Origin of the sequence: Porphyromonas bobii (assembly GCF_943169685.1) — a bacterium.
Taxonomy (GTDB): domain Bacteria; phylum Bacteroidota; class Bacteroidia; order Bacteroidales; family Porphyromonadaceae; genus Porphyromonas; species Porphyromonas pasteri.
Map to the genome: position 1 here is coordinate 1 of NZ_CALPBU010000005.1, position 57,671 is coordinate 57,671.

At 55.7% G+C, this 57,671-nt stretch carries 38 protein-coding genes, 2 tRNA genes and 1 rRNA gene (1 of these 41 running past the window's edge); 17 read left to right on the forward strand and 24 right to left on the reverse strand.

All coding sequences use genetic code 11. The features are described 5' to 3' along the window. The 24 genes from KO088_RS05680 to KO088_RS05795 all read right to left on the reverse strand — a co-directional run. Positions 1-428 (reverse strand): 23S ribosomal RNA (locus tag KO088_RS05680); the annotation flags it as partial. 1,015 nt (positions 429-1,443) lie between these two features. Continuing rightward, positions 1,444-3,525 carry a RagB/SusD family nutrient uptake outer membrane protein gene (locus KO088_RS05685; RefSeq protein WP_215493948.1) on the reverse strand — a complete coding sequence of 694 codons (2,082 nt, stop codon included), beginning with the start codon at positions 3,523-3,525 and terminating at the stop codon, positions 1,444-1,446. 24 nt (positions 3,526-3,549) lie between these two features. Continuing rightward, positions 3,550-6,747, reverse strand: a complete 3,198-nt coding sequence (locus KO088_RS05690; RefSeq protein WP_251419843.1) for a SusC/RagA family TonB-linked outer membrane protein — start codon at positions 6,745-6,747, stop codon at positions 3,550-3,552. 920 nt (positions 6,748-7,667) lie between these two features. Then, positions 7,668-9,308, reverse strand: a complete 1,641-nt coding sequence (locus KO088_RS05695; RefSeq protein WP_044115643.1) for an ABC-F family ATP-binding cassette domain-containing protein — start codon at positions 9,306-9,308, stop codon at positions 7,668-7,670. A 103-nt stretch (positions 9,309-9,411) separates the two neighbouring features. Next, positions 9,412-10,722, reverse strand: a complete 1,311-nt coding sequence (locus KO088_RS05700; protein WP_215493949.1) for a UDP-glucose dehydrogenase family protein — start codon at positions 10,720-10,722, stop codon at positions 9,412-9,414. Between the two features lie 32 nt (positions 10,723-10,754). Then, positions 10,755-11,153: an HIT family protein gene (locus KO088_RS05705; protein WP_215493950.1), complete on the reverse strand. Its 399-nt coding sequence runs from the start codon at positions 11,151-11,153 to the stop codon at positions 10,755-10,757. Positions 11,154-11,167: 14 nt separating this feature from the next. After that, a complete protein-coding gene (greA, locus tag KO088_RS05710; RefSeq protein WP_044115645.1) occupies positions 11,168-11,638 on the reverse strand; it encodes a transcription elongation factor GreA in 471 nt (156 codons plus the stop codon). 421 nt (positions 11,639-12,059) lie between these two features. Next, complete coding sequence (gene dinB / locus KO088_RS05715) at positions 12,060-13,142, reverse strand: DNA polymerase IV (protein ID WP_215493951.1); 1,083 nt, start codon at positions 13,140-13,142, stop codon at positions 12,060-12,062. 41 nt (positions 13,143-13,183) lie between these two features. Further along, complete coding sequence (locus tag KO088_RS05720) at positions 13,184-13,585, reverse strand: DoxX family protein (RefSeq protein ID WP_188808342.1); 402 nt, start codon at positions 13,583-13,585, stop codon at positions 13,184-13,186. 104 nt (positions 13,586-13,689) lie between these two features. Further along, positions 13,690-14,514 (reverse strand): translation elongation factor Ts, encoded by an 825-nt coding sequence (gene tsf / locus KO088_RS05725; protein WP_215493952.1) that lies wholly within the window; start codon positions 14,512-14,514, stop codon positions 13,690-13,692. Positions 14,515-14,657: 143 nt separating this feature from the next. Further along, a complete protein-coding gene (gene rpsB / locus KO088_RS05730) occupies positions 14,658-15,452 on the reverse strand; it encodes a 30S ribosomal protein S2 (RefSeq protein WP_009432742.1) in 795 nt (264 codons plus the stop codon). 157 nt (positions 15,453-15,609) lie between these two features. Continuing rightward, the gene (gene rpsI / locus KO088_RS05735; RefSeq protein WP_009432809.1) at positions 15,610-15,996 is read right to left on the reverse strand and encodes a 30S ribosomal protein S9; all 387 of its coding nucleotides are present in this window, start codon (positions 15,994-15,996) and stop codon (positions 15,610-15,612) included. A 15-nt stretch (positions 15,997-16,011) separates the two neighbouring features. Beyond that, on the reverse strand, positions 16,012-16,467 hold the full coding sequence (rplM, locus tag KO088_RS05740; RefSeq protein ID WP_215493953.1) for a 50S ribosomal protein L13: 456 nt from the start codon (positions 16,465-16,467) through the stop codon (positions 16,012-16,014). A gap of 596 nt (positions 16,468-17,063) precedes the next feature. Continuing rightward, positions 17,064-21,419, reverse strand: coding sequence for a DNA-directed RNA polymerase subunit beta' (gene rpoC, locus KO088_RS05745; RefSeq protein WP_215493954.1), 4,356 nt, complete (start codon positions 21,417-21,419; stop codon positions 17,064-17,066). A gap of 25 nt (positions 21,420-21,444) precedes the next feature. Next, the gene (rpoB, locus tag KO088_RS05750) at positions 21,445-25,257 is read right to left on the reverse strand and encodes a DNA-directed RNA polymerase subunit beta (RefSeq protein ID WP_188808346.1); all 3,813 of its coding nucleotides are present in this window, start codon (positions 25,255-25,257) and stop codon (positions 21,445-21,447) included. Between the two features lie 117 nt (positions 25,258-25,374). Then, positions 25,375-25,743 (reverse strand): 50S ribosomal protein L7/L12, encoded by a 369-nt coding sequence (gene rplL / locus KO088_RS05755; RefSeq protein ID WP_009432679.1) that lies wholly within the window; start codon positions 25,741-25,743, stop codon positions 25,375-25,377. A 56-nt stretch (positions 25,744-25,799) separates the two neighbouring features. Continuing rightward, a complete protein-coding gene (gene rplJ / locus KO088_RS05760) occupies positions 25,800-26,312 on the reverse strand; it encodes a 50S ribosomal protein L10 (protein ID WP_009432754.1) in 513 nt (170 codons plus the stop codon). Positions 26,313-26,329: 17 nt separating this feature from the next. After that, positions 26,330-27,025: a 50S ribosomal protein L1 gene (rplA, locus tag KO088_RS05765; RefSeq protein WP_009432822.1), complete on the reverse strand. Its 696-nt coding sequence runs from the start codon at positions 27,023-27,025 to the stop codon at positions 26,330-26,332. A gap of 11 nt (positions 27,026-27,036) precedes the next feature. Next, positions 27,037-27,477 (reverse strand): 50S ribosomal protein L11, encoded by a 441-nt coding sequence (gene rplK, locus KO088_RS05770; protein WP_009432763.1) that lies wholly within the window; start codon positions 27,475-27,477, stop codon positions 27,037-27,039. 59 nt (positions 27,478-27,536) lie between these two features. Continuing rightward, the gene (gene nusG / locus KO088_RS05775) at positions 27,537-28,088 is read right to left on the reverse strand and encodes a transcription termination/antitermination protein NusG (RefSeq protein ID WP_215493955.1); all 552 of its coding nucleotides are present in this window, start codon (positions 28,086-28,088) and stop codon (positions 27,537-27,539) included. 23 nt (positions 28,089-28,111) lie between these two features. Beyond that, the gene (gene secE, locus KO088_RS05780; protein ID WP_082713131.1) at positions 28,112-28,318 is read right to left on the reverse strand and encodes a preprotein translocase subunit SecE; all 207 of its coding nucleotides are present in this window, start codon (positions 28,316-28,318) and stop codon (positions 28,112-28,114) included. Positions 28,319-28,335: 17 nt separating this feature from the next. Continuing rightward, positions 28,336-28,408 (reverse strand) — tRNA-Trp (locus tag KO088_RS05785). Positions 28,409-28,471: 63 nt separating this feature from the next. Next, positions 28,472-29,659 (reverse strand): elongation factor Tu, encoded by a 1,188-nt coding sequence (gene tuf, locus KO088_RS05790; RefSeq protein WP_060934924.1) that lies wholly within the window; start codon positions 29,657-29,659, stop codon positions 28,472-28,474. Positions 29,660-29,732: 73 nt separating this feature from the next. Continuing rightward, positions 29,733-29,804 (reverse strand) — tRNA-Thr (locus KO088_RS05795). A 528-nt stretch (positions 29,805-30,332) separates the two neighbouring features. On the opposite strand from KO088_RS05795, the gene ruvA reads away from it, so the two are divergent. The 17 genes from ruvA to KO088_RS05880 all read left to right on the forward strand — a co-directional run. Continuing rightward, a complete protein-coding gene (gene ruvA / locus KO088_RS05800) occupies positions 30,333-30,953 on the forward strand; it encodes a Holliday junction branch migration protein RuvA (RefSeq protein WP_215493956.1) in 621 nt (206 codons plus the stop codon). 5 nt (positions 30,954-30,958) lie between these two features. Then, positions 30,959-38,080 (forward strand): T9SS outer membrane translocon Sov/SprA, encoded by a 7,122-nt coding sequence (gene sov / locus KO088_RS05805; RefSeq protein WP_215493957.1) that lies wholly within the window; start codon positions 30,959-30,961, stop codon positions 38,078-38,080. A gap of 556 nt (positions 38,081-38,636) precedes the next feature. Then, positions 38,637-39,860, forward strand: a complete 1,224-nt coding sequence (locus tag KO088_RS05810; protein ID WP_215493958.1) for a uracil-xanthine permease family protein — start codon at positions 38,637-38,639, stop codon at positions 39,858-39,860. A 24-nt stretch (positions 39,861-39,884) separates the two neighbouring features. Next, positions 39,885-40,592: a nucleoside-specific channel-forming Tsx family protein gene (locus KO088_RS05815; protein WP_215493959.1), complete on the forward strand. Its 708-nt coding sequence runs from the start codon at positions 39,885-39,887 to the stop codon at positions 40,590-40,592. 16 nt (positions 40,593-40,608) lie between these two features. Continuing rightward, positions 40,609-41,913, forward strand: a complete 1,305-nt coding sequence (locus KO088_RS05820) for an NCS2 family permease (RefSeq protein ID WP_215493960.1) — start codon at positions 40,609-40,611, stop codon at positions 41,911-41,913. A 183-nt stretch (positions 41,914-42,096) separates the two neighbouring features. Further along, positions 42,097-43,332 (forward strand): N-acetylmuramoyl-L-alanine amidase family protein, encoded by a 1,236-nt coding sequence (locus tag KO088_RS05825; protein WP_215493961.1) that lies wholly within the window; start codon positions 42,097-42,099, stop codon positions 43,330-43,332. 39 nt (positions 43,333-43,371) lie between these two features. Beyond that, positions 43,372-44,250, forward strand: a complete 879-nt coding sequence (locus KO088_RS05830) for an MlaD family protein (RefSeq protein WP_215493962.1) — start codon at positions 43,372-43,374, stop codon at positions 44,248-44,250. Between the two features lie 24 nt (positions 44,251-44,274). Further along, positions 44,275-45,288 carry an NAD-dependent epimerase/dehydratase family protein gene (locus KO088_RS05835; protein ID WP_215493963.1) on the forward strand — a complete coding sequence of 338 codons (1,014 nt, stop codon included), beginning with the start codon at positions 44,275-44,277 and terminating at the stop codon, positions 45,286-45,288. 123 nt (positions 45,289-45,411) lie between these two features. After that, positions 45,412-45,957, forward strand: coding sequence for a YceD family protein (locus tag KO088_RS05840; protein WP_215493964.1), 546 nt, complete (start codon positions 45,412-45,414; stop codon positions 45,955-45,957). A 22-nt stretch (positions 45,958-45,979) separates the two neighbouring features. Further along, on the forward strand, positions 45,980-46,156 hold the full coding sequence (gene rpmF, locus KO088_RS05845; RefSeq protein WP_009432677.1) for a 50S ribosomal protein L32: 177 nt from the start codon (positions 45,980-45,982) through the stop codon (positions 46,154-46,156). Positions 46,157-46,280: 124 nt separating this feature from the next. Beyond that, positions 46,281-47,282 (forward strand): beta-ketoacyl-ACP synthase III, encoded by a 1,002-nt coding sequence (locus KO088_RS05850; protein ID WP_215493965.1) that lies wholly within the window; start codon positions 46,281-46,283, stop codon positions 47,280-47,282. A 93-nt stretch (positions 47,283-47,375) separates the two neighbouring features. Further along, positions 47,376-48,278, forward strand: coding sequence for a GTPase Era (gene era, locus KO088_RS05855; protein WP_215493966.1), 903 nt, complete (start codon positions 47,376-47,378; stop codon positions 48,276-48,278). A gap of 37 nt (positions 48,279-48,315) precedes the next feature. Further along, a complete protein-coding gene (gene der, locus KO088_RS05860; protein WP_215493967.1) occupies positions 48,316-49,626 on the forward strand; it encodes a ribosome biogenesis GTPase Der in 1,311 nt (436 codons plus the stop codon). Positions 49,627-50,197: 571 nt separating this feature from the next. Then, the gene (locus KO088_RS05865) at positions 50,198-51,991 is read left to right on the forward strand and encodes a DUF262 domain-containing protein (RefSeq protein ID WP_215493968.1); all 1,794 of its coding nucleotides are present in this window, start codon (positions 50,198-50,200) and stop codon (positions 51,989-51,991) included. Between the two features lies 1 nt (position 51,992). Beyond that, complete coding sequence (locus tag KO088_RS05870) at positions 51,993-54,026, forward strand: DUF262 domain-containing protein (RefSeq protein ID WP_215493969.1); 2,034 nt, start codon at positions 51,993-51,995, stop codon at positions 54,024-54,026. An 890-nt stretch (positions 54,027-54,916) separates the two neighbouring features. Continuing rightward, positions 54,917-57,280 carry a TonB-dependent receptor gene (locus tag KO088_RS05875; protein ID WP_215493970.1) on the forward strand — a complete coding sequence of 788 codons (2,364 nt, stop codon included), beginning with the start codon at positions 54,917-54,919 and terminating at the stop codon, positions 57,278-57,280. A gap of 17 nt (positions 57,281-57,297) precedes the next feature. Then, positions 57,298-57,671, forward strand: the start of a protein-coding gene (locus tag KO088_RS05880; protein WP_215493971.1) for a hypothetical protein. 742 nt of this gene lie beyond the right edge of the window; the window shows 374 of its 1,116 coding nt (coding positions 1-374); its start codon is at positions 57,298-57,300; its stop codon lies beyond the right edge, outside the window.

Genomic DNA, 57,671 nt, shown 5'->3' on the forward strand with positions numbered 1-57,671 from the left:
CACACAGGATTTCACGTGTCCCGCGCTACTCAGGATACCTCTAAGTCCAACGAAGATTTTCGGATACACAGCTATCATGTTCTATGGCCGGCCTTTCCAGACCGTTCTCCTAATCTTGTCTTCCTATGTCGAGGTCCTACAACCCCAGTTTTGCCGAAACAAATCTGGTTTGGGCTGGTCCCCGTTCGCTCGCCACTACTAAGGGAATCACTTTTGTTTTCTTCTCCTATGGGTACTTAGATGTTTCAGTTCCCCACGTTCGCTCACTGCTCTGCAGTGTGACATATCTTCAATATGCCGGGTTGCCCCATTCGGAAATCTACGGATCAATTTGTATGTGCCAATCCCCGTAGCTTATCGCAGCTTATCACGTCCTTCTTCGCCTCCGAGAGCCAAGGCATCCACCGTCTGCCCTTATCTGTTTTTGCGCCTAACGTACTTCTAACATTGCTATCAGAAAGCACGCAGGTTGTATACTAACTTATTATATATGCTCTACGTTGTTTTCTCGTTTGTTTTTATCAAGTATGTCAATGATCGCTAAGAGGGCCGCTGGTGTAAACCTTGTGACACCTCTTTTGAGTCAATCATAAGTAAGTCGCCTTACTTATATCGTCGTCGCTAACGCCTGTCTTCCCTTCCTCAGCTACCCTCGCTCGGATCAGCTCTTATTTGAGGTGGTTCGTTTCTCGTTTGCGGTTGCAAAGATAGAGCAAAAACTAAATACAAACCAAATCTTCGCGCAAAATATTTCTCAATAACACCCGTTGAGTTGCATTCATTTCCCCATAAGCAAGCAACTTACAAGGGGTGAAAAAATTTTCATTCTCTTGGGGAAGACGGGCGATTTCGCGGGGGAAGAACGAGAGGATTGAGCGGGGAAGAGGTGCACTTGGCGGGGAAATGAAGGGGGAATAGGGCTGGGGACGGTTGTATAGCGATATAGGTAGGCGTAGCATTTGCTGGGGATGAAAGGCGTGCGGGAAGGGAAAAGCCACCGCATACTCCCCTATCCCTTTTGAATATATGCAGACGTGAGTGATATCAACCTATATTGGTCGGCGGGCGAACCTATATTGGTCGGTGCTTCGACCTATATAGGTTGCTTTCGTGACCTATATAGCTTTGCCCGCCGACCAATATAGCTTCACACCACCCTACTAAAGGTAGCCTTCCCACGCCCCCTCCGAAGAGTAGAAAGCAACCAGTACTGGTCACCACTCCAACCACTACTGGTCGCTATTAGACCAGTACTACTTCGCAGTGTGACCAGTACTGCTCCGACCACCGACCAGGACTGCTCGATTTCACTACCTAATAAACACGACGCTCGCCTATCACTTGTGCAAGGATAGGCGGGCGGAAAAAGAGCGACACCCCAGCTCGAAGGTCGGGCTGGGGTGTCGTCGTGGAGTAGCGCTTTATAATCTTGCGCGAGTATGCCTACTTGAGAGCATAGGGATTATCCGTACTCGTAGGCCAGTTGACATTCTGATAGAAGTACGTGGCATCGACCTTGTTGCCAGGAGCACAAAGCTCTAACGTCTGAATCGAGACAGGATAGAGGTAGTGAGCCTGGTAGAAGGTATAGCCATCGAACATATCATTGTTATTAGCCTTCGAAATGATCTGGTAGGGGCGATGATATGTACTGATACTCTTGGCAGAGATGTTAGCCTTTGATGTCCCATCTGAGATAATTCTCGTCTGAGTAGGATCAGGCACCAGCTCTTCCTTCTCTCTACCATCGGGGCCTGTGACCTTCACCGTCTTGGTACCCCAGAAGTAGCTATACTCATGAATCTTCGCCCAGAAGTTCACGCCCTCGATCACATAGTTCTTGACTTGGTCCATAGCGCACCAGCGAACAAGGTCATCGTGACGCATACCTTCACCTGCAAATTCACAGCGGCGCTCACGACGGATGCTATAGAGCGTAGGATCAACGGCCTGCCCCTGAGAGAAGGCCCCCCAGTCATAGGAAGCTCTATTAACGTTGGCCTCCACTGACATATCTGTAGCATTGATCGTCGCATCGATCGTCCCGGTGATACCAGCACGTTGGCGAAGCTGATCCCAATACTTACGAGCATCTGCATCCAGAGTTCTATTGAGCTCATAGGAAGCTTCGATGTAGTTTAGATAAGCTTCGGATGCTCTAAGGATGGGCACCCCGGAGACGTCGTTCATCTCTGTGCCGTGACGCATCGAGGGGTCATAGTTGTAATACTTACGCTGAGCATACCCTGTGACATCTCTGACCTCAGGCTTGTCGATCATATTCGGACACTCATACTTCTTGACGACCTTCTTAGCATCATCGTAGCTACGAGCATCAGACTCTGCAAAGAGGAAGAGCTGGAGACGCTCATCACGATCCTTCTTCACATTATCGATCGTCACATCATTATAGGTGGCGGTATTACGCTTGTAGTAAGGCAGACCATCCTTCATCAGGAAGGACTCTACGAGACCACGTGTCCAGCCAGAGTTCGTGCCTGTGATCAACTGATGGGAGACGAGGTGAAGGATTCTCTTATCCTTGCTGTACTGTCTCCACAGCAGAATCTCAGAGAAGCCATCAAGGCTTCTGGAGGCAAACATCTCATAGTAGGAATTCCAGCCACTAAAGGTAGGAAGGTCTGGATTGGTCTTGTGCGAGTTGGGGGTGAGGGATACTGCGTCAGCAACGACCTTCGCAGAAGCCATAGCCTGCTCGAGGAAGAACCTCACCTCAGCATCCTGATCGAAGACCTTACCCTTATTCCACTCCTTGTCTTTCCCTGGCCAAGTGGCATCACCTGGTACACGTCCAGTGCCTCGGTGGTGCTTCTCGAAGGTCCCTTCGTAGAGGGCAACACGGCTCTTGAGCAGCTGAGCAGCATTCTTGGTCAGACGCTGATTAGCGGGGAAGGCTGGTCTCAGATACTTGATAGCGGAGTCCAGCTCGCTGATGATAAAGCGAGCGACCTCATTACGTGGGCGTCGCTGAGAAGCCTTCTGCAAGGTCTCCAGCTCCGTCGGGAGCGTCTGGGTGATAATAGGGAAGTCACCATAGACCTTGAGTGCCTCGAAGTAAAGCAACGCACGAATGGCATAGGCCTCCCCGATATAGTGATTGATATCAGTGGGGTCACCAACGATCTTACCGGCGTAGAACTTCGGCAGGACCTGCTCCATGTACCAGTTCACATTACGGATAGAGGCGATCGAGGGCTGACCAGTGCTCTCTACCTTCCACGTAGTATTGCTGAACATCGAACGGTTAGGATTGGTCGTAGCCTGATTATCCGTACCATCATCGTAGGTAGCTATCCCTGCGTGGTAGCCACCGCTCCCATGTCCAGGAAAGAGGGTAGCATAGTAGTTGATCGGGAAGGTACCAAGCTGCTCAGCAGTCCCATAGTATGAATCTGGGCCTACCTGATCAAGAGGCTCCCTATCAAGAAGATTACAGGAAGAGAGAGCTAGGAGGCCAGAGGATAGGAGGAGGAGCGTCTTCCTCCAATAACTATGTTGTCTCATAATACTTGTTCTGTTAGATGCCGATTAGATATTGACATTGAGCCCACAGGAGATCACGCGCTGCAGCGGATAGATCTTACCAGGTCCCCAGTCACCACCAGTAGCTTCGGGGTCGAAGATCTTGGGCAGTTTGGTGAAGGTCACGAGGTTGTCAGCCGAGGTGTAGACACGTAGGCGACTGACCCCGATCTTCTTCGTGAGAGAAGCAGGGAGGGTATAGCCCAGCTGGATATTCTTGATACGGAGATACGCCGCATTGACGACATAGCGGGACTGCGTCTGCATATTCTTGGCGCCCTTCTCGAAGAGGGGACGAGGATAGCGAGCATTCAGGTTAGCCCCATTGGGGTCACCCTCAGGTCGGAAGAAGTCCCAGTGCTCCTTGAAGCCCACAGACTGCCACTGCCCATGGCTCGTAGCACCGACAGAATAGGGAGAGTTGTCAAACCAGTCGCGACGACCAACCCCCTGAAGGAAGAAGCTGAAGTCAAGACCCTGCCACGTAAGGTCAGCATTGAAACCAACCTTAAAGCGAGGAGCATTGTAGCCGAGGCGGCGAAGGTCTCCATGGTCGGACAAGGTGTTAGCACCACCATTGACGGTCTCACTACCATCAAGGTCCTTATACATGATGTCCCCGGCCTGCCAGTTATCACCCCATGAAGGACGGTTAGTCTTCAGGTGCTCATTCATCTCATCGTTCGTCTTGGCGATACCAGCAGTAGTATAGCCCCAGATCTCACCCATGCGACGTCCTGCGTACCAAGTGGAGAGGGATCCCGTAGGGTTGTAGTACTGCGTGACCGTCTGGATATCATCCGAGAGGATAAAGCGTAGCCCGTAGTTCACCTTGCCTACATAGTCACGCCACTTGAGCTCAGCTTCCCAGCCCTTAGAGACGAGGGTCGCATTATTCTCACTGGGCTGACCGGTACCGAGGGTGAAGGGCAGTGGAGAAGGAGGGCCAACCATATCGCGAGTCGTACGGTTGAAGTACTCCAGAGTACCCTGCAGTCTGTTGTTCAGAGCCGCAAAGTCCAGACCGACGTTCCAAGACTCAATGCGCTCCCAAGTCAGAGCACTTGATACAATACCAGGGGCATTAGATGTATTCAGACGTTCGCCACCGATGAGCCAAGCTGAGTTAGCTGTCCCGACAGGCTGAGCGAGGAACCAAGGATAGAGTGCTTGCACCTCGGTATTCCCCAGTGTACCCCATGAGCCACGGAGCTTAAGCATTGAGAAGGTCTTCTTGAGGGGAGAGAAGAACTGCTCATTGGCAATATTCCAACCAGCAGAGAAGGAGGGGAAGGTCGCCCAGCGCTTATTGCCAATGAAGCGGGAGGAGCCATTGGAGCGGAGAGAGACCTCAAGGAGGTAACGCTCGTCGTAAGCATAGTTCAGACGAGCGAAGCTCCCCATCGTAGCCCAATGGTTATAGCCTGAGTAGAGAGAAGGCTTGTCATTGGTAGCCGTATTGACCGTGGGGATAAGGTTCGAGATAAGATCCTTCTTGGTACCACCAAGGTCATGGTAGTTATTGACTTCAAGGTCGAGACCAGCGATGAGCTTGACGTCATGCTTCTCTGCGAAGAGACGGCTATACTCGGCATAGTAGCGACCGTTGAAGTAATTATTCCGCCAGGTGCTCTCACCGACACTCGTCTGGCCGTCGTCGCCACCCTCACGAGAGGTCAAGCGAGCAAGGCCGTCCTTATCATGGCTGTAGATAGCGAGTACATCCCAGTGATTGAAGTTGTAGGTCGTGTTATAGTTATTCTCAGCACGGAGGAGAAGCCCAGGCAGGGGGCGTGCTTCCAGCGTCAGCTGCTGATTGACACGGTCACGTTGGTTGCGGTCGACACCACCATCTTGCATCTGGATCGTCTCATTACCAGGGATGAGATACCCGTGGACGTCACGCACAGGGTTAGTCGGCCAGCGGCGAGCAATATTATGGAAGAAGAGGCCCGTCATATAGCTTGGTCGGGAGTATTCTTCACGTGACCAGCGGTTGGTATAGGAGACGGTCAGCCATGGAGTGATATCCGTGCTGAGCTTCGCAGTGAGGTTGTAGCGCTTGAAGGCATCATGTCCGTAGCGGATCAAGCCCTGCTGATCGAGTAGCGCACCACTGACGTAGTAGTTCGTCTTACCACTCCCACCAGATATGGAGAGGTTATGCTCTTGAGAAGGAGCATTCTTACGGTACATTTCTGCGAACCAATCGGTATTTGCCCATGAGTCCGTATAGAGATTCCATGCTCTATCTCGTTCATTCCATGAGGTCCCCGAGCGCAGGTCTTCTGAGATCGTACCTTGCTTGTAGGCTACGATACGCTTCATGATCTCATCGGTGAAGACCGTCCCATTCCCTGCGTTTGTACCAGCGGCATTGAAGTACTTAGCGAACTGCTCTGAGTCCATCATCTCAGGGACCTGTGTCGCAGTAGCAAAGCGGACATTGCCCGTATAGGCAACTCGAGCTCGGCCTTCACGGCCGTTCTTGGTCTTGATGAGGATCACCCCGAAGGCAGCGCGAGATCCATAGATCGAGCTTGCAGAAGCATCCTTCAGCACCGATATGCTCTCGATATCATTAGCCGAGAGAGAGTTCATGTCTCCCTCGGAGCCGTCGATCAGAACCAATGGGCTTGAGTTTGACCCCGTCCCGATCGTACCCGTACCACGGATATTGAGGGCCAGCGAGCTATTGAGGGCTCCCCCAGAGTTTCCCACCGAGAGGTTCAGACCAGGGATCATCCCCTGGAGAGCCTGCCCGACATTTTGCACGGGGCGAGCAGCCAGAGACTTAGAGTCGATAGAGGAGACAGCCCCAGTGAGGTTGACCTTCTTCTGAGTACCGTAACCGACGACAACGACCTCCTGAGCCACCTGTGCGTCATCTTCGAGGACGACATCGATGGTCGTACGCCCCGAGACAGGCACCTCCTGCTTCTTCATCCCGATGTAGGTGAAGACCAGGGTAGCATTTCGTGAGACATTCTGGAGCGTGTAGTCCCCAGTAGGGGTAGTAGTGGTCCCTGCTGTTGTCCCCTTGACTCGAATAGAGACCCCTGCTAAGGGCTCCTTCTGGGCATCCTTGACGACCCCCTTGATGGTGATCGTCCCCTGTGCCCAGGTGACAAGCGGACTACTTAGGAGCATCGCCAAGGTCAGCAGTACGACCCTCGCGGTAAAGTACTTGGAGAAATACTTCATCTTCGTAAGTTAGTGTTAGTGATACGTGTATGGATTGATGTAATTCTGCATGATCTTAAGAGGAGCGGGAGAATGGAATCGTCAAGCGGCTCGGTCTTTAGCGATCCGCCCCATGATAAGTGAGCTCTTTGAGAGGGCTATTCATAGTAATGTAGGATACCTAAACCACATGGCACCTATCGGCTCGATAGGTGGTGGCGGGGAGAGGTGTCACCCCGTCCTCCTTTCGACGTGGGCGACTCGGTCAAGATCTCTGATACTGATTTAATACAAAGTCTCATTGTTCATGATCGGAATAGGAGCTCTCTCACTCCTTACGGGGGCAAAGTTATGGATGAAAAGCGAAAAAACAAACAATTATCTATGCATACACTTAATAAATTTATTAAGTAACTCAACACACTGAATACTAATACGCTACAAGATCGCGACCTGCAACACGCAGACTACCGTATTCCGCCCCAAAGCACTCCAAACCACATTTCCCCACACGTTCCCCTCGGATTGAGCACCTACCCCTACCCCCCAAAAGCTGGGTTAGCTGTATCCATTACCATATAGGGGGAAGCAAACCTATATAGATCGTCGGGCGAAGCTATATAGGTCGGTGCTTCGACCAATATAGGTTGCTTTCGTGACCTATATAGCTTTACTCGCCGACCTATATAGCTTCACACCACCCCACTAAAGGGAGCCTTCCCACTACCCCCGCCAAAGAAGAAAAGCAACCAGTACTGGTCACCGATCCAACCACTACTGGTTGATATAAGTGACCAGTACTACTTCGCCGCGTGACCAGTACTGCTCCGACCACCGACCAGTACTGGTCGATTTCACCACCCAATAAAAGCGCCGTCCGCCTACCCCACAGATGGGATAGGCGGACGGCGTGCTTGCTACCTTATATATAAGGAGAGAGATTAGGAGGCGGAGCGCTCCAGCTCCTTGAGATTCTCGAGCTTCTTACGCTGCATGAATTCGTAGATACCTTCGAGGTGCTCGGTGACCTTCCCGCCACCGAACTCATAGACCTTGCTGACGAGGCCATCGAGGAAGTCACGGTCGTGCGAGACGAGGATGAGCGTGCCATCATAGTTGAGGAGGGCTTGCTTGAGCACTTCCTTCGTCTTCATGTCGAGGTGGTTCGTCGGTTCGTCGAGGATCAGCAGGTTGTACGGCTCGAGGAGGAGCTTGAGCAGAGCCAAGCGCGTGCGCTCACCACCGCTGAGTACCTTGACCTTCTTCGTCGAAGCTTCGCCACCGAACATAAAGGCGCCGAGGAGATCCTTGATCTTCGTGCGGATCTCGCCCTCGGCTACATCATCGATGGTCTGGAAGACGGTGCGCGTCTCATCCTCGATAGCCGCCTGATTCTGGGCGAAGTAGCCGATCTGGACATTATGGCCGAGCGTGAGGACACCTTCGTGCTCCAGCTCCTTCATAATGCAGCGCACGAGGGTACTCTTCCCTTCCCCGTTCTTCCCGACGAAGGCAATCTTGTCGCCACGCTCGATCATCAGGTTGACATCAGAGAAGATGCGCTTGTCACCAAAGGCCTTACCGACGCCCTCCATCTGCACGGGATAGTTGCCCGAGCGTGGGGCTGGTGGGAAGCGCAGGCGGATAGCGGAGGTATCGATCTCGTCGACCTCGACCAGCTCGAGCTTCTCAAGCATACGTACACGGCTCTGCACCTGGTTGGTCTTGGAGTATGTACCCTTGAAGCGCTCGATGAAGTCGGTCGTCTCAGCGATGAACTTCTGCTGCTCCTCGTAGGCCTTCATCTGCTGCTCGCGACGCTCGGCACGCAGGCGTTGGTACTCGGAGTAGTTCACCTTGTAGTCGTAGAGGCGGCCCATCGTGATCTCGAGGGTACGCGTGGTGATGTGGTCGACGAAGGCGCGGTCGTGGCTGATGACGACGACCGTCTGCCCCGTCTCGATGAGGAAGTCCTCGAGCCACTGGATCGACTCGATGTCGAGGTGGTTCGTAGGCTCGTCGAGGAGGAGGACATCGGGCTTCTGCAGGAGGAGCTTTGCCAGCTCGATACGCATACGCCAGCCCCCACTGAACTCGCTTGTCTGGCGCGTGAAGTCGCTTCGCTTGAAGCCAAGACCGAGGAGCGTCAGCTCGATAGCCTTGTCGTAGTTGATCTCTTCGATAGCGTAGTACTTCTCACCCAGTGCAGACACCTCCTCGATGATCGCCATATACTCGGGGCTATCGTAGTCGGTGCGAGTATTGAGAGCCTCGTTGAGCTCCTCCATACGGGCTGCCATCTGGTGGATGTTGCTGAAGGCTTGCTCAGCTTCCTCGAAGACGGTGCGCCCATCTTCGGTGAGGAGGTGCTGGGGAAGGTAGGCCACCTGCACACCCGAGGGGACGTTGACCTTACCGCGGGTCGCCTCACGCGTACCGCTGAGGATCTTCAGCAGGGTGCTCTTACCAGCACCATTCTTCCCCATGAGGGCGATGCGGTCCTTGGGGTTGATGACGAAGGAAATATCTGAGAAGAGGGGTGCCCCACCGATCTCGACAGTGAGGGCATCGACTGAAATCATACGCTTTGCTTAGAGAATAGAAGGAGGAAAGGGGATGAGGGAGTAAAAGATCCCCCTATGTCAGGTGTACGGACACCCAGCATAGGGGGACGGGGCGGGCAGGCTACTGCCCTATCTGAAGGAGGGTGAAGCCGGCCTCGACGGGGTCGGTATCGAAGACGTTGCGCCCGTCGATGAGTAGCGGAGTCTTCACCGAGCGGTGAAGGACTTCCCAGGCGGGCATACGGAATGCCTTCCATTCGGTGACGTGGAAGATCACATCGACATCGAGCGCAGAGTCGTAGACATCACGTGCGTAGCGGACACGGTCGCCGAGACGACGCCGGGCCTCAGGCATGGCGATCGGGTCATAGACGGCGACCTCACAGCCAGCCTCGAGGAGGGAGTTGATAAGGACGAGCGAAGGCGCCTCACGCATATCGTCCGTCTCAGGCTTGAAGGCCAAGCCCCAGACAGCGACACGACGACCCTTCAGATCACCACCGAAGTAGCGGAAGAACTTCTCGAAGAGCACGTGCTTCTGCGACTCGTTCACAGCCTCGACAGCTTCGAGGACACGCATAGGACGGCCATGCTCCTTCGCCGTGCGGATGAAGGCTTGCACATCCTTGGGGAAGCAAGAGCCTCCATAGCCACAGCCCGAGTAGAGGAACTTGCTCCCGATGCGGGCGTCACTACCGATGCCCTGACGCACCATAGAGACGTTGGCACCCACGGCTTCGCAGAGGTTCGCCACTTCATTCATAAAGCTGATGCGCGTAGCGAGCATAGCGTTGGCCGCATACTTCGTGATCTCTGCCGAGGCGATATCCATGAAGAGGACGCGGAAGTTATTGAGGAGGATGGGCTTATAGAGGCGCGTCATCAGCTCACGGGCACGGTCGCTATCGACACCGACGACGACTCGGTCGGGGCGCATGAAGTCCTCGATAGCGTTGCCCTCCTTGAGGAATTCGGGGTTCGAAGCGACGTCGAAGGGAATGGACACGCCACGCTCACGCTGTGCCGCCTCGATCGTCTCACGGACCTTGAGGTAGGTACCTACGGGCACGGTACTCTTGGTGACGACGAGACAATAGTCCGTCATCGCCTCACCGATAGCACGAGCTACGGAGAGGACGTGGCGCAGGTCGGCCGAGCCATCTTCGTCTGGGGGCGTGCCGACAGCACTGAAGATAATCTCGACATGGGGCAGGACTTCGGCGATAGAGGTAGAGAAGTGCAGGCGTCCAGCCTCCACTCCACGGCGCACGAGGGCGTCCAGACCCGGCTCATAGATGGGTATCTCCCCATCACGCAGGCGCTGGATCTTCGCCTCATCGACATCTACACAGTAGACTTCTACACCGAGGTCAGCGAAGCAAGCTGCGCTGACCAGTCCGACATAGCCTATCCCTACGATAGCAATGGGCATAATGCTACTCCTTATTATAATATGTATCGGTGTTACTTCGCTGGGGCTGCTTCACGCAGCTCACGGGCGATGCGCTCCATCTCTTCGGCAGGAAACTGGAGCTTCTTCTTCAAGTCAATATCTCCCTCAGCATTGATAGGCACGAGGTGGATGTGCGCGTGGTTGACCTCAAGTCCGAGGACGAGGACAGCGACCTTGCGGCACTTCGTCACCGTCTGGATCTGACGGGCGACCTGCTTAGCGAAGACCATCATGCGCCCAAGCAAGTCATCCTCGATATCGAAGATGTAGTCGACCTCCTGGCGAGGTACGACGAGCGTGTGACCGGGCTGTACGGGATTGATGTCGAGGAAGGCGTAGAACTCAGCGTCCTCGGCGACTCGATACGAAGGGATCTCCCCCTCGATGATGCGTGTGAAGAGCGTAGCCATGGAGCAAAAAGAGATTAGATCGAGATATTGAGGATCTCGAAGTTCAGGAGGCCACCAGGCGTCTGGACCTCGACGACATCACCGACCTTGCGGCCCATGAGGCCCTTGGCGATGGGGGTGTTGACGGAGATCTTCTTCTCCTTGAGGTTAGCCTCGGTGTCAGAGACCAGCGTATAGGTCAGCTCAGCACCCGTCTTAGTATTGCGGATGGTGACCTTGCTCAGGATCTGGATGCTATCGGTAGAGATCTTCGACTCGTCAATGATACGAGCGTTAGCGACCTGTGCCTTGAGCTGAGCGATCTTCCCTTCGAGGAGGCCCTGAGCCTCCTTGGCGGCGTCGTACTCGGCGTTTTCCGAGAGGTCACCCTTATCGCGTGCCTCGGCGATCTGACGAGAGATCTCGGGGCGGTGAACGGATTCGAGTTCGTTGATCTCAGCTATGAGCTTGTCATAGCCGGCTTGTGTCATATAGTTATATGCCATAGTCGTAGTTGGGGAGCCATAGACTCCAGCCTAATTTTTGCGCGGTCTTGACCGCAAGTAAAAACAATAGTGAACCCTACTCCAGCCGATCGCTGTCGTAGGGTTCCTTCGCAAAGGTACGATTATTTATCTAAGGCAGGGCACCTGCTTTATTTATTTGCTTCCCCCACCCTATCCAAACCTTACGCCTCTTGACTTCCCGACTCCCAAGCACAGCAGGCGGGGAGACATCGGCGTATATCCTGCAGATAGCGGCAGTCGCCACCACGCCTGTATAGAGCGACTTAGCCGACTATCCGCATACGATCCGCCACGGGGCAAGACCACCCCGCAGGTCCCCTTCATCTGAACCTATAGAGGTCTACGGGCGGACCACTATGAAAACGCCCCACGCGCCCGTAGTCGTACATCAGCGAGCTGGCTACTCCTCGTCTTCGGCAAAGGGCAACCACTGCTGCACCCACATCCCCGGGCGAAGCTCCTCGGGCGGATGCGAGAGGGAGAGTCCCAAGAGGCGGATGGGGCGGTCGGCATAGTCAAGGCCGCGAAGAAGCTCCAAGCCACGCTGCAGAAGAAGCTCAGGCGAAGAGAAGGCTTCGGAGAAGGAAGCCGAGCGGGAGAGTACAGAGAAGTCGGCGAACTTCACCCGCAGTGTGAGCGTGCGCCCCGAGAATTGACGACGCTGCAGACGCCCGTCCAGCTCCTCGACGACCTCACGAAGGTGGGCTTCGACGACGAGGGGCTCGGCACTATTCTCCTCGAAGGTGCGCTCACAGCCGAGGCTCTTACGTACCCATTCATAGATGACGGGGCGCTCATCCACCCCACGAGCGAAGTCATAGAAGACACGACCCGCCTTACCAAAGTGGCGGGTCAGCTGCTCGAGGCTTCGCTCTCGGAGGTCAGCCCCCGTGCGGATACCCAAGAGATGCATACGCTCAGCCGTAGCACGCCCTACTCCCCAGAAGGCTTCGACGGGAAGCTCGGCGATGAAGTCCAGCGCTTGCGACGGATGGATCGTGCAGAGCCCGTCGGGCTTGCGTGCGTCGGAAGCAATCTTCGCGAGGAACTTATTGTACGACACACCCGCCGAAGCCGTCAGCCCCAGCTCCTCACGGATGCGGCGACGGATCTCACGTGCTATCTCTACGGCCATAGGCTCCCCGACCTTGTTCTCCGTCACATCGAGGAACGCCTCATCGAGGGAAATCGGCTCGATGATATCGGTGTAGTCGTGGAAGATGCCGTGAATGGCTCGCGAGACTTCGCGGTAGCGATCGAAGTTTACCGGCACAAAGATGAGCTGCGGGCAGAGCTTACGTGCCTTCGCCCCAGGCATCGCTGAGCGTACACCGAAGTGCCGAGCTTCGTAGCTCGCAGCACAGACCACCCCACGCGACTCCGCTCCACCCACGGCAATAGGCAGCCCCCGAAGCTCGGGATGGTCGTGCTGCTCTACCGAGGCGTAGAAGGCATCCATATCAATGTGTATGATCTTGCGCATAGCGAAGGAGAGGAATGGGCAGGCGGCTTAGGGAGAAGCTATCACTTCTTGGGGCGCTGAGGCATCGGGCGCGTATAGGCCCAAGCCCAAGCGATGAGAGGGAGCTGGAGTGGCAGTCGCACCAAGGCGAAGGTCAGACGGGGATCCGCCGTGGCCTTCATATTGAGATAGGTCTGGATATTCGCAGGGAAGACCGCGATAAGCAAGAGGACAATACCCCACGCAGCCCACACACGCAGACGAGTCTTCGGGCGAAGGACAAGAGCCACTCCCAGCACGATCTCGATGACCCCACTCAGGGCAACGAGCGCTTCGTGAGCGGGGAGGTAGGGTGGCATCGTGCGCAGGTACATCTCGGCATTCACGAAGTGATTGATCCCGGCAGCGATATAGAGGAGGGCACAGAGGTAGAGCCCGACGAAGTAAAGGCGATAACGAAGCATCGGAACGTATAGGGAAAAAGGTGATAAAAGCACTGACCCCCTACCGCAGGTGCGTTAGGGGGCCAGGTAGACCTGCCCTAAGCGGGCAAGCGTAGTACTTGAGATTATTCCGCTTTGAGCGTCACACGCTTGAAGGCAGTCACCGTGAGGCTCTTGCTCTGAGCCTGGAGGTACTGAGCGATGGTCAGCTTGTTGTCCTTGACGAAGAGCTGATCAAGGAGGGTATTTTCCTTGTAGTACTTCTTCAGGGCACCCTGTGCGATGTGGTCGACGAGGTTCTCGGGCTTACCAGCTTCGCGAGCCTTTTCGCGAGCGAGGTTGAGCTCACGCTCCTTGACATCAGCGGGGACGTCTTCTTCGGTGATGCCGACGGGAGCCATAGCAGCGATCTGCATAGCCACGTCGCGAGCGACCTGAGCGTCAGTAGCTTCGTTGAAGGCTACGATCGTAGCGAGCATGTTCCCTGGGTGGATGTAAGAGGTCGTGAAAGCACCCTGGACGAACTCGTATACACCGAGCTCCATCTTTTCACCAGAGACACCGCTGCGCTCGGTGATGTGGTCCTGTACGCTACGGCCGTCAGCCATAGGAGCAGCGAGGATTTCTTCCTTAGAAGCACCCTTCTTAGCCTTAGCTACTTCGAGGATAGAGGAGACGAGCTTGATGAAGTCTTCGTTCTTAGCGACGAAGTCCGTTTCGCACTTGACGCCTACCATGACAGCATAGTCGCCTTCGTTAGCAGCGAGGATGCAGCCTTCTTCGGCTTCGTGGTCGCCACGCTTAGCAGCGATAGCCTGGCCACGCTTACGGATGAGTTCGATAGCCTTTTCGAGGTCGCCAGCAGCTTCTTCGATAGCCTTCTTAACATCGGAGAGACCAGCACCGGTGAGGGCGCGGAGCTTCTTGATGTCTTCCAACAATTTACTCATGATGGTATCTTGTATTGAGTTAGAGTTCTTGTGATTGGCAGATAAGACCCGAGGACGAGCGGGTTAGACGGCTCATCCTCGGACTTATCTTACTGTATATCGCTCCCGTCAGGGAGTCGACAGGGTCGTCTCAGACGGAGAGCTTAAGCTTCTTCGGAGGTAGCCTCAGCCTTGCGGCGGGTACGGCTGCCCTTCTGAACGAGCTTAGCGCCACCTTCGCCTTCACCCTTTTCCTGGCCCTTACCTTCGGCCTTGCGTTCCTGCAGACCTTCGGAGATAGCGCCACAGATAGCCGAGACGATGACTTCTACGGCAGCCGTAGAGTCGTCGTTAGCAGGGATGACGTAGTCGACATTAGAGGGATCGCTATTGGTGTCCACAATAGCGAAGACGGGGATACCGAGGCGCTGAGCTTCAGCTACTGCGATGTGCTCCTTCATTACGTCTACGACGAAGAGGGCATTAGGCAGCTTGTTCATATCAGCGATAGAGCCGAGCGTAAGCTCGAGCTTAGCACGCTGACGAGAGATCTGGAGCTTCTCGCGCTTGGAGAGGTTATCAAACGTACCATCAGCAGTCATCTTATCGATCTCGGTCATCTTCTTGACGGCCTTGCGGATCGTAGCGAAGTTGGTAAGCATACCACCGGGCCAGCGCTCCGTGACATAAGGCATACCTACAGCCTTAGCCAGCTCAGCGACAGCGCCCTTGAGCTGCTTCTTCGTAGCTACGAAGAGGATCTTCTTGCCAGCCTTTGCCAGGCCCTTGGCGACTTCTGCTGCTTCGTCGACCTTGACAACAGTCTTGTGAAGGTCGATGATGTGGATGTCGTTACGCTCCATGAAGATGTATGGAGCCATAGCTGCATTCCACTTACGGGTGAGGTGACCGAAGTGGGCACCTGCTTCTATGAGTTGGTCAAATGAAACTCTTGACATGATTTCGTTTACGTTCTATAAAGTGTAACAGAATTACTTTCAACTGCTTGGTAGGACGGAAGTCTTACTCGAGGGAGAAGACTCCCATAGCTCTAAGCAATTTAGATACTAAACGCGAAATAACATCCCTCAGGCCACAAGCCTGAGATGAGGGATATTAACGCTTGCTGAACTGGAAGCGCTTGCGTGCCTTGGGGCGACCTGGCTTCTTACGCTCGACGACACGAGAGTCGCGAGTAAGGAAGCCTTCTGCGCGCAGGGCTGGCTTGTCTTCTTCGTTGATCTTGACGAGAGCACGAGCGATCGCAAGACGAGCTGCTTCGCTCTGTCCCTTGAAGCCCCCACCCTTGAGGTTGATCTTGATGTCATACTTCTCTACGGCATCCAGAGTAGCCAGGGGCTGGCGTACGATATACTGGAGGATCGAAGAGGGGAAGTATGCAGCGATATCACGCTTGTTGATCGTGATCTTCCCGCTACCTGCTGCTACATATACGCGGGCTACTGCGGCCTTACGACGGCCAATGGCATTGATGAATTCCATACGTCCTGGTATATATTACTTGAGCTTGGAGAGATCGACGAGACGAGGCTGCTGTGCTTCGTGCTTGTGCTCTGCGCCATCATAGACGTAGAGGTTAGCCAGGATAGCAGCACCGAGACGGTTCTTGGGGAGCATACCCTTGACGACCTTGCGGAAGAGGCGGTCAGAACCCTTAGCCTGCAGGAAGCGGGGGCTGAACTGACGCTGCCCACCGGGGTAGCCAGAGAACTTAAGATAGACGCGGTCATCCCACTTCTTACCAGTGAGGACTACCTTGTCGGCGTTGATTACGATCACGTTGTCCCCGCAGTCTACGTGGGGCGTGAAGTTGGGCTTGTACTTACCGCGAAGGAGCTTAGCGATCTTGGAGCATACACGACCCAAGCTCTCTCCTGCTGCGTCCACGACGACCCACTCCTTGGAGACGGTCGCCTTGTTGGCAGAGACGGTCTTGAAACTTAAAGTGTCCATTCCTTCTGTCTTGTTGTTAATGATTCGACGAATAGCGATTCTACTTATAGCGACAGGTCTTCTCGTGGCCTTACCCTATAACTATGGGACACAGGCAAAGCGCACACTACTCTCCCAGTACTGGGCGATAAGACTCTGTCGATCCTCATAGACTCGCTGGGTACTATTTGATAAACAGCGCACAAAGATACAAAAAAACAAGAGACGCCGTGCACCTCTCCCCCATCCCGCCATAAAGATGCGGCAATCCCGCCCTCGGGCAAGCAACTCCCCTCCTCCCCACTGCTGCTGGGGTGACCTATATAGGTAGAAAAACGAACCAGTACTGGTCACTCATCCGACCAGTACTGGTTGACAATAGCGACCTATACTGCTTCGCGCTGCGACCAATACTGGTCGGATGAGTGACCAGTAGTGGTTCAAATTGCCCCTCCGAGAGCCTCCCTCTATCTCCCTATAAATAAACCCCATACGCACCGCCGAAAATGTGGCTACTTTCCCCCGAAAAAGAAGCTCCCATCAGTATAGGCACAAAAAAGCCCCGCCCGCAGGAGCATGGCTCGTGCGGGCGGGGCAGATGTTATAGGGAGGAGGGCTTAGCCAGCGATGCTGACGTCGCCTTCGAGGTCGAGACCAGAGGAGGCAGCGAGTGCCTGTTCGTGTTCGCTCACAGGCATGACCACGAGACGCTTGTACTCACGCAGACCCGTACCGGCGGGGATGAGGTGACCACAGATGACGTTCTCCTTGAGGCCTTCGAGCGTATCGACCTTACCGTTGATAGCAGCATCGTTGAGGACCTTCGTCGTTTCCTGGAAGGAAGCAGCCGACATGAAGCTCTTTGTCTGCAGAGCAGCGCGGGTGATCCCCTGGAGGATCTGGCGAGCCGTCGCGGGCTTAGCTTCGCGAACCTCTACGATGCGCAGGTCGCGGCGCTTCAGCTGGCTGTTCTCATCACGCAGCTTGCGGAGCGTGACGATCTGACCTGGGCTGAGGGTCTCAGAGTCGCCAGCGTCGACGACGACGACCTTACCCCAGAGGCGGTCGTTCTCATCCATGACCTCAAGCTTATCAACGACCTGCTGCTCAAGGAAGAGCGTATCCCCTGGATCGAGGATCTCTACCTTGCGCATCATCTGGCGGACGATGACCTCGAAGTGCTTGTCGTTGATCTTCACACCCTGCAGGCGGTAGACGTCCTGGACTTCGTTGACGATGTATTCCTGGACAGCCGTGGGGCCCTTGATCTCGAGGATATCGGTAGGCGTGATAGCACCATCAGAGAGAGGCATACCAGCGTAGACCGAGTCACCTTCCTGCACGAGGATCTGCTTAGAGGTAGGTACGAGGTACTTACGCTCAGCGCCGAGCTTGGTGGTGACGATGACCTCACGGTTACCACGCTTGAGGCTCTTACCGAAGGAGACGACACCATCGACTTCTGCTACGACAGCAGGGTTAGATGGGTTACGTGCTTCGAAGAGCTCCGTGACACGAGGCAGACCACCGGTGATGTCACCAGCCTTACTCATCGAGCGAGGGATCTTAGCGAGCGTCTCCCCGACGTGGATCTCGGAGTGGTTCTCCTGGACGACGTGAGCACCTACAGGGAGGTTGTAGCTCTTGAGGAGGTTGCCGTTGGCGTCCTCGATATGGATACCTGGTACGACGTTACGGTCCTTCGATTCGGTGATGATCATTTCCTTCAGACCCGAAGCTTCGTCAGACTCGACGCGGTAGGTAGAGCCTTCGATGAGGTTATCGAAGACGACCTTACCCGAGACTTCAGAGATGATGAGGGCGTTGAAGGGGTCGAATTCGAAGAGCGTCTGACCCTTCTTGACCTCTTCACCTTCAGCGAAGAAGAGCTTAGCACCGTAAGGCACCTTGACAGAGCGGAGGACGATCTTCGTATTCTTATCGGAGATCTTCAGCTCGGTCATGCGGCTGACGACGATGTTGACGGGCTTGCCACCATCTTCGGAAGCCACTTCGGCGACACGCAGGTCATCGAAGGTGACGATACCATCGTACTTAGCAGCGACACTATTGCGCGTAGCGACGTTCGAAGCTACCCCCCCGACGTGGAAGGTACGGAGTGTCAGCTGTGTACCAGGCTCACCGATAGACTGAGCAGCGATGACCCCGACGACCTCACCCTTCTGGACGAGGATGTTCGTAGCGAGGTTACGGCCGTAGCACTTAGCGCAGACACCCTTCTTAGACTCACAGGTGAGTACCGAGCGGATCTCGACCTGCTCGATGGGCGATGCCTGGATGCGCTCAGCAGCAGCTTCGCGGATCTCTTCGCCAGCGTGGACGAGGACTTCACCCGTAGAAGGATGGATCACGTCGTGTACAGAGACACGACCGAGGATGCGCTCATAGAGGGTAGCTACTACTTCGTCGTCGTTGTCTTCCTTCGTGAGCTCAGTAGCCACGAGACCACGGAGCGTACCACAGTCTTCTTCGGTGACGATGACATCCTGCGAGACGTCTACGAGACGACGCGTGAGGTAACCAGCGTCAGCCGTCTTCAGAGCCGTATCGGCAAGACCCTTACGAGCACCGTGGGTAGAGATGAAGTACTCAAGCACGGAGAGACCCTCCTTGAAGTTCGAGAGAATTGGGTTCTCAATGATCTGTCCACCCTCGCTACCGCTCTTCTGAGGCTTAGCCATCAGACCACGGATACCAGAGAGCTGACGGATCTGTTCCTTCGAACCACGAGCACCAGAGTCCATCATCATGAAGACGGAGTTGAAGCCCTGGTTGTCTTCGCTCAGGTGCTTCATCAGGATACCCGTGAGCTGGCTATTGACGTGCGTCCACGTGTCGATGATCTGATTGTAGCGCTCGTTGTTCGTAATGAACCCGCCGCTATAGTTCATCATAATCTCTTCGACAGCTTCGTAACCCTCAGCGATGAGCTTAGCCTTCTCTTCGGGGATGATGACGTCACCGAGGTTGAAGGAGAGACCGCCCTTGAAGGCCATATAGTACCCGAGGTTCTTGATATCATCGAGGAACTGTGCCGTGATAGCCACACCGCAGACCTTGATCACGCGGCCGATGATATCACGCAGGCTCTTCTTACCGAGGACTTCGTTGACGTAGCCCACTTCCTTAGGTACGTACTCGTTGACGAGCAGACGACCCATAGAGGTGTCGACCATATGACGGATGGGTTCGCCATCCTTGACGTCGTCGACATAGACCTTGATAGGAGCGTGGAGGTCGATCTTACCTTCGTTATAAGCGATGGTAGCTTCCTCGACACCGTAGAAGGTGTAGCCGTCACCCTTAGCACCTGGACGGAGCTTGGTGATGTAGTACAGACCGAGCACCATGTCCTGCGAAGGAACGGTGATAGGCGCACCATTGGCGGGGTTGAGAATATTGTGCGAAGCGAGCATGAGCATCTGCGCTTCGAGAATAGCTTCGTTGCCGAGAGGGAGGTGGACAGCCATCTGGTCACCGTCGAAGTCCGCGTTGAAGGCGGTACAGGACAGCGGATGGAGCTGAATAGCCTTACCCTCGATCATCTTAGGCTGGAAGGCCTGGATACCGAGACGGTGAAGTGTAGGAGCACGGTTCAGGAGGACGGGATGGCCCTTCATGACGTGCTCGAGGATATCCCATACGACAGGATCCTTGCGGTCTACGATCTTCTTAGCGCTCTTAACCGTCTTGACGATACCGCGCTCGATGAGCTTACGGATGACGAAGGGCTTATAGAGCTCAGCAGCCATGTACTTAGGCAGACCGCACTCGTGCATCTTCAGCTCAGGGCCGACGACGATGACCGAACGGGCAGAGTAGTCGACACGCTTACCGAGGAGGTTCTGACGGAAGCGACCCTGCTTACCCTTGAGGCTATCGGAGAGGGACTTGAGCGGACGGTTATTGTCGGAGCGTACAGCGCTTGACTTACGTGAGTTGTCGAAGAGTGAGTCGACAGCCTCCTGGAGCATACGCTTTTCGTTGCGCAGGATGACCTCAGGAGCCTTGATCTCGATCATACGCTTCAGACGATTGTTACGGATGATCACACGACGATAGAGGTCGTTGAGGTCAGATGTAGCGAAGCGTCCCCCATCGAGAGGTACGAGCGGACGGAGATCGGGTGGGATGACGGGCAGCACCTTCATGATCATCCACTCGGGGCGGTTGACATTCTTGGAGGCGCGGAAGCTCTCTACGACCTGAAGGCGCTTGAGGGCTTCGTTCTTACGCTGCTGTGAGCCGTCGGTGCTGGCGCGGTGGCGCAGCTCGTAGGACAGGGCATCGAGGTCGAGGCGAGCGAGCATGTCGTAGATCGCCTCAGCACCCGTCTTACAGATGAACTTATCAGGATCGGAGTCTTCGAGCTGGGCATTACCTGGATATTCTTGATCGAGGTAATCAAGGTAGTCGAGGTACTGCTCTTCGGTGAAGACGGGATTGGGATCCTTATCGAGCGACTTAGCGGCGGTCTCCTTCGTCAGGTCATCGTTGATGCGAGACTGGAGCACACCACCCTGGATGAGGACGTAGCGCTCGTAGTAGATGATAGACTCGAGCTTCTTGGTAGAGAGACCAAGGAGGTAGCCCATCTTGTTGGGGAGTGAGCGGAAGTACCAGACGTGTGCGATGGGCACCTCAAGCTTGATATGCCCCATACGCTCACGGCGTACCTTCTTCTCCGTGACCTCGACACCGCATCGATCACAGACGATACCACGATAGCGGATACGCTTGTACTTACCACAGTGGCACTCGAAGTCCTTGACGGGACCGAAGATGCGCTCGCAGAAGAGCCCATCACGCTCGGGCTTGTAGGTACGGTAGTTGACGGTCTCGGGCTTCAGCACTTCACCACTGGAGTTCTCTAAGATCTCCTCGGGGGAGGCAAGAGAAATCCGGATCTGTGAGAAGTTGCTCTTTATCTTATTGTCTTTCTTGAAAGCCATAATAGAAAGGGAAATAATGCGGATCTTATTCGAGGGAGAAGCTTAGACCTAAGCCCTTAAGCTCGTTGAGCAGTACGTTGAGCGACTCAGGGATACCAGGCGTAGGCATAGGATCACCCTTGACGATCGCTTCGTAAGCCTTAGAGCGCCCGTGGACGTCGTCAGACTTGATGGTGAGGATCTCCTGGAGGATGTGCGAAGCACCGAAGGCTTCGAGAGCCCAGACTTCCATCTCCCCGAAGCGCTGACCACCGTGCTGAGCCTTACCACCGAGTGGCTGCTGCGTGATGAGCGAGTAAGGACCGATGGAGCGAGCGTGCATCTTGTCATCGACCATGTGACCGAGCTTGAGGAAGTAGGTCACACCGACCGTAGCGGGCTGGTCGAACTGCTCACCCGTACCACCGTCGAAGAGGTAGGTCTTACCGTTGCGGGGAAGCCCAGCCTTGTCCGTCCAAGCGTGCATATCATCGAGCGAAGCACCGTCGAAGATAGGCGTAGCGAACTTGCAGTCAAGACGACGTCCAGCCCAAGCTAGGACAGCCTCGAAGATCTGACCGAGGTTCATTCGCGAAGGCACACCGAGGGGGTTCAGACAGAGGTCGACAGGCGTACCATCTGCGAGGAAGGGCATATCCTCCTGGCGGACGACCTTAGAGACGATACCCTTGTTACCGTGACGACCTGCCATCTTATCACCGACCTGGATCTTACGCTTCTTAGCGATGTAGACCTTGGCCATCTGGATGATACCAGAGGGCAGTTCATCACCCATGGTCTCGTCGAGCTTCTTACGGCGGAGATCCGACTCGTATTCCTTAGACTTCTTGAGATAGTTGGAGATCACCTCCGTGATGAGCTTATCCGTGTGCTCGTTGCCCGTCCAACCCGAGAAGATGATCTCGTTGTAGTTCAGAGCCTCGAGCTCAGTGCGAGTGAACTTAGCACCCTTGCGAATCTTCTCAACACCGAGGAAGTCCTTCACGCTGTTCTTACAGGTCTTGCCTGAGGTCAGCTTGAAGAGCTTGTCGATGAAGAGCTCACGGAGCTCAGCCTGCTTGCGCTCTGCCTTCTCTTCGAGGGCAAGGACAGCATCCTTCAGCTCGGAGCGATTCTTCTTAGCAGCCTTAGAGTAGAGCTTCGTATCGACGATGACACCACGCAGTGAGGGCGTAGCCTTGAGTGAAGCATCCTTCACGTCACCAGCCTTATCACCGAAGATAGCACGGAGGAGCTTTTCTTCTGGCGTGGGATCCGACTCACCCTTAGGCGTGATCTTACCGATCAGGATATCACCTGGCTCGACGCGAGCCCCGACACGGATGATACCGTTCTCATCGAGGTTCTTCGTAGCGTCGTCGCTGACGTTGGGGATATCGCTGGTAAGTTCTTCGAGACCGCGCTTCGTCTCACGTACCTCGAGCGTATACTCGTCGACGTGGACAGAGGTGAAGAAGTCTTCGCGGACAAGGCGTTCGTTCAGCACGATAGCATCCTCATAGTTGTAGCCCTTCCAAGGCATATAAGCGACCTGGACGTTACGACCGAGAGCGAGTTCACCGGCCTGGGTAGAGTACCCTTCGGTGAGGACATCACCAGCCTCGACACGCTGACCCTTGAAGCAGATAGGACGAAGGTCGATCGTGGTGCTCTGGTTCGTCTTGCGGAACTTAGGCAGGCTGTAGGTCGTGATAGGATCTTCGAAGCTTACGAAGAGCTCGTCATCCGTGCGGTCGTAGCGGATCTTGATAGAGGTAGCGTCGACGAAGACTACTTCACCAGCGCGCTCTGCTACGATCTGCGTACGAGAGTCACGTACCAGCTGAGCCTCGATACCCGTACCGACGATAGGAGCTTCGGGACGGAGGAGAGGTACAGCCTGACGCATCATGTTCGATCCCATGAGCGCACGGTTAGCATCGTCGTGCTCCAGGAAGGGAATGAGCGAAGCAGCGATAGAGGCGATCTGCGTAGGCGCAACGTCCATCAGCTGAACTTCAGCGGGCGTCACGACAGGGAAGTCAGCCTCCTTACGTGCCTTAATAGCGTCGCGGAGGAAGTTACCTTCATCATCCAGAGGAGCATTCCCCTGAGCTACGATGAGGTCTTCTTCTTCCTCAGCGGTATAGTACTTCAGAGCCTCATCAGAGAAGTCAACCTTCCCATTCTCGACGCTACGATAAGGCGTCGTGATGAAGCCGAGGTCATTGATCTTCGCATAGACACAGAGCGAAGAGATCAGACCGATGTTTGGCCCTTCAGGTGTCTCAATAGGACAGAGGCGACCGTAGTGGGTATAGTGTACGTCACGGACCTCGAAGCCGGCACGCTCACGAGAGAGACCGCCAGGACCGAGAGCCGAGAGACGGCGCTTGTGCGTGATTTCGGCCAGAGGGTTCGTCTGGTCCATGAACTGCGACAGCGCGTTCGTACCGAAGAATGAGTTGACGACCGAGGAGAGCGCCTTAGCGTTGATCAGATCCGTGGGCACGAAGACTTCGTTGTCACGGACGTTCATACGCTCACGGACGGTACGGGCCATACGAGCCAGACCGACACCGAACTGATTGTAGAGCTGCTCACCGACGGTACGTACACGACGGTTCGAGAGGTGGTCGATATCGTCGACGACCTCCTTAGAGTTGACAAGCCCGATGAGGTACTTGATGATGGCCACGATATCCTCGTTGGTCAGTACGCGTACCTCGGGATCGATGTCCAGACCGAGCTTCTTGTTGATACGATAGCGCCCTACTTCACCGAGGTCATAGCGCTTGTCGGAGAAGAAGAGGTTAGAGAGGACTTCACGAGCGTTGGCCTCATCGGCAGGGTCTGCATTACGCAGCTGACGATAGATATAGTAGAGGGCATCGTGCTCGGAGTTACAGGGGTCCTTCTGCAGGGTATTAAAGATCAGCGTGAAGTCAAGAGAATCCTCGGTCTTCTCCTTGTGGAGGAGGATCGTCTTATTGCTCGACTCGAGGATCAGGTCGATGTTGTCTTCAGTGATCTCTGCCTCACGCTCTACGAGGACGGTGATACGCTCCATGGAGACGACTTCACCCGTATCCTCATCGCTGAGGTCATCGATATAAGTCTTGGTGACGCGGCCGGCAAGGCGGCGACCGATGTGCTTCTCAAGGTTAGCGCGCGTGACCTTCACCTCTTCGGAGAGATCGAAGAGATCTAGGATCTGCTTATCCGACTCAAAGCCAATAGCACGCAGCAGGGTCGTCACAGGGAGCTTCTTCTTACGGTCGATGTAGGCATACATGACATTGTTGATGTCCGTAGCGAACTCGATCCAAGAGCCCTTGAAAGGAATGATACGTGCCGAGTAGAGCTGCGAGCCGTTGGTGTGCGTGCTCGTGCCAAAGAACACCCCGGGAGAACGGTGGAGCTGCGAGACGACGACGCGCTCAGCTCCATTGATGACAAACGTACCCGACTCCGTCATGTAAGGGATGTAGCCCAGGAAGACATCCTGCACTACAGTGCTGAAGTCCTCGTGGTCGGGGTCGGTACAAGACAGCTTCAGCTTCGCCTTGAGGGGGACGCTATAGGTCAGACCTCGGCTCAGGCATTCCTCGATAGTGTACTTAGGAGGATCGACATAGTAATCGAGAAATTCGAGAACGAAGTTATTACGCGTATCAGCGATAGGGAAGTTCTCATTGAAGACTCGATATAGGCCCTCAGACTTACGGCTCTCCGTAGCGGTGTCGAGCTGGAAGAAGTCACGGAAGGACTTCAGCTGCACCTCTAAGAAGTCTGGGAAGACGAGAGGGTTCTTTATCGAAGCAAAGTTGATTCTCCCTGATTTTGGATTGGAAGCCATCTATTGATTCTTTGAGTGAAAGGGGGGTTCGGGAATGTTTAGACACGAAATGGTTAAGACCCCCCTCGTCGGGGGATCTTAACCATAATCACCTGATTAGAGGTGCTATAGGTGGGCTTACTTAAGTTCTACTTCAGCACCAGCTTCTTCAAGAGCCTTCTTGAGAGCTTCTGCAGTAGCCTTGTCTACGCCTTCCTTAACAGGAGCGGGAGCAGCGTCTACGATGTCCTTAGCTTCCTTGAGCCCGAGGCCGCAGTGTTCCTTAACAGCCTTTACTACCTGGAGCTTAGCAGCGCCAGCGCTCTTGAGGATAACGTCGAAGGAGCTCTTTTCTTCTTCCTGAGCGCCTTCAGCGGGGCCAGCTACGACAACAGCTGCAGCTGCTGGTTCGATTCCGTACTCGTCCTTAAGGATAGCTGCGAGTTCGCTTACTTCCTTTACCGTCAGGTTTACAAGCTGTTCGGCAATTGCTTTGATATCTGCCATGTCGATTAGTTATTTCGTTGTTGTTGTTTTTGTTTGTGGGATAGTTAGGACTCCTCTTATTCAGCAGCAGCTTCAGTAGCTTCGCCTTCGCCCTTGTTTTCAAGAGCAGAGATGACGTTGCGAATGGGAGACTGGAGGAGAGCGACGACGTCTGCGATAAGCTCTTCCTTGCTCTTGATAGCGACAAGTTCAGCGAGCTGGTCAGCGCCATAGAAGCCCGTCTCAGCATAAGCAGCCTTGAGGCGGAGCTTGGACTCTTCCTTCTTGTCCTTAGCGAAGTCCTTGATGATCTTAGCGGGGGCGTTAGCTACCGTGGTGAACATGATAGCGGTGTTCCCCTTGAGGGCTGAGTAGATTGCAGCGAAGTCTGTTTCGGACTCGGAGAGAGCGCGGCGAAGCAGGGTGTTCTTAGCTACTACCAGACGGATACCCCCCTTGTTACAAGCACGACGGAGCTGGGCGGTCTTAGCGGCGTCCAGGCCTTCGATGTTGGTCAGGTAGAAGTGTGGGTACTCGTTGAGGTAGCCCTTGAGCTGCTCTACGACGGTGCCTTTATTTTCCTTTCTCATGATTTCTTCCTCTGTTATTATTCTTCTACTGACTTAGGATCGATCTTGATACTTGGGCTCATCGTGCTGGAGAGGTAGATGCTCTTGACATACGTACCCTTAGCAGCAGATGGCTTGAGGCGGAGGAGCGTCGTGATGATCTCGTTAGCGTTGTCGTAGATCTGATCAGCCGAGAAGGAGACCTTACCGATAGAGGTATGGACGATCCCCGTCTTGTCGACCTTGAAGTCGATCTTACCAGACTTCACTTCCTTGACAGCAGCAGCGATGTCGTTAGTTACCGTACCGCTCTTAGGGTTTGGCATGAGGCCACGAGGACCGAGTACACGACCCAGAGCCCCGATCTTACCCATGATAGCAGGCATGGTGATGATGACGTCGATATCAGTCCAGCCACCGCGGATCTTCTCGATGTACTCATCGAGGCCGACATAGTCAGCACCAGCAGCCTGGGCTTCAGCTTCCTTATCAGGAGTACAGAGCGCAAGCACACGTACCTGCTTCCCCGTACCGTGGGGGAGGGTAACGACGCCACGAACCATCTGATTTGCCTTGCGAGGATCGACGCCGAGGCGAACATCCACATCAACAGAAGCATCGAACTTGGTATCGGTGATTTCCTTTACCAGCGCAGAAGCTTCGCGGAGTGAATAGATCTTCCCGGGCTCGATCTTGCTAAAAGCGATCTTTTGCTTTTTCGTAAGTTTACTCATCTTTCTATTGATTAGTTACCGGGAAATTCGCCCTTTACAGTGATACCCATACTGCGAGCCGTGCCAGCGACGATCTTCATCGCAGCTTCGACGGTGAAGCAGTTCAGGTCGACAATCTTATCCTGTGCAATCGCGCGGACCTGTTCCCACGTCAGTTCAGCCACCTTATTACGGTTAGGCTGTGCAGAGCCACTCTTGAGCTTTGCTACTTCCTTGAGCTGTACAGCGACGGGAGGGGTCTTGACGATGAAATCAAAAGACTTGTCAGCATAGTAAGTGATCACTACGGGGAGGACCTTACCAGCCTGGTCTTGAGTTCTGGCATTGAATTGCTTGCAAAACTCCATTATATTGATCCCCTTGGCACCAAGAGCAGGTCCCACGGGAGGTGAGGGGTTTGCAGCCCCACCTTTAATTTGCAATTTTAGTTGTCCAGCAACTTCCTTAGCCATTGTCTTGAATCTTAAGTGTTACACACTAGAACGTGAGAAGGAGCACCTGCGTAACCAGCTTACTCCTTGACCACTTGCGAATAATTGAGCTCCAGCGGAGTCTTACGTCCAAACATCTTCACCATCACGCGAAGCTTCTGCTTCTCGGGGGTTACCTCTTCGACGGTAGCCTCGTAGTTAGCGAAAGCACCATCGATGATACGTACCACGTCGCCCACGTAGAGCTCGAGGTCGTACACCCCTTCGGAGTCAGCCATCTGGTCTGCACGACCGAGGATGCGCTCCACTTCACTTCTCTTGAGCGGCTCGGGTTCTCCACCCTTGTTCGCTCCGAGGAAGCCGATGACGTTAGGCATATTGCGCAGGGTGTGGGCTACATCGCCGAGCAATGCGGCCTCCACGAGCACATAGCCTGGGAGGTAAGGACGCTCCTTGATGACCTTCTTACCAGCACGCTGGGTCACGATCTTCTCTGTGGGGATGACCACCTGGGAGACATACTGACCAAGATTAGTATTCTTCATCTCAGCCTCCAGCTGCTCACGCACCTTGGCCTCCTTACCGCTAACGGCTCGGAGCACATAGAATCTCTTTTCTGTTACTTCAGTCATGATGGGAAGGGTCTCAGCGAAGCTTAGGCTCCGATACGGCTATACACAAAACCAAGGATGGTCTCAAAAGTCTTGTCCATCCCTAAAACGACCAGAGCGATGATGAGGGAAGCAACCATCACCACCACGGCACTATTGGTGAGCTCTGAACTTGACGGCCAGGACACCTTCTGTGTAAGCTCGACATACGAGGCGCTGAACGCACCTCCTATCTTCTTAATGAAACTCATTATCGTTTTCTATTTAGCACGGGTTGAGAGACTCGAACTCCCGACACCTGGTTTTGGAGACCAGTGCTCTACCAACTGAGCTAAACCCGTAGAAGAAGGGACAGACGGGACGAGGCGCCTCGTCTGTCCCTTACTTTGAGGACTATCTGATGATTAGTCGAGGATTTCGGTGATCTGACCCGAACCTACCGTACGGCCACCTTCACGGATAGCGAAGCGAAGACCTACGTTGCAAGCTACTGGGTAGATGAGTTCGACGGTGATCTCAACGTTGTCACCAGGCATCACCATTTCTACACCTTCGGGGAGAGTGATCTCACCAGTTACGTCAAGCGTACGGATATAGAACTGAGGACGATACTTGTTGTGGAAAGGAGTGTGGCGACCACCTTCTTCCTTCTTCAGGACGTAGACAGAAGCCTTGAAGCGAGAGTGGGGCTTTACCTGACCAGGCTTAGCGATGACCATACCACGCTTGATTTCGTTCTTGTCGATACCACGGAGGAGGAGACCGACATTGTCACCAGCCTGACCTTCGTCGAGGATCTTGCGGAACATTTCAACACCCGTGACAACGGACTTGAGACCTTCTGCACCGAGACCGATGATCTGAACTTCATCACCCGTGTGGATAACACCCGTTTCGATACGACCCGTAGCTACCGTACCACGACCCGTGATAGAGAACACGTCTTCGACAGGCATGAGGAAGGGCTTATCGATGTCACGTGGAGGCAGTGGGATCCAGGTGTCAACAGCATCCATCAGTTCCATGACCTTATCTTCCCACTGAGCTTCCCCGTTGAGGGCACCGAGGGCAGAACCACGGATAACAGGAGTGTTGTCGCCGTCGAATTCGTAGCTGGAGAGGAGCTCGCGCATATCCATTTCTACGAGTTCGAGCATTTCTTCGTCGTCAACCATGTCGCACTTGTTCATGAAGATGACGAGACGAGGAACGTTTACCTGACGAGCCAGAAGTACGTGCTCACGCGTCTGGGGCATAGGACCATCCGTAGCAGCAACTACGATGATAGCACCGTCCATCTGAGCAGCGCCCGTGACCATGTTCTTCACATAGTCAGCGTGACCTGGGCAGTCAACGTGAGCGTAGTGACGGTTAGCCGTCTCGTACTCAACGTGTGAGGTGTTGATCGTGATACCACGTTCCTTTTCTTCAGGAGCATTGTCGATGGAGTCGAAAGAACGGAGTTCAGAGAGCCCCTTCTTAGCAAGCACCGTCGTGATTGCTGCGGTAAGGGTCGTCTTACCGTGGTCGACGTGACCGATCGTACCAATGTTTACGTGTGGTTTCGATCTGTTAAATGTTTCTTTAGCCATAACTAAAATTATCTATTCTTAAGAAATACTTCGTTGTATTCTAAGTGCGTATCACTACGTCGACTCCAACGAGAGCCGATGCCGGGACTTGAACCCGGGACCTCTTCCTTACCAAGGAAGTGCTCTACCGCTGAGCTACATTGGCTTGTTATCTACGAGTGCGAAGAAGACGCCTCTTCTCCTCATTCAGCAGGGCTTACGGGATAAGTATCCCTGCTAATTCGGTTGCAAATATACGCACTTTCTTGAATATACCAAAACACGCCCCGCGATGCGATAGATTTTAGGGCTCCCTCCGGTCACCCCACCCAAAGCCGGCCTCCTCTATATAGTATAATGAACGCGCGCGTATAAGAGGAGGAAGAGATGACTCAGCAGGCAGGAAGCCCTATCCGCTACCTGCCTATAGAGAAGGACTATCGGCAGGCAGAAAAACGAACCAGTACTGGTCGACGATCGGACCAGTACTGCTCACAAAGCGAACCAGTACTGGTCACATAGAGCAACCTATACTGGTCAACTCAGCGACCAGTACTGGTCGCATCACCCCACACACAAGAGTCACTCTTCTCCCCGTAGCATACGACACTCTGCCGACTGGCCATTAGCGGGGAAATAGCGCCTTTTCCCTAACTTTGCCAGCGACAGTACAGAAAGAAAAATCCCGCATACAATGATAGCTTACCTTCGCGGAGCCTACACGGAGCTCACCCCCACCGCCGTCCTCGTCGAGTGCGCAGGCGTGGGCTACTCCGTGGCCATCTCCTTGACCACCTATACCGCCCTCTCTGGACAGAAGGAGGGCAAGATCCTCATCACCGAGATCATCCGCGAGGATGCTCATCTACTCTACGGCTTCGCCACGACGGCTGAGCAAGATCTCTTCCGCCACCTGATGACCGTCTCGGGTGTCGGGCCGAATACCGCCCGTATCATCCTCAGCTCTTACCCCCCGCACGAGCTGACGAGCATCATCACGCTCGGGCAGATCGAGCCTCTCAAGGCGATCAAGGGGATTGGCCTGAAGACCGCACAGCGCATCCTCGTCGACCTACGCGGCAAGCTCCCCGCTCTCGAGGGAGATGCCAGTCCTGCGACGACCATCCCCACGACGACCTCCCGTGGCAAGAAGGTACAGCCACTGGACACCACCACCCCGCAGGAAGCCGTCAGCGCCCTGAAGATGCTGGGCTATCCCGAAGCCTCCGCACAAAAGGTCGTACGCGAGCTCATCGCCTCTGACCCGACCATCAGCGTCGAGGGACTCATCAAGCAGAGCCTCAAGCTCCTCTAAAGCACGTGTGTACGTGGCGGGTCACAAGGCACATCCGACGCCTGCTGGGAAGCCTCCTTCTCGGCACGGCCGCCCCCCTTGTCCTCGCCGCCCAACTCCCCATACTCCCCACCACAGCTGACAGCATCTCCCCGCGAGGGGCGATGCCTGCCCTCGCTACACCCCTTCTCGAGACGCGCTTCGTCTATGAGCCGAAGAGTGAGCGCTACCTGCTGACGACCTTCCTCGACGGCAAGCCCTTCGGTACTCCCCTCCCCTATACCTTCGCCGAATACCTCCGCTACCAGAGCCTCCGTGGTCAAGGGCTCCACTGGGACAACCTCAACGCTCCGACGCGCAGCAGCACCCAGCGGACGAGCAAGCCCGTACGCCGTGGAGTCATCGACCGCATCTTCGGCCCTGGCGGCCTGCGTCTCAAACTCCAGGGGCACGCCGACCTATCGGCTGGGGGGAAGACCGTTCGCTCCGACAACCCCGCCCTACCACAGGGCGCACGCAAGCAGACCTACTTCGACTTCGAGGAGAAGATCCAGGCTGGCGTGCAGGCTTCGCTCGGGACAAAGTTCCAGACGGGGCTGAACTACAACACCGCCTCCTCCTTTGACTTCGACACGAAGAAGCTCCGCTTAGCCTTTGAGGGTGAGGAGGATGACATCATCAAGCTCATCGAGGTGGGGAGCGTCTCGATGAGCCCTCGCAATAGTCTCATCAGCGGCGGGGGCGCCCTCTTCGGCCTGCATACCAAGCTCCAGATGGGACGTCTCGAGGCCGATCTTCTCCTGAGCCAGCAGCGCACCGAGAGCCGTCGCGCCTCCAGCCGTGGGGGCGAGCAGACCGAGCGCTTCGAGTTCTCCGCCTCGAGCTACGACGCCCTGCGCCACTTCTTCCTCGGGGACTTCTTCCGCACTCGGTACGACGGCGCTCTCAAGAGCTTACCCTACGTGCGCTCCTCGATACAGATCACCCGCATCGAGGTATGGGTGACGAACCGCCGTGGGCGCTTCGACGATGCCCGTGATGTCGCAGGCTTCGCTGACCTCGGTGAGCCCCAGCACCTAAACAACAGCTTCATCCAGCTCACCAGCCCCACCAGTCCCGTCCCCACCAACGGTGCGAATAGCCTCTACTCCACCCTTACCGTCTCCCCCTCTCTTCGCCAGCTCAGCACCCTCAGCTCGGGACTTCCCGCCCTACGCCCTGCCCTCGACTACGAGCGCATCGAGAGCGCACGACGCCTTGCCCCGAGCGAATACACCCTACACAACACCCTCGGCTACCTCAGCCTCACGACGCCACTTGCCGCCGACGAGGCGCTCGCCGTAGCCTATGAGTTCACCTACGAGGGGAAGGTCTACCGCGTGGGGGAATTCGCAGCCGACCAATCCGAAGGCACCTCCTCCCTACTCTTCGTCAAGCTACTCAAGGGCACGGACTTCTCGCCAAAGGCTCCGACGTGGCCGCTGATGATGCGCAATGCCTATCGCCTTGGCGCAGGTATCACCGCTCTGCAGCGTGCGGGCTTCCAGCTCGGCGTCGTCTACCGCGATGATGCCACGGGACGCGCCTTGCCCTACCTACCTGATGGCCCGCTGAAGGGCAAGCAACTCCTCAGCGTCCTCGGACTGGATCGCCTTGACGCCCAGCAGGAGGCACGCAGTGACGGGCACTTCGACTTCGTGGAGGGCTATACCATACGCTCCAGCGAAGGGCTGGTCTTCTTCCCCACGATAGAGCCCTTCGGCTCGACACTCACGACGGCTCTCGGCGCAGGGAGCTGGAGTGACCGCTATGCCTTCCCCGAGCTCTACACGATGACTGCCGTCGAGGCCGCCCAGCACTCGGAGAAGAACAAGTACTACCTGCGGGGCGAATACCGTGCCACCTCAGCGGGAGAGATCTCCCTTGGCACGGTGAACGTCGCCCCAGGCTCGGTGCGTGTGACAGCTGCTGGCGCGCTCCTCACCGAGGGTACGGACTACACCGTCGACTACACCGCAGGGCGCGTGAAGATCCTCAATCGCCAGCTCATCGACGCCAAGACGCCTATCGAGGTGAGCCTCCAAGGCGGTGACGCCCTCAGCCAGCAGCGCAAGACCCTCATTGGCCTCGACCTCAACTACCGCTTCTCTAAGGACCTCCGCCTCGGTGCCACCCTGATGCACCTCTCGGAGATGCCCCTGACGGCAAAGGCAGCACTCGGGCAAGAGAGTATGCGCAATACGATGTGGGGCGCCAATCTCTTCTACCAGACAAAGTCGCCCCAGCTCACGCGCCTACTGAATCACCTCCCCTTCGTCGACCTCACACAGCCCGCGTCCTTCTCCCTCTCGGCAGAGGTGGCGCAGCTCCTCCCTGGACACTACAAGAGTAAGTACAGCGATGGTAGTAGTTACCTCGATGACTTCGACGCAGCACATACCGCCATCGACCTGATGAGCCCACAGGCCTGGCGCTTGTCCTCCACACCCGCGACGCTCGTCCCTGCGGGAATAGGCGCGAGTGACTACCTGCGCTACGGAGAGCGTAGAGCACGACTCGCGTGGTTCACCATCGACCCACTCTTCACCCGTGAGCGCAGTGCCTATACCCCCGCCTATATACGTAGCGACCTCAGCCTCGTGAGCCGACATCTGGTGCGCGATATCCCGACGGCAGAGCTTTACCCAAATCGTGAGGTGAATGCCAGCCTACCGAGCTATATCCCCACCTTCTCGCTCAGCTTCTACCCCGAAGAGCTCGGCCCGTACAACCTCAATGCAGCGAGCCTCACAGCCGACGGGAAGATCAGCGATGCACGTGGGAGCTGGGCGGGCATCATGCGCAAGATCGACCAGACGGACTTCGAGGCTGCGAACGTCGAGTATGTGGAATTCTGGCTTATGGATCCTTATGCCGACGAGGGCACGCTCCCTGCAGGGAGCGGTGGCGACCTATGCATCAACCTCGGAGATATCTCGGAGGACATCCTGCATGACGAGCGCCGCTTCTACGAGAGTGGCCTGCCACTCACTCCTCAGCCAGGGGCTACGATCTCCACTCCTTGGGGGATCGTGCCGACACGCCCGAGTGCAGGCTATGCCTTCGACAATGCGGCGGGGGCACGTGAGAAGCAGGACGTCGGGCTGAATGGCCTGTCGTCTGCCGAAGAGCGCCAGCATCCAAGCTACGCCTCCTTCCTCAGCGCCCTACGCACCCGCCTCTCCAGCACGACCCTCCAGCGCTGGCAAGACGACCCACAGAGTCCACTCCACGACCCTGCAGGCGATGACTTCCACCACTACCGCGGGGCAGACTACGACTCCGAGCGCCTGCCGATCCTCGAGCGCTATAAGTACTTCAACGGCTCCGAGGGCAACTCGTCGGAGCGTCTTGGAGGCGATGGCTACAGCACCGCCGCTACCGTGAGCCCCGACACCGAGGATGTCAACGGCGACTACAGCATGAATGAGCTCGACCGCTACTATGAGTGGAAGATCTCACTGCGCCCCGAGGATCTCGTCACGGGCCGTGGGTTCATCACCAGCAGCCGCAGAGTCGAGGCCCAGCTCCGTGATGGGAGGACTTCTCCCGTGACGTGGTATCAGTTCAAAGTCCCTCTCTCTGCCTTCACCAGTCGTATCGGTGGCATCAGCGATCTGAGGAGCGTGCGCTTCATGCGCCTCTACCTCACGGGCTTCGATCGTGAGACCCAGCTGCGTTTCGCCTCGCTACGCTTGGTGCGAGGTGACTGGCGCACCTACGAAGGGGGCCTTGATGAGGGACAGCCCGCACCCAGTGCCTCCACCCGCTTCTCCGTCACGTCGGTCAACATCGAGGAGCACTCCGACCGCACTCCCGTCAGCTATACACTCCCCCCAGGCGTCTCTCGCTCACTCGACGCCCAGCGTGGGCAGAGCCTCCAGCAGAATGAGCAAGCCCTCTCCCTACGCCTCGAGGATCTCCCCGCAGGCGAGAGCCGTGGCGTCTACCGCCGTGTGCAGTACGACCTGCGTCGCTACCGCCGTCTGCAGCTCTTCGCCCATGCCGAGGCACTCCTCGGAGACCTCACAGGGCTGGGTGATGGAGATATGACGCTCTTCGTGCGTCTCGGCTCGGACTACACCCAGCACTACTACGAGTACAGCCTACCGCTCACGCTCACTCCCGCAGGACGCTACAGCAGCCTCAGCCCCAGCGACCGCCGTCGTGTATGGCCTGAGGAGAATAGCATCGACCTAAGTTTAGAAGACCTCGTCTCCCTCAAGCGGAGCCGTAACGCTTCGCTCTCCGCAGGGCTCGGTGGCGCCTCACTCTATCGCCCCTTCTCACGCCCCGACGCCAAGCACCCCACCCATACGCTCACCGTCCTCGGCAATCCCTCCCTCTCCAGCGTGCGGGCGCTGGTCATCGGCGTGCGCAATAGCGCGGGCCTCACGCGCAGTGTCGAGGTCTGGGTCAATGAGCTTCGCGCCAGCGACTACCACGAGGAAGCGGGCTGGGCAGGACAGCTACACAGCACACTCCAGCTGGCGGAGCTGGGCGAAGCCAGCCTAAGAGCCCAATACGTCTCGGCAGGCTTCGGTGCTATCGATGCCCCGCTGATGAGCCGCACACTCGAGAGCCGTCGTGCTATCCAGTTCGCCTCCACGCTTGAGCTCGGCCAGCTCCTCCCTCCCGAGGCGAAGGTGACCCTCCCCATCTACTACACGGTGAGCGACGAAGTGCTGACACCGCAGTACAATCCGCTCGACGAAGACGTGAAGCTCACCGATGCCCTCAGCGACCTCTCTACGGAGCGCGAGCGCAAGGAGCTTCGTGCTCGCAGCCTCACACACCGCCGCAGCCAAGGCCTTGCCCTCTCGAAGGTCGCCGTCGGCATCCGCTCCGAGGAGCCTATGCCCTACGACCCTGCGAACCTCTCCTTCAGCTACGGGCACAACACCTCCTCCGAAGAGACTCCCGACATCGAGTACAGCCGTCACCTCGACTGGCACGCAGCCCTGCGCTACGACTATACGCCTACCTTCCGCCCGCTACGGCCCTTTGCCAAGGCTTCGGGCTCCAGCCCGTGGGCGGACTTCCTCCGTCAGTACACCTTCACTCCGTGGCCCAGCCGTCTCGTCCTCGAGACCTCGATGGTGCGACGCTACGATGAGGAGCAGCTCCGTAGCCTCGGCGATGAGCTGAGCGGCACACGCCTCCCCGCGACCTTCGCCCAGCAGTTCATCTGGAACCGCCGTCTGCAGCTCAACTGGAATCCCATCCGTTCGCTCCAGCTGGCCTTCAACTCCGGCACCGACGCACGCATCGAAGAGCCCCACGTGCAGGTCAATCGCCAGCTCCAGCCCGATGCGTGGCGTGCGTGGCGTGACTCCGTCGGGCAGAGTATCCGTGAGGGGGGGACACCCGTCCACTACGCCCAGCAGGCAAGCCTCAGCTATCAGCTCCCCACTGCCGACATCGCGCCCCTCTCCTTCATCCGCTCACAGCTCTCTTATAGCAGCGCCTATTCGTGGGACCGTGGGGCGGTACTCCCCGACCCGACCATCCGCCTGGCGCATACCCTCATGGCGCAGGGCGCACTCGAGTCCACCACGCAGCTCCAGCTCCGCCAGCTCTATCAGCATATCCCCGCACTCGCTCGGCTGGAGCGCCGCTTCGGCACGGCTGGTATGACCACCAGCGAAGGGCGCGGGAAGAAGGCGAAGGGTGTGAGCGACGGGAACGAGCTCATTGACCGCCTCCTCTACGCCCTCCTTATGGTGAAGGACGTATCGCTGACCTACCGCTCCACACGCAGTACGCTCCTCCCTGGCTTCCTCCCCTCCATCCAGGCTATCGGGGGACAAGGCTCTTCGGGCGGTGCGCTCTCCCCCGGTGTGGGCTTTGCCTTCGGGCTTAGTGATGTGGACTTCATCGATCGCCTTGCCGAACGGGGCGACCTCCTCATCTCGACCGAGCACCTCACTCCAGGGGTCTTCACCCACACCCGCACGGTGGACCTACGTGCTACGCTCCAGCCCCTACGCCACCTCACCATCACGCTCTCGGGCAATCATACCCGCACCGACCGCACCGAGGTACAATATATGTATGCGGGTAGCCCCCGACTCTACGGCGGGGACTTCACGATGACGACCATCGGCCTCAAGGGCTTCTTCGCCCCGCTCCGCTCCGAGGAGGGCTACCTCTCCGAGACCTTCGCCGAGATGCTTCGCCTAAGAGAGCCCATCGCTCGCAGGCAGGAGGAGGCAGGTAGCCTCGCCACAGGGCTCACCATCGACCACAATGCTTCTGCCGTCCTTATCCCCGCCTTCCGCGCAGCCTATATGCACGGCTCGGGGAAGGGGCGCAAGGGGCTGAGTGCCCTGCCCGACCTCCTCAGCATGCTCCCGAACTGGTCGGTGAGCTACACGGGGCTCTCCGAGCTGCCCTTCCTCAAGCGCCACTTCCGTAGTGTGACCCTACGCCACACCTACCGCGCCACGTACACCGTCGGGGGCTTCTCCTCGCTGGCAGGCTGGCAGGGAAGCGATCCCGATGCCATCGGCCTCCTGAGTGAGACAACTGCGGGCGGAGGAGGAGCGATGAGCAGCGTGCGCCTTAGCTACGCCTATGACATCCCGTCGGTAGCACTACAGGAGAACTTCTTCCCCCTCATCGGGCTTGACCTGACGTGGCTCAATGGTCTCGGGACGAGTGCGCAGTGGCGCCAAAGCCGTGGTGCCGTCCTGCACCTCGGGGCGCGTAGCCTCATCGAAGCCATCTCGCGTGAGCTAAGCCTCGGCCTCACGTACAAGATCGACGACCTCACGAGCCTCATCAGCCCCACCACCGCCCGCCGTAAGAAGCGCCGTGCGAGCAAGGAGCCTGCGACGACCTCTGCCCACGGGCTTACCCTCCGAGGCGAATATGCACACCGCCGCACGCTCACCCTCCTACGCCGTCTTGAGGAGGGCTACACCCAAGCTACCTCGGGGATCATCGACCGACGCCTGCGCCTCAGCGCCGAATATGAGCTGAGCCGACAGCTCGGTCTCGAGGCGTACTACGAGTACAGCCGCAATGTACCACTCGTCAGCGCCTACTCCTTCCCCATCTCCACAAGCAGCTACGGCCTCTCCCTGCGCATCACGCTCGACAACTAACCGCCCCCCTCACGGCTCGACATACCAAGCCCGCACGAAGTATACTCCTCGGCATCTTCGTGCGGGCTTTTCGTATCGACGGAGCCCCCCTACTCCAGACGAGGCTACACGCACCGCTACGGGGAGGGGGTTGCAACCTATATAGGTCGGCGGGTCGACCAATATTAGGTTGTTGCCCCGCGTAGGGATAAAAGTTGCGGATGAGTGGTAGATAAGTTTGGACTACGTACGTGGCTCTAATATCTACGTACGTGGATATTTGGATTTACGCACCTGGTCTTTAAGACTACGTGCGTAGACAGAGGAAAACCACTACATAAAGGTGCTTTTTTCTTCACGAGAAGGATACTTTTCCTTCCGCTGAATAAGAGGAATACTCGCGATAAGGCGAAGGGCTTGTGTATCTCTTCGGAGAGGTATATCGTGGAGCTGGGCAGGCGATACCTTAGCACTCTACTATGGAGAGAGTTTGCACAATCAATGATTGGGGTACTCTATATAGTGGAGAGATTAGCTACTTTTGTGAGCGTAATCACACTCTCCCCTTGAGAAAAGCATGACCTCTGACACCACCCCGCTCATCCCCCTGCGTAAGGGGATCGCTGGCGCCCAGTACCTATTCGTTGCCTTCGGAGCCACGGTCCTCGTACCTATCCTCGTCGGGCTCGACCCATCGACCGCCCTCTTCTCGGCAGGTATCGGCACCCTCCTCTTCCACCTCGTGACCAAGGGCAAGGTACCGATCTTCCTCGGTAGTAGCTTTGCCTTCATCGCACCGATCATCAAAGCCACAGAGCTCTACGGACTCAGCGGCGCACTCTTCGGCTGTATCGGGGTGAGTGCCGTGTACTTCGTGATGTCACTCCTGATCCGTCTCTTCGGCCTGCGCTTCATCTCCCGCCTCTTCCCTCCAGTCGTCATCGGCCCTATCATCATGCTCATCGGGCTCTCCCTCTCGGACTCCGCCGTGAAGATGGCAGCGACGAACTGGCCTCTGGCGGTCATCTCGCTCGCTACGGCGATCATCGTCACACTTTACGGCCGAGGGATCACGAAGCTCATCCCCATCTTCCTCGGTATCGTCGTGGGCTATATCGCTGACCTCATCTTCTTCGAGGTCGATCTAAGGCCCATCGCCGAGGCCTCTTGGCTGAGCCTCCCTAAGATCACGCTCCCCGAGAACTTCTCCTTTGCCCCCATCCTCTTTATGATCCCCGTGGCCATCGCCCCCGTCATCGAGCATATCGGTGACGTGTATGTGGTGAATAACGTGGCAGGGAAGAACTTCGTCAAGGACCCCGGCCTGCACCGCACGATGCTCGGCGACGGTATCGCCTGTCTCTTCGCCTCACTCGTCGGGGGGCCTCCTGTGACGACCTACTCTGAGGTCACGGGGGCCATGTCACTGACGAAGGTAACCGACCCCCTGGTCTTCCGTATCGCAGCCGTCACGGGCGTGCTCTTCTCCCTCATCGGGAAGGTCAGCGCCCTCCTACGTAGTATCGACCAGGCTATCCTCGGTGGGATCATGCTCCTGCTCTTCGGCACGATCGCTGGCGCAGGGATCTCGAGCCTCCTGCATAGCCGTGTGAACCTCGCCTCGTCGCGCAACGTGGTCATCATCTCCGTCACCCTCACCACGGGTATCGGGGGTGCCGCACTCTCCTTCGGCAACTTCTCCCTCTCGGGTATCGGTCTCTCGGCTGTCATCGCCGTCCTGCTGAACCTACTCCTCCCCGAGCGCAAGGAGGATCGCGAGGAGCCTACTACGAAGCACTAACTTAACTCTCACAATAATCCATCCATGCGACAGCTTTATCGTATCGCGCTTGTACTCCTCCTGACTACCCTCGGAGCGCAAGCACAAAACATTCAGCTCCACTACGACTTCGGGCGCCAGCTCTACAGCAAGGACCAGCCCGAGCGCCCCAAGCTCACCACGACCGTGGAGCTCTTCCGCCCCGACAGCTGGGGGAATACCTTCTTCTTCGTCGATATGAACTATCAGCGCGAGGGCATCACCTCGGCCTACTGGGAGATCTCTCGTGAGTTCAGTCTCGGCAAGCTCCCTCTGGCCCTGCATATCGAGTACGATGGCGGGCTGAGCAATCAGTTCTCCTATAAGAATGCCTACCTCGCAGGTCTGACCTACGCGTGGAACCAAGCAGACTATCAGGCAGGCTTCACCTTCACGCCGATGTATAAGTATCTGGCACGTCAGGATAGACCCCACTCCTTCCAGCTGACGAGTACGTGGTACCTGCACATGGCGGGTGGTAAGCTCTCCTTCCTGGGCTTCGCTGACCTCTGGGGCGACCGTCATCTCGTCACGGGCAAGAACAATATCATCTTCATCACCGAGCCGCAGCTGTGGGTGAACCTGAATAAGTTCGAGGGTATCAACCCCAAGTTCAACCTCAGCATCGGTACCGAATGGGAGATCAGCAGCAACTTCGCTGTACTGGACAAGACCGTCGTAAACCCCACGCTGGCCATCAAGTGGACCTTCTAAGCCCCCGCACACTCTAATGCAAGCACTCTATCGTCTTGTGGGCTTTGACCCCACGAAGTACAAGCTCCGCACCGAGCTTCTGGCAGGCCTGACGACCTTCCTCACGATGAGCTATATCCTCGCGGTCAATCCCGACATCCTCAGCACTACGGGCATGGACAAGGGCGCCGTCTTCACCGCTACCGCCCTGGCATCGGCCGTCGGTACGCTCCTCATCGCCTTCTTAGCTAAGCTGCCCTTCGCCCAGGCTCCCAGCATGGGTATCAATGCCTTCTTCGCCTTCACCCTCGTCATGGGTATGGGTTACAGCTGGCAAGCTGGTCTCGCAGCCGTCTTCGTCGAAGGGGTCATCTTCATCCTGCTCACCGCCTTCAATATCCGTGAGCAGATCGTACGCTGTATCCCGAAGAACCTCCGCTTCGCTATCTCGGCAGGCATCGGCTTCTTCATCGCCTTCATCGGGCTGAAGAATGCAGGCGTCATCGTCGCCAACGAAGCTACCTTCGTAGCCCTCGGCCCCTTCACTCCTACGGCGATCCTCGCCGTCATCGGTATCATCCTCAGCGGTGTCTTGATGACGCTGCGCGTACGCGGGGCACTCTTCTACAGCATCGTCCTCTGCACGATCATCGGTATCCCTCTCGGTGTGACACAGATCCCCGATAGCTTCATCCCGGTCTCCCTACCCCGCTCACTGGCGCCTACATTCCTGCAGTTCGACTTCAAGGCGCTGCTCAATATGGATATGGCGCTCACGATCTTCGCTCTGGTCTTCATGGATATCTTCAACACCGTGGGTACGCTCATCGGTGCTGCTGCTAAGACTGAGATGATGGACAGCGAAGGCAACGTGAAGAACATCAAGCAGGCGATGATGGCTGATGCTCTGGCCACCTCCATCGGTGCCGTCTGCGGTACGTCGACCGTGACGACCTTCGTAGAGAGCGGTGCAGGTATCGCCGAGGGCGGCCGCACGGGTATGACCGCACTGTCTACAGCTGTGCTCTTCATCCTCGCACTCTTCCTCTCGCCGCTCTTCCTGCTCATCCCCTCCGCAGCGACGACGGGTGCTCTCGTGCTGGTAGGAGTGCTGATGCTAAGCTCTATCCAGGATATCGACCTCATGGATATCTCCGAGGCACTGCCCAGCTTCATCACCGTACTGACGATGGTGCTGACCTACAATATCGCCGAAGGGATGGCCCTCGGGCTCATCTCCTACACGCTGGTCAAGCTCCTCAGCGGACAGTGGCGCCAGGTCTCCATCACCCTCTACATCGTCTCGGCACTCCTCATCCTGCGCTACATCCTCGCTATATAATAGTAGAGCGCACTCCGAGTGCCCACAACGAAGAAGGCCCCTCCCCACGACTTCACCTGTCACTGGGGAGGGGTCTTCACACAATCCTCCGTGAGGATACAAGTCCCTTTTACAAAAGCGTTGTATCTTTGCGTTATTAAATAAATCATTGTTCGTAGAGCCTATACGGCTCCTCCCAAGCATATGCCGCTCGCTGAGATCCACGCTATACGCTACATCCGCGCCTCGATACTTACGCTCCTCCTCTGTCTCGCTCTTGCACCCCTCGGGATGCAAGCCCAGCGCCTCTTCACCGTCGTCATCGACGCCGGTCATGGGGGGAAGGACTCAGGTACCGTAGGGAATGGTGGCAAGGAGAAGGATATCACCCTCGCGGTGGCTAAGCTCGTCGGGGCGAAGATCCACGCAGCGCACCCCGAGGTCCGTGTACTCTACACGCGTAGCACGGACGTCTTCGTCGGTCTGCAGGCCCGTGCAGACTTTGCCAATAAGAACAAGGCCTCCCTCATGCTCAGCATCCACGTCAACAGCGCACCGTCGAAGGACGTCCACGGTACGGAGACCTATGTACTGGGGATAGCGAAGTTCGCCAACAACCTCAGCGTGGCGATGCGTGAGAACAAGGCGATGCTCCTCGAGAGCAACTATAAGACGACTTACAAGGGCTTTGACCCGACGTCGACGGAGAGCTATATCATGTTTGACCTTATGCAAGATGCTTACTTCAACAAGAGCATTGAGCTGGCAAACAAGATCCAGCGCCAGTACCGCTCCGCTGGACGCTACAGCCGTGGCGTACGTCAGGACATACTCTGGGTACTGAGTCAGTCGGCTATGCCCAGCATCCTCACCGAGATCGGCTTCCTCTCGAATGCCAACGAAGCCGCCTTCATGCTCAGCGAAGCAGGCCAGCAGTCACTCGCCTCGGCCATCGCGGCAGGCTTCAGCTCTTACTACCGTAGCTATCGCGGCAAGAGCACGAAGACCCAGGACAGCAAGGAGGCCGACAGCACCGAGACGAAGAAGGAAGAGACCGCTACTGTTAGCGACGAGACCGCCGAAGAGCCTACCGCAGACAAGGAGACCAGTCCCCGTGCGGAGGTCGAGCGTGCGATGAACAAGAGTCGTGAGCGTAGTAAGGACAAGGAGAAGACCAAGAAGGAGAGCGAGGCGAAGAGCTCCGACTCGGAGATGACGTACCGCGTCCAGTTCCTCTCCAGCCCCGATAAGATCGACACGAAGGATGCGCGCTTCCGCAAGCTCCCCACCGCAGTAGAGCGAGTGAAGGTCGGGCGCGCATACATCTATCTACTCGCTCCCACGAGCTCGAAGGCCGAAGCACAGAAGCAGCTTCGTGCCCTCCCCCGCACTTACCGCGATGCCTACATCGCACGCTACCGAGGCAAGACACGTCTCTAAGTCCCCCTATCACAGAGCATATATAGAAATAAGATACATATGAAGATAAAGAAAGAGGTACAGATCGGCCTGCTGGCCATCGTCGCTGTTGCCCTCGGCTACATCGGGGTCAACTTCCTCAAGGGCATCGAAGTCTTTAAGAAGACCTCGATCTATTATGCCCACTTCGACAACCTCAGCGGCATCTCTGCAGCAGCTCCCGTCGAAGCCAGTGGCTTCAAGGTGGGCAACGTGCGCTCCGTAGCCTTCGACTACAGCCGTGGCTATGGCGCTACGCTCGAGCTGGCGCTTGATGACGATATGCGCATCCCCGTAGGGAGTCAGCTGAAGATCAAGTCGAATCCTCTTGGGAGCGCTGAGCTTGTGCTCGTCATCAATCCCCAGAGCCAGACCTACCTCAGCGAGGGGGACACCATCGCCAGCCAAGACGCAGGCGACGGACTCCTATCCTCCGTCTCTGAGAAGATCCTCCCCGCTATCGCAGGGATGATGCCCACGATCACCAACACGCTGGAGCGCCTGAACGCCCTGCTCAACGACAAGAGCATCGACAGCATGCTCTATGGGCTCAATGCCTCTACACAGCAACTGCACGGTATGATGGCTGGGCTGAACCGCACGAGCCGCAGCCTCGGCCCTGTCCTCGACAATGTCGGGCATATGAGCTCGAACCTTGCGAACTTCTCGGGTCAGCTCTCCTCGATGCGCCTTGACTCGCTGATGCTGAGCCTTCAGCAGACGACGGCTCAGCTCCAGATGGTATCCCAGCAGCTCCGTGGCAAGGACAATACCGCAGGTCTTCTCCTCAACGATCCCTCGCTCTACAACCGCCTCGACAGCCTCGTAGGCAGTGCAGACCGCCTCATGCGTGACCTGCAGGAGAACCCCAAGCGCTACGTGCACTTCTCCATCTTCTAAGCCCGCACGACCGACACGATTACCATGGAGCGTCTACTCATCACCGGAGCCTCTGGCTTCATCGGCAGCCACCTCGTCCGCCAAGCTCTCGAAGCGGGCTACGAGGTATGGGCCGCTGTACGTAAGGACAGTGACAAGACCCGCCTTGAGAAGCAAGGAGTCAAGCTGCTTGAAGTCGACTACTATGATGAGGATCAGCTCTTCGGCGCTCTCGACTCGGTCCGTCCCTTAGAGGAAGGCGGTCCCCAGTGGGACTACGTCATCCACAATGCGGGCATCACGAAGACCGCCCGCCTCGAGGAGTTCGCAGAGGTCAACGCCGAGCATACGCGCCGACTGCTCCATGCACTCAGCCGTCTCTCGAAGCAGCCCAAGCGCTTCGTCCTGATGAGTAGCCTTAGTAGCTACGGCAATGTAGCTGGCCCCGACGAAGCCCTGCATGCCGAGCTCCCTCAGAAGCCCAATACCCGCTACGGCCGTAGTAAATGCCTCGCAGAGCACTACACCGAGCAGTCGGGTCTCCCCTTCACGATCCTCCTCCCCACAGGCGTCTATGGCCCAGGAGACAAGGATTACCTCATCGCACTACAGAGCATCGCCCGTGGCATCAATGCGATGTCAGGCCTGCGCAAGCAGTACCTGACCTTCGTCTATGGCGGGGATGTTGCCCGAGCTGCCCTCTTTGTACTACGCGATGAGCGTGCCCGCGGTCAGCGCTATATCGTAGCTGACGGCGACACCTATACCGACCGAGAGTTCGGTCATCTGGCTCAGCGTCTGCTGGGTCGCAAGCACGTATTCCATATACGTATCCCCCTGCCACTGGTGCGCCTCACCTGCCTCTTCGGCTCGCTCCGAGCAGCCATCACGGGGCAGACGACGCCACTCAATCGGGACAAGTACCCGATCCTCGCACAGCGCAACTGGCGCTGCGATCCCTCACCACTCTTCGCTCTGGGATTCACCCCAAGCAAGAACCTTGAGGAAGGGCTTCGCGAGACCATCGCCGACGGGCGCTCCCGCGGTCTCCTCCCTTAGTCATCGCCCCCGCATAGCCGGCTCCACTCAAGAGCTGGCAAACATTGCTCACTTTTTAATTGTGGGAATGGGGGCTTTTGTGTATCTTTGCGCAGATTTTTACGCATAGTTTAAGAGTCACCCATGCATACCGACCAGTACAAGATCAATCTACGGAGTCTCCCGGAGGGCGATCACGAGTACACCTGGCTCCTCGAGGACAGCTACTTCGAGCGCCTATCGGAGGGTAGCGTACACGGCGGTGAGGTCGATGTCGACCTACGCCTGCGCCGTACGGGAGACGTCTTTAGCTTGGACCTCTACTATGAGGGCTATGTGGTGGTCGACTGTGATCGCTGCCTTGACCCAGTAGATATAGATGTAGAGTCCGAGCGCGAGCTTATAGTCAAGTTCGGCAATGAAGCCCTTGAGGAGAAGGACGAGATCCTCGTCGTCTCTGAGCAAGATGGGGTGCTCGACCTGGAGTGGATCCTCTATGAGGATATCATCCTGAGCCTTCCCCTACAGCGAATGCATCTCGAGGGCGAGTGCAACGAGGAGATGATGTCGGCCTATGCCCGCGTCTCTACCGACGAAGTGCGCGACGAAGCCGAAGGCCCCGCCCCCACCCTCGATGATGAGGGGATCGACGAGCGCTGGGCTGCACTCAAGGCTCTCAAGCGAGATTAGTAATTAAAACAAAATAAGATTTATGGCACATCCTAAAAGAAGACAGTCCAAGACGCGTACCGCTAAGCGCCGTACTCATGATAAGGCAGCTATGCCTACGCTCGCAAAGTGCGCTAACTGCGGTGCATGGCACATCTACCACACGGTATGTGGTGAGTGCGGTTACTACCGCGGTAAGCTTGCCATCGAGCAGGCTTAATAGCCCCACTTAGCCAACACAAAGAAAAGCCCCAAGGTATCCCCTTTGGGGCTTTTTTTGTAACTTCGTGAGCGACAAGCTAAGGCGATTGAAATTAATCTACATCAGTATATCCAACTAACCTATGAGTATCATCAACGCAGCCATCACGGCTGTCGGAGGGTATCTCCCTGAAGATAAGATAACCAATGCCGACCTCGAGAAGATGGTCGATACCAACAACGAGTGGATCATGACCCGTGTCGGGATCCGCGAGCGTCGCATCCTCAAGGACCCCACGAAGGGTGCTTCCTTCCTCGGCATCGAAGCCGTCAAGGATCTCTTCTCCCGCAACAACATTGACCCCGCCACCATCGACGGGATCATCTTGGCTACGAATACGGCTGACTACCACTTCCCCACGACGGCTTCTATCGTAGCCTTTGAGACGGGCTGTATCAACGCCTTTACCTTCGACATGCAGGCTGCCTGCCCCAGCTTCATCTACGCTCTCGAAGCTGGAGCTAACTACATCCGCTCAGGCCGCTACAAGCGCATCATCGTGCTTGCCGCTGAGAAGATGACCGCCATCACCGACTACACCGACCGCGCTACGTGCCCGCTCTTCGGCGACGGCGCTGCTTGCGTACTCCTCGAGCCTACTGAGGAGAACGAAGGTGTACTCGACTCTTACTTCCGCACGGATGGTACGGGTCGCACCAACCTCATTATGAAGTCCGGTGGCTCGGCCAGCCCAGCCTCCCACGAGACGGTTGATCGCCGTGAGCACTACGTCTACCAGGAAGGTGCTGCCGTCTTCAAGCAGGCCGTCAAGGGCATGTCCTCCAGCTGCCGCACCATCATGGAGCGCAACGGGCTCAGCTATGACGACATCGCTTGGGTCGTTCCCCACCAGGCTAACCTCCGTATCATCGACGCTGTAGCGCGTGAGATGCAGGTACCTCTGGAGCGCGTGATGGTCAACATCGAGTACCGAGGCAACACCAGCTCAGCTACGATCCCCCTCTGCATCTGGGAGTTCGAGAAGCAGCTCAAGAAGGGTGACAACCTCATCCTCACGTCCTTCGGCGCAGGCTTCACCTGGGGTGCAGTCTACGTCAAGTGGGCTTACGATCCCAAGAACTAATCTCCCCATACGATAGACCTTGCCTGCCACTCTTCCCTTCGCTGGGAGAGGACGGGCAAGGTCTTTCATTCCTACCCCTCCATACTCCGGACGATGGAAGAAAAGCAAGAAGTCACGCACCGCTCGGGCTTCGTCAATATCGTGGGCAACCCCAACGTGGGGAAGTCCACCCTAATGAACCTCCTGGTCGGCGAGCGCGTATCGATCATTACCTCCAAGGCCCAGACGACGCGTCACCGCATCATGGGCATCGTCAATACCCCCGAGCTGCAGATCGTCTACAGCGACACCCCTGGGGTACTGCGCCCGAACTACAAGCTCCAGGAGAGCATGCTCGAGTTCTCCGAGTCGGCTCTCGGTGATGCAGACGTCCTACTCTACGTCACCGACACGGTCGAGACGGCCGATAAGAATGAGTTCTTCCTCGAGCGCGTCCGTGGGGTCAAGTGCCCCGTACTCCTCCTTATTAATAAGGTAGACCTCACGACCCAGGAGAAGCTCGTCGAGCTCGTGGAGCGCTGGCACAAGGAGCTTCCTCAGGCGGAGATCATCCCCATCTCTGCGCTCAACAACTTCAATGTCCAGCCCTTGAAGAAGCGCATCGAGAGCCTCATCCCCCCCTCTCCTCCCTACTTCGAGAAGGACGCACTGACCGACCGCCCCGCGCGCTTCTTCGTCACCGAGATCATCCGTGAGAAGGTCCTCCTCTACTATAAGAAGGAGATCCCCTACTCCGTCGAAGTCGTCGTCGAATCCTTCAAGGAAGAGGACGAGCGCATCCACATCCAGGCCCTCATCGTCGTCGAGCGCGACAGCCAGAAGGGCATCATCATCGGCCACCGCGGTGTCGCCATCAAGAAGGTCGGCACGATGGCACGTCGCGATATGGAGCGATTCTTCGAGAAGAAGATCTTCCTCGAGCTCTTTGTCAAGGTAGAGAAGGACTGGCGCAATCGCGACAAGATCCTCCGCGCCTACGGCTACCGCCTCGACTAAGAGCGGTAAGCCTCACCCACCAATCACAGCATCAGATATGAGTCATTTAGTAGCAATAGTAGGGCGCCCCAACGTAGGGAAGTCCACCCTCTTCAACCGCTTGACGCAGACCCGCGGGGCCATCGTCAGCGAAGAGGCAGGTACGACCCGTGACCGCCAGTACGGCAAGGTATCATGGCTCGACCGCGAGTTCTCCATCGTCGACACCGGCGGTTGGGTAGTAGGTAGCGAAGATATCTTCGAAGGCAAGATCAACAAGCAAGTGGAGATCGCTATGGAGGAAGCCGATGTCATCCTCTTCGTCGTCGACGTTGAGAGCGGCATCACCGACCTCGATGATGAGGTCGCTGCCAAGCTTCGCCGCACGAAGAAGCCCGTCCTCCTCGTAGCAAACAAGGCGGACAACTTTGCCCAGCACTACGAGGCAGCTGAGTTCTACAGCTTCGGCCTCGGTGATCCTATGCCTATCTCCGCTGTCAGCGGTAGTGGTACGGGTGACCTCCTCGATGCCATAACGAAGAACCTCCCCGAAGGCGAATACGTCGATGAGACTCTTGATGCTCCACGTATCGCTATCGTCGGCCGACCCAATGCGGGTAAGTCTTCGCTCGTCAATGCCTTCATCGGTGAGGAGCGCAACATCGTCACGAACGTAGCAGGCACCACGCGTGACTCGATCTACACGCACTACACGAAGTTCGGCATGAACTTCTATCTCGTCGATACCGCTGGTATCCGCAAGCGTGGCAAGGTCAACGAAGATCTCGAGTACTACTCGGTCATTCGCTCCATCCGCGCTATCGAGAACTCCGACGTATGTATCCTTATGCTCGACGCCACCCGCGGTATTGAGAGCCAGGACCTTAATATCTTCTCGCTCATCCAGAAGAATAGCAAGGGGCTCATCGTCTGCGTGAATAAGTGGGACCTCGTCGAGGACAAGAGCAATGCCGTCATCAAGACCTTTGAGAACGCTATCCGCGAGCGACTCGCCCCCTTCACCGACTTCCCCATCATCTTCATATCGGCTCTGACTAAGCAGCGTATCTTCAAGGTCCTCGAGGAAGTCCAGCAGGTCTACGAGCGTCGCAGCAAGCGCATCCCCACCTCGAAGCTCAACGAGGTCATGCTCCCCATCATCGAGGCCACGCCTCCTCCTGCCACCAAGGGCAAGTACATCAAGATCAAGTACGTCATGCAGCTCCCCACCGCGGTGCCCAGCTTCGCCTTCTTCGCGAACCTTCCCCAGTGGGTCAAGGAGCCTTATCGCCGCTTCCTCGAGAATCAGATCCGTGCGCACTGGGACTTCTCCGGTACGCCCATCAACATCTTCATTCGCGAGAAGTAGCCTCCCTTCTCCCCCGCCCAACGAAGCGCCCCAGCCGGTAGTCCACCTACCGACTGGGGCGCTTGCTTTTCCCTCCTTCCGCACCTCGCTCCGCGAAGCACTATACGAGGGTGATACGAACCACTACTGGTCACCGCTCCGACCACTACTGGTCCGTGAGTGAACCACTACTGGTCAGCGAGTGAACCACTATTGGTCAGCGAGTGAACCACTATTGGTTCATAGTGCAAACCTATATTGGTTCGCTCACGGACCTATATAGGTTCACCTGCGGAGCAATACTACGCGGCGTCCTCTCGCATGTCCAACAACTCAATCTCCAAACTCTAATCAACAAGTATCTAAAGCAATACGTCATAGATCAAAAGCTATGATCGGAGAGACACACGTCTATGCATTTTTAAGAGGACACACCTACCCAAGACCTACTAAAAAGAGGACATTCCTTTTATTAGACTCCTACAAAAAAAGAACCCTATTTTGGCAATAAAGATTAAATCAATACCTTTGACAAGACATCTTTCGTTACAATAGAATTAAGCTAGCCACAAGCAATCGAACTACACAAACTATGCAGCAAGCACAAAACACTACTTCCGAAACAGGGGAGATGCCACTCAAGAATGTACGTGACCTCCTAGGAAAGAACTATTACATACCCAACTACCAGAGGGGATATCGTTGGGGTAAGGATGAAGTAACTAAGCTCTTAGATGATATTTGGGACTTTGCCAATCATAGGAAGTCTCAATTCTATTGCTTACAGCCCCTTATCATCCTGCCACAAGAGCCAAGCGATGCAGAGGAAACTGTACGGTATGAGGTACTTGATGGTCAGCAGAGGTTGACTACGCTTAATCTCATCGTCCACTATATCAAGGAGCATTTCCCTGGAAACGAGAAGTATCCAGAGATGTACCTACACTATCAGACCCGCCCTGAGAGCAGTAAGGCTTTTTCTTCGATTTGTATTGGAGAGGATGGTCGGGTACGGATGGAAGATGGTTTAAAACCTAGTATTGACTTTTGGCACATCAAGCATGCCTATGGGCATATCCATAGCTGGTTTAGCGAAAAGGAAGAGGATGACCGATTTAATGGTAATACCTTCCAAGAAGTCTTCCTTGATCAGGTGAAAGTCATTTGGTACGAGATAGACAGGGGCGAAGATCCTATAAAGGTCTTTGAGCGTAATAATATAGGTAAGATACCGCTAGCTGATGCAGAGCTCATCAAGGCCTTCATACTCAAAGGAGATAAGAGATCTGATCGCAATCATCTGCGCCGACAGCTGGAGATAGCTCGAGAGTGGGATGAGATAGAGCAAGGACTACGTAATCCCAATCTATGGGCATTTATCTTTGGTAATAAGCCTATGCCTGATATCTGTATCGGACAACTCTTTGTCGTAGCACTAAAGCTTGAAGACGAGAAGAAGCCTAAGGTCTATGATATAGTAGAAAAAAAACTCGAGGAGAAAGAAGGTTATCTCGAGAGTTTATGGCAGCGTGTGAAGGATCTATACAGCATGATAGTAGATTGGTACCATGATCATAAGGCCTATCACTACATCGGCTATCTCACCCAGATGGGCGTAAAGGTACAGAGTATATATGCCTTAAGAAGTGAGGATGATACCAAGGCTCAGTTTATCGATAAGCTCCGAAGCAAGATTAGTGAAGGTGAGATTCGAAAGCTCCATTACTCTCAAAAAGATGGCTTTTACAAGCTAAGCAAAAGAGAGAAAAGCAAAGAGCTATATGGTGGTAAAGAGGTGCGTTCGCTACTCCTGCTCTACAATATAGAGCTGTGCCTACGTGAAGGTAGTACCGAGCGATTCCCATTTGAGACCCTCCAGGTCGAAGGAGAGAAACGCATCATGTGGGATATAGAGCATATTGACTCTCAGACTCCAAGGGAAATTCAGTCTAAGAAAGAACAGAATCAATGGCTTGAGGTTACAAGAGAAGCTCTTGGATCTAAGATTGATGAGACGTTAGGAGAGAGTATAGAAAAGTATATAGCTCAAGAATTGAATGAACAAGAGAAGTTCGAAGCGCTTAGAGAACAACTGCAAGACCTTGCTGGAGAAAAAGAAGATAACTATAGCCAGTCTATTGGTAACCTTGCCCTCTTAGATGCGGAGACGAATCGAAGTTATGGTAATAGCCTCTTTATAAAGAAGAGGGCAGAGCTTCAGAAGCGAGAACAGCAGGGAAAGTTCATTCCTCAGGGTACGAAGATTGCCTTTATGAAGTATTTTCCTGGAAGCAGACCAGCACTCGATAAGTGGAGTACAGAGGATAAGTGCGCACATGAAGCCTATATATACGATTTGGTAAAAGACTATATCAAGAACAAATAATATGATAGCCAATCATTCTCTACGAGAGTTTCTCGATAAGTACGCAGCTGTAGAAATACCCATACTACAGCGAGACTATGCGCAAGGCCGCTTAGATCCCAGAACAAAGGGGATGAATAGAAAAGGGGAGAACTTCATAAGAGTGCTCTTCAATGCTCTGCGTGAGGAGAAGGGGCTTCATATGGATATCATATATGGCTCGATAGAAACCCGAGATGATGACCATCCAGAAGAAAAAACCTTCATTCCTCTCGATGGACAGCAGCGCCTGACCACGTTATGGCTATTGCATTGGTATCTCTCTCAGTGGGAGGAGAGGAGTGAAGAGATTGCCCCCCTACTCCAGAGATTCACTTATGCTACACGTAGTACAGCACGAGACTTCTGCCAGCGACTTTGTTCCTTGAGACTGACGCGGGATGAATTAGCTAATCCCTCGGAGTATTTCTCCGAGAAGATGTGGTTTACGAGCAAGTACAGCTATGATCCTACGATACAGGCTATGCTCAATATGCTCAACGCCATAGCTCAGGAACAGAAGGAACACCCCATATCCTTTGATCAGCTGGAGAGCTTGCAGTTCCGTAGCTTTGATATTGGTGCTTATGAGCTGACTGATGAGCTATATATCAAGATGAATCGCCGTGGAAAGCAACTGGAGAGTATAGAGAATCTTAAGGCTGACTTTGTGGGCTACCTCAAGAAGATAGGGCATGACTTTAGCAAGCCCGATAGTTATGACCGTAAGCTCGATCATGAGTGGGCTGATATGGCTTGGGGATGTCGGGAGAATGAGGATTTTGATATCCGATATCTACGACTCTTCAATAGATACTTCTACAACCTATGGATCATAGATAATCCTCCTGGGGAGAAGGAGAAAAATTCAACTCCCAATGAGCTGAATGTACACTTCACAGGGACGGACTATCAAGGCTTTGATGCTTATGAAGCCATACTCTCTGCGGAGGATGGTCGTCTAGGGCGTATGGTGCGTTTCTTCAACTTCTTAGCTAGTGATAGAGGTATTATCTACAGTGATTACCTTCGTAACCCATGGAGAGATAAGAATAAGGAACAGGATTCAGCCTATCCCTATCTGCTAGATGTAGTGAAACTCTCTATGCTCGATCGAATAGCTCTCTATGCTCTGATGCTTTATGTAGATAATGCATCGGATGAGGTTCTCCAGAGCCTCGAGCACTATCAAGCATGGATGAGGATCGTATGGAATCTGATTGCTGACCCTAAGCTACGTAGCTATCAGGCTCAGAGGCGCTATATGCTTCTACTTGCTCAACTCGCCCCTCATAGCACGACTATAGAGAGTTTCCTGATCAGTACTGATATAGAGAAGATAGGTATTAGTTCCACAGGAGATGAAAAAGCTCGATTAAAACTGGAGCAGGATAAGTTACGCTACATAGGACGCTATCCTAATCGACGAGAGGCTTTGCTTAGGGCTGAGTGTATCCCTTGTTTGCAGGGACAGGTAGGATTCTTACTTGGAATAGAGGGGGATGATGATCATTTCTCAAAGATTGTAGAGCTTACAGAAAAGAATGTCAGGGCAGATTGGGATTGGGGGGCTGAGTATTTATGGCCTGCTCTAATTAGCCTTCTAGAAAGGCCTCTCTTTAATCTATCCTCTGAGGGTAAGTTTGATTACCTATCCCATAAGGAACATGGCTCAGGTATACCTTGGCGCCTGCAGGATCTACTTAATCGTCCTCATATTACTGAGGCCCTACTAAGTCTCTTTGAACGATGCCTACAGGATGAGGGTAGAAAGTTTACAGAAGTCTGTGAGGAGCTCTGTCAATCCTATGAGTATGATGAGAAGATACCTTGGCATTATCCTCTTGTCACGAGCAATATCTTACTCAAAGCAGAGCAGGGACGTATCTATAATCGCTACTGGGGTGAAGGTATTTGCCTACAGAAGAGGTGGAGAGTGACAGAGAATAAATGGTGTGGGTATTGGCGCTTAACCGAAAGGGAACCTGTAATGAGGACTAAAAAGGATGTCTTTTAATATAGACCTCATTTTTATGGGTAAGGACAATGCCAGTCTATAGACCGTTCAAACTCCGCCTTAAAGAGGATAAGTCTAAACAACATAATTTATAGCGAGGGGTGGACCACTATTGGTTCACCCCTCGCTACGTATTCCTTATCCCTCACACCTGCGCAAATTTCAACCTAACGCTCTCATGGCACAACAGCCCCTGATGGAATCTTTCTCTATTTTGAGCCTGTCGTCGAGAGTCCTGCCCCCTATTTATTCTGCTAAGGCATCGCACGCCCAGCTCCCCGATACACCTCTCTGAAGTCACCAAGCAAGCCCTTCGCCTTATCACAAGTATTCCTCTTATCCAGCGGAGGGAAAAGTACCCTTCTCGTGAAGGAAAAGCGCCTTCACGTAGTGGTTTTTCTCTATCTATGCACGTAGATTTAAAGACCAGGCACGTAAATCCAAATATCCACGCACGTAGATATTAGAGCCACGTACGTAGTCCAAACTTATCTACCACTCGTCCACAGCTTTTTATCCCTACGAGGAGCAACAATCTAATAAGAGGGTGTCACGAAGCAATAGTGGTTCACCCGCAGACCAATATAGGTTCATATCCCCACCCTGTAGAAGCTCGCTCGTCACCACCAGAAGAGCAGCCCGTCAAAGGATCATAAAGCATAGGCAATCCCCATAACTATCCGAGCCTCATCGGGAGGTGCTTCGGGCGACTTTTGCCTATGTGAATAAATACCTTAACTTTGCCTCAGCATGTGGCGACGGAGCCTTAACCAAACTCCCTGCCATGTGTACCGACCAGAACCCATAGGCCTCAGCGATCTCGAGGAAAGCACATCTCCCCCGCAAGCTCCGACCTTACGTTCACCTTATTTACCACTACATGGCAAGCTATGTCCAGAAGAATTCTACTGCTTTGCCTATCTCTCTTGCTCCTTTGTGCGCTTGGGATAGCCCCCGAAGCGCGTGCGCAAGTCGTTAGGCAACTACTCATCTTGGTGCGTGACGCCAAGACGCAGCACCCTATTCCCTCCGTGACCCTCCACCTCAAGCTAGGGCCTTCGACCAGCACGGATGCCGAAGGGCGCTGCCAGCTCTCACTCCCTGCCAGCACAGGAAGCACCATCGTCCTCAGCCTCGCTAAGCCAGGCTATCAGACGATACGCGAGCACAGCTATTCCCTTCCCACTGAGGGCAAGCCCCTCATCATCGACCTCGAGCCGCGCAGCGAGCGCCATCTGGAGGGTGTGACCGTCACAGGTGCGGGGAAGGAAAGTTCACTTACCCAGCAAAGCACCGTCTTACGCACTGCCCACCTGCAGGCGCAGAGTGAGAAGTCCATCGCCCGCCTCCTCGAGGCCCTGCCTGGTGTCAGCTCTATCAAGAGCGGTGCGACGATCTCCAAGCCTATGATCCAGGGGATGCACAGTAGCCGTATCCTCCTCATCAGCAATGGTGTCCGCCTCGAGAGCCAGAGCTGGGGTGCCGACCACGCTCCCGAAGTAGACCACACGGGTGCAGGTCAAGTCGAGGTCATCAAGGGCGCCGAAGCCGTACGCTATGGCGCAGGAGCCCTCGGCGGTGTCGTCCTCATCAACCCCTCCCCCCTCCCCACAGCCGACGAATTCTCCTACCGAGGTCATGCCAACCTCGGCTACACGACCAACGGTCGAGGTGTAGACGCTTCGGGCAGTCTCGAGGGCGGACAGCATGGCTTCGGCCTGCGCATGCAGGGCTCTTATCGCCGTGCAGGCGACTACGGCACCGCAGACTATCTACTGAATAATACGGGGCTGGAGGAATGGAGCGCCTCGCTCTTCACCGGCTACACCAAGGACCGCCTGCGTGCTACGCTCTATGGGAGTCTGTACTCGACAGAGAGCGGGGTTTTCATCGGTTCGCACATCGGTGACCTCTTCGAGCTACAGCAGGTCTTCGCTGCTGGACGCCCCAACCCCATCAACATCACGCCCTTCTCCTACCATATCAAGGCACCTCGTCAGCGTGCCCGTCACCTGCTCATCAAGGGCGACGTCACCTACCAGCTCGACGACAATCAGGAGCTGCGCCTCTGGGCAGCCTACCAAGACAACCACCGCCGTGAGTACGAGAATCGCAAGATCGATGTCTGGACACAGACCCCCGTCATGGACCTCATCCTCTCGACCTACACGACTGACCTGCGCTACCGCCTACGCTGGGCACGTCCCGACTGGGAGACGCAGGTAGGGCTCTCGCACCTCTTCCAGCGCAATACGAACCAGCCAGGTACGGCAGCGACACCCTTCATCCCGAACTTCGCCACACTCAACCTCGCAGCCTACGTCGTGCAGAAGGCACGCTTCGATGCCCTCCTTCTCGAGGCTGGTCTGCGCTATGACCACCGCATCACCGATGCAGCTGGCCGTGACTGGCGCCGTCTACGCTATGGCGAGAAGAATACCTACACGAATATGACGGGGAGCCTCGGGGCGCACTACCGCTTCAGCGAAGGCCTTGCAGCCCGTGCCAGCCTCGGCCTGGCTTGGCGCGCTCCCGACGTCAACGAGCTGTACAGCAATGGCCTGCACCACGGTGGCTCATGGAGCCTCGGCGACCGCACCCTCCGCAGCGAGCACGGCTACAAGGCCATCCTCTCCCTCGACTACCGCAAGGATTGGCTGACTATCGAGCCCAGCATCTTCTACCAGCACATCGACAACTATATCTACGACGCTCCGAATAAGAACAAGGGTGAGAACGGGATCCACGTCCACTGGAGCGGTGTCTACCCCATCTTCGCCTTTGAGCAAGACGACTGCCGCTTCTGGGGTGGCGACATCACGCTGACGGCACGCCCCACCGAGGAGCTGACCTTCACCGCTAAGGGCGAGTGGATCCGTGGGCGCAATGTCTCCCATGGCACTTGGCTTCCCTTCATGCCTGCCGACCGCTATACCCTCGGGGCACAGTGGACGAGAAGCTGGGGCAGCACAGGTCGCTGGCAGAGTCGCCTCAGTGCCGAAGGGATCAGCGTAGCCAAGCAGACGCGCTTCGACCCCGAGCATGAGCTGGTATCCGATATGCCCGCAGGCTACTTCCTCTTAGGCCTGCAGGGTGAGCTTCGCTATACCCTCGATGCACGCCGCTCTCTGCGCTTCTTGCTCTCCTCGGAGAACACGCTCAACGCCCTCTACAAGGAGGCCTCCGACCGCTTCCGCTACTACGCCCATGCACCTGGCCGCAGTGTGACCCTCCGCACTATCCTGTACTTCTAACTCCCCAAGTGACGACCATGACCACCCTCCTTATGACCCTACGCCGTCAGCGTCTCACCTCAATGCTCGCCCTCCTTCTGAGCATCTTCGCTCTCTTCCTCCCCTCCTGCCAAGTCAAGGCCGTGGAGCCCACGGTCGAGGATATGATCAAGGGACACGAAGAGTGGGCACGCGCACTCATCGTCCTACGCCTCGGGCGAATGCACTCCTCGGGCAACTATGTCGAGGCCTATGACCAGCGACACAATGATATCCTCCCCGTCTACCAGACCATCGACCTGCGCCGCTCCTCGGGGCAGACGGGTAGTATCACCTTCTACGGCGACCGCCAGTCCTTCGACGTCATCAAGGGCAAGGACCTCTACTATACGCTGGAGATGCGCTACTACAA

Excerpts from the sequence above, each read along its gene's own strand:
- KO088_RS05685 (WP_215493948.1), bottom strand. The coding sequence starts at position 3,525 with ATGAGACAACATAGTTATTGGAGGAAGACGCTCCTCCTCCTATCCTCT.
- KO088_RS05690 (WP_251419843.1), bottom strand. The coding sequence starts at position 6,747 with ATGAAGTATTTCTCCAAGTACTTTACCGCGAGGGTCGTACTGCTGACC.
- KO088_RS05695 (WP_044115643.1), bottom strand. The coding sequence starts at position 9,308 with ATGATTTCAGTCGATGCCCTCACTGTCGAGATCGGTGGGGCACCCCTC.
- KO088_RS05700 (WP_215493949.1), bottom strand. The coding sequence starts at position 10,722 with ATGCCCATTGCTATCGTAGGGATAGGCTATGTCGGACTGGTCAGCGCA.
- KO088_RS05705 (WP_215493950.1), bottom strand. The coding sequence starts at position 11,153 with ATGGCTACGCTCTTCACACGCATCATCGAGGGGGAGATCCCTTCGTAT.
- greA (WP_044115645.1), bottom strand. The coding sequence starts at position 11,638 with ATGGCATATAACTATATGACACAAGCCGGCTATGACAAGCTCATAGCT.
- dinB (WP_215493951.1), bottom strand. The coding sequence starts at position 13,142 with ATGCGCAAGATCATACACATTGATATGGATGCCTTCTACGCCTCGGTA.
- KO088_RS05720 (WP_188808342.1), bottom strand. The coding sequence starts at position 13,585 with ATGCTTCGTTATCGCCTTTACTTCGTCGGGCTCTACCTCTGTGCCCTC.
- tsf (WP_215493952.1), bottom strand. The coding sequence starts at position 14,514 with ATGAGTAAATTGTTGGAAGACATCAAGAAGCTCCGCGCCCTCACCGGT.
- rpsB (WP_009432742.1), bottom strand. The coding sequence starts at position 15,452 with ATGTCAAGAGTTTCATTTGACCAACTCATAGAAGCAGGTGCCCACTTC.
- rpsI (WP_009432809.1), bottom strand. The coding sequence starts at position 15,996 with ATGGAATTCATCAATGCCATTGGCCGTCGTAAGGCCGCAGTAGCCCGC.
- rplM (WP_215493953.1), bottom strand. The coding sequence starts at position 16,467 with ATGGACACTTTAAGTTTCAAGACCGTCTCTGCCAACAAGGCGACCGTC.
- rpoC (WP_215493954.1), bottom strand. The coding sequence starts at position 21,419 with ATGGCTTTCAAGAAAGACAATAAGATAAAGAGCAACTTCTCACAGATC.
- rpoB (WP_188808346.1), bottom strand. The coding sequence starts at position 25,257 with ATGGCTTCCAATCCAAAATCAGGGAGAATCAACTTTGCTTCGATAAAG.
- rplL (WP_009432679.1), bottom strand. The coding sequence starts at position 25,743 with ATGGCAGATATCAAAGCAATTGCCGAACAGCTTGTAAACCTGACGGTA.
- rplJ (WP_009432754.1), bottom strand. The coding sequence starts at position 26,312 with ATGAGAAAGGAAAATAAAGGCACCGTCGTAGAGCAGCTCAAGGGCTAC.
- rplA (WP_009432822.1), bottom strand. The coding sequence starts at position 27,025 with ATGAGTAAACTTACGAAAAAGCAAAAGATCGCTTTTAGCAAGATCGAG.
- rplK (WP_009432763.1), bottom strand. The coding sequence starts at position 27,477 with ATGGCTAAGGAAGTTGCTGGACAACTAAAATTGCAAATTAAAGGTGGG.
- nusG (WP_215493955.1), bottom strand. The coding sequence starts at position 28,088 with ATGACTGAAGTAACAGAAAAGAGATTCTATGTGCTCCGAGCCGTTAGC.
- secE (WP_082713131.1), bottom strand. The coding sequence starts at position 28,318 with ATGAGTTTCATTAAGAAGATAGGAGGTGCGTTCAGCGCCTCGTATGTC.
- tuf (WP_060934924.1), bottom strand. The coding sequence starts at position 29,659 with ATGGCTAAAGAAACATTTAACAGATCGAAACCACACGTAAACATTGGT.
- ruvA (WP_215493956.1), top strand. The coding sequence starts at position 30,333 with ATGATAGCTTACCTTCGCGGAGCCTACACGGAGCTCACCCCCACCGCC.
- KO088_RS05810 (WP_215493958.1), top strand. The coding sequence starts at position 38,637 with ATGACCTCTGACACCACCCCGCTCATCCCCCTGCGTAAGGGGATCGCT.
- KO088_RS05815 (WP_215493959.1), top strand. The coding sequence starts at position 39,885 with ATGCGACAGCTTTATCGTATCGCGCTTGTACTCCTCCTGACTACCCTC.
- KO088_RS05820 (WP_215493960.1), top strand. The coding sequence starts at position 40,609 with ATGCAAGCACTCTATCGTCTTGTGGGCTTTGACCCCACGAAGTACAAG.
- KO088_RS05825 (WP_215493961.1), top strand. The coding sequence starts at position 42,097 with ATGCCGCTCGCTGAGATCCACGCTATACGCTACATCCGCGCCTCGATA.
- KO088_RS05830 (WP_215493962.1), top strand. The coding sequence starts at position 43,372 with ATGAAGATAAAGAAAGAGGTACAGATCGGCCTGCTGGCCATCGTCGCT.
- KO088_RS05835 (WP_215493963.1), top strand. The coding sequence starts at position 44,275 with ATGGAGCGTCTACTCATCACCGGAGCCTCTGGCTTCATCGGCAGCCAC.
- KO088_RS05840 (WP_215493964.1), top strand. The coding sequence starts at position 45,412 with ATGCATACCGACCAGTACAAGATCAATCTACGGAGTCTCCCGGAGGGC.
- rpmF (WP_009432677.1), top strand. The coding sequence starts at position 45,980 with ATGGCACATCCTAAAAGAAGACAGTCCAAGACGCGTACCGCTAAGCGC.
- KO088_RS05850 (WP_215493965.1), top strand. The coding sequence starts at position 46,281 with ATGAGTATCATCAACGCAGCCATCACGGCTGTCGGAGGGTATCTCCCT.
- era (WP_215493966.1), top strand. The coding sequence starts at position 47,376 with ATGGAAGAAAAGCAAGAAGTCACGCACCGCTCGGGCTTCGTCAATATC.
- der (WP_215493967.1), top strand. The coding sequence starts at position 48,316 with ATGAGTCATTTAGTAGCAATAGTAGGGCGCCCCAACGTAGGGAAGTCC.
- KO088_RS05865 (WP_215493968.1), top strand. The coding sequence starts at position 50,198 with ATGCAGCAAGCACAAAACACTACTTCCGAAACAGGGGAGATGCCACTC.
- KO088_RS05870 (WP_215493969.1), top strand. The coding sequence starts at position 51,993 with ATGATAGCCAATCATTCTCTACGAGAGTTTCTCGATAAGTACGCAGCT.
- KO088_RS05875 (WP_215493970.1), top strand. The coding sequence starts at position 54,917 with ATGTCCAGAAGAATTCTACTGCTTTGCCTATCTCTCTTGCTCCTTTGT.